Origin of the sequence: Listeria rocourtiae subsp. hofi (assembly GCF_963575615.1) — a bacterium.
Classification (GTDB): Bacteria; Bacillota; Bacilli; order Lactobacillales; family Listeriaceae; genus Listeria_A; species Listeria_A hofi.
Map to the genome: position 1 here is coordinate 1 of NZ_CAUYTL010000026.1, position 50,901 is coordinate 50,901.

A 50,901-nucleotide genomic window follows, 5' to 3' on the forward strand; every position below is an offset into this window, starting at 1 on the left:
TATTCCACAGTAGCTCAGTTGGTAGAGCAATCGGCTGTTAACCGATCGGTCGCAAGTTCGAGTCTTGCCTGTGGAGCCTTTTTATTTATTAAGAATTTTTGAGGTGTGTTAGAAGTCTGATTTTATCAGTGCTTCCATAGCTCAGTAGGTAGAGCACTTCCATGGTAAGGAAGAGGTCACCAGTTCGAATCTGGTTGGAAGCTTATAAAAAAATGAGATATAGCAAGGAGTTTAGCGGTTTCCCGTTAAGCTCCTTTTTTTGCGTTGGTCACTAAATGGTCACCAATTTTTTTCGGCCTTGCTATTTGGGTCTAAATTATTGAAGGTTAAGCCGATTTTCTTTAGGCGTTCATCCGTAGATTTTGAATACGTATTTGCCGTTGTCTCGAATTTTTGATGCCCTAAAAACTCTTGGAGTGTTTTCATATCGATACTTTCTGTTAGATAAGTTGCAGCAGTATGACGCATTTCATGGATTGTTATTTTTTTGAAACCATGATTTTCAATGTGTCTATTCCAAAATTGGTTAATAGTTTTAGGATTAAAGGGTGTTCCATCGGCATTTGCAAATAACAAACTAACCTCAATCTCATTGTGATCTTTCATTGTTTTAAATGAGGGGCCGAGCAATTCCTTTTCATTCAGGCGTTCAGCTTGATATTGGGCTAGTAAACCGCAAACGAATGCAGGAAGTGGGACAGCTCTTTCTATACCGCCTTTTGTTTCTTTGAGTTTGTAACCCGCACTTGTTGTCTTTTGTAACGAGCGGCGCACAATAATGTAACTCTCATCTAAAAAAATATCCTCTTCCATATCTAAGCCAAGAAGTTCTCCTTTACGCAATGCTGCGCTTAAAAATATGCATATAATAACTTTATGTCGCAATAATATATCTTCATTTGCCAATAAAGAAGAGAAAAAGGCTTCCAACTCGCTTTTGTTGTACACAGTTCGTCTAACACGGGGGACTTTCGGAGTGGGTATGTCAACCATATTATTTTCTTTTATAAATCGCCATTTTTTAGCCCACTTGAAAACACTCCTTAAAATGCGGTGCCGTTTCTCAAGTGATGAAGCAGACATGCCTTCTTCTTTTTTCTCGTCAAAATATTTTTTTAATAAAAATAATGATATTTCATCAAGATAGAACGATCCGAAATAAACTATAATATCTTTTTTCAGTATATAGTTGTAGTTCTCTCTCGTAGTATCTTCTAATTTTTCAGCAGCATAATGCTCATCCCATATCTTTGTGAAGGCTTTAAAAGATACCTTGCTTGGTTGCAAATAATTCCCGCTTTTTACTTCTGTTGTAAATTCGGCCAAAAGTTCGTTTGCCTCTGTTTTATTTTTTGCAGCAACTGTTTTCATCGCTGGTTTGCGTCGCTTTCCGTTAGCGTCATAACCCAATTCTACTTTCAACCGATAATTCTTGCCTCGCTTTGTCACACTTCCCATAATTATCACGCTCCGAAACGTACATACGTTCTATTTTAATTGTTAAAGAAAAGCCCAAATGGGCCAGATAAAATTTAGTTAATAAGTTCTTCTAATTTTGTTTTTAATAATAGAACTTTTTCCTCGTCAATATTTTTAATGACAACTTTCTTTTGTCCAAGAGTCTTCTTGATTTTTAATTCAATGGATCCGGAATTAGTCCAAACTTGGCCAATAGGGTTAGGCATTATATCATAATCGACGGCAACAAGATCTTTGAGATTGTATACCTCGTTTTCGACTTTGCCTAAAAGACCACCTTTGTTAATAAATAAAATGATTTTAGAATCACTAACAACAAATATTCCTGTTTTCGTTGTTTTTGTATTCGATTCCTCGAAAGCATGTATAAGTTCATTCTTCTTTACAATTTTTCTTAACTGCTTCATAGCACTATCGTGAAATTTGCGAACTGTTTTAGGCATTTTTGAAATATACAGTTCCAAATCGCTCAAAGTTGCTGGAAATGTAATTATTAGCTCATTATCCCTCATTCTCTATCTACTCCCTGCTATTTTTTTATATAAACGCGGTTGCCGATATATCCAAATATGTTGGCTTATGCGCTAATATATTATTTTTTATTTGCTCCATTCTTTTTTGCGCAAATTCTGTGGATGTTCCGAATATATCGGAAATATTTTTATTTGTATTTCCTTCAAAATCAACTAGATGCAACATATGATAAGGGATCAAAGCATACATTACCATAAAATTTGCTTGAGCTTCTTGTTTTAAACGCGTATTTCCATCCATATACCGCTGATCACCAAAGTGACTAATATTGTGGATAAACTCATGAAAAAATTGATATCTGTAATCGAAATTTTTCAGTCCGCGCGGAAGAATTATCCCTAATCCGTGTACAGATAAAGGGAAATCCCCTTCAATAACAAATAGATTAAATTTATTTAAAATATTTTCCGAAGTAAGATCACTAGGTTCAACAATGCCTTTTGATAATAGCAATTTCGAGATTCTAAGCTCACTCTCGGTAGGATGATAGTATTTCAAATATTCCATGTAACACCCTCACATTTCTAACGCCATTATTATTTATCACTCATCTTATTAAAGCGTTCTGCCTCTTTTTTCTGTTGTCGAAGAGCCTCTATATAACCTTCTATTTTAGCCATATCCTTTTCATCTAAACCATCATAATCAAAGAAGGCCAGTCCATCGTGATCCTTTTCTTGCCGTCCGTGCAAGAAGTCTAAAGAAACATCAAAGAAGTCTGCTATCTTATTTTGAATCTCCGCATCGGGCATTCTTCTATTTTGCTCATAAGAAGAATAGGTTGTTCTGGCAACACCTAATGCAGATGCTAAATCTTCTTGAGTTAATTTCTTTTGTTTCCTAAGTTTCATTAAAATATCACCAAACATTATAAGTGCACCTCCATAGTTGCATTATACTACACAAAAAGCGTAGTTAGGGGAGAAAAAAACAAATGTGTCAAAAAGAGTAATTTTTATTTGACATGTGTCGTAAAGCGTAGTATTATAAAAGTACGCAATATGACACGTTATTAAAGAGGTGATTAAATTGACTGAATGGCTACTTAGTTATAGAAAAGAGGCTGGATTGACGCAACAAGAGGTAGCGGATAGCACCGGTATGGCTAGAACAACATACGCATCGATTGAACAAGGGCGTCGTCGTCCATCTGTTAAGAAGGCTATGCAAATCGCGTCGCTGCTAGATTTCAATTGGGCCCTTTTTTTTGATGATGAACTACGCGTTTTGACTCAAAATGCTTTTGAAAAGCAAAAAGTAAAAACATAGGAAAGGGGGCAGATAAATCATACCCCACCACCCTGTAACACGCGCATGAAATTTGTGACAAAAATATTGGAGGTAATAAATTATGAAAAGAAGATTATTAAGAGCAGATGTACAAATACTTTTAAACAATCGCGAAGAATGCGAAAGAATTACTTTAACAAACTGCGATCTAAGCAAATTAGATTTGTCGCATCTGGATTTACGAAATGTCGATTTTTCAGATTCAATTCTGGATGATACGAATCTTTCAAATTCCGATATTACTCACGCTGTATTTTACAATACATCAATCAATGATGCGCGGGGCTTGAATATGTACGCGATTCACGGGATTTCTGGAACCAGAGAATCTATATATTATCACCCCGCAACTGATCAAGTTTGGTGTGCAGGTACAAGAATGACGTTGCAAAACTTTAAAGAAATATACGCGGAGCCTGGAGAAGATTATATTAACGAATATGCGCTAGCGGAGTTTCAAAGCACTTTTGCATTCTTTAGTTCAATTGAATGTATTTCCAAAGCAAGAGAGGCGGAGGAAAATAGCTATTTTGTTGATGACTATGACGCAGAGGAATTCGTAAAAGAAGAGGCAGAAACACTTGAAAACCAAGGCAAGGAAACAATAATTATTAAAAGTCCAAGGGATTTAAGTATTAAAGGATTTGAACCATTGACTAAAGCCGACGAAGAAGCTATAAAATGGACGTTTTTAGCGGGCCATGAAATGACTTTAGACACGGAAACAAACTGTATCATGACAAAAGAAAAAGGTTCTGTTGCGGAAGTCATGATGTCAGCTTTATGTGCAACACCATTAAGAGGCGTTTTATAGGAGGTGAAAAATTGAATAATACTAGCATCAAAGCATCCGCAAAAGTATCAGAGGCCTTTAAATATTTGCGACCTGACTTGCAACAAAAAGAAATCAGCGCAGATATTCATACAAGTCGTTCGCTAGTATCGCATTACAAGCGCGGTACCCGCAACATGACGGCGGACGTCGCGAGTAAGAGCATCGAAGTATTCGAAAACGACGAATACACCACGGCGTTAGTAAGTGAGTTTACAAACGGTGCAACGCCCCCACTGATGCGAGGTGAAGCTATAGAAGCGCATAGGCTAGCGTTAATACAGCATTACATTATTGAGCAAGAAGAAGCAATTAAGACTATCAAAGACAACATCATATTGCTTTCTATGCCTATTGAGTCACTAAACGCAGATCAGCGGCAAAATGTTAAGACAATCCTGTTAGAAGTTGCAGACGGTGTAACAATGTCATGGAATGCATTCATTAAACTAACAAACGATTACGGCTATACAGCTAAGAAAATATTCAAAAGTCGTGAAAAAGACTGGAAAGTTTGGAAATGGTTGAGAAACGAGGTGATTTAAATGTCAACGAAAGTAAAAAAAGCAGAATCAACGGAAGTAGTTATTAAAGATGTGAATAAGATGACGGTTCCGGAGTGCGCTGCTTACCTCGAAAAATCAACCGATACGATTTACAAGATGGCGAGAGCAAAGGAGCTACCGCATTACAAATTACGCAACAACTACTATTTCCAAAAACGTTTTCTAGATCGCTACAGAGAACGGCAGCAAGAGGTAATAATGGAACAAATTGAAGCCAAATGGCAACTAGAAATAGAGGTGAATTAGGGTGGTATGGTTTTTTCAAATCTTAGGGATTGTAACAATGCTTGCATTCACGTTACTAGGCGTTATGTATACGTTAGATACAATTGTGGAACATGTGGAAAACAAAATAAAGGAATCGAAAGGGGATGCCGTAAATGTTGATGGTAACAACGGTTGTACAAGTACTAGTGATCATGCTAGCCGGAGTCTTCGTTATAGAAAAAGTGCATAACCAGATCAAAGAGGTTAAGCGTCTAGGGTTCCAGAAATGGTATTTCAGAGGGCATAAAGATGTTTGAACCATACGGCTATTATGTAGTTGGTATGCTCATCTTTATATTCTTTATTGCAATACTAGTCATTTTTAAAAAGGAGGATTGAAGGGATGGAAGCTATTTTTGGAGGGCTATTAAAAACGGCAAGAAGAATGACATCAGCATATGAATTTAACAAACAGAAGGAAACGGCAATTAAAAAAGTGGGTGAATTGATTAAAGAAGCAGCGTCTACTGGTAAAACAAGTGTATACATTTACGATGCTTTAGAACAAAGGATTATCGATTTGAAATTGACATCTGATCTTGTCAATGAAGGCTTCGAGCTTATGAAACATGAAGATTCAACTGAAATAAGTTGGGCAAAAAAATAAACTCGTGCGTCAACACGAGTCAATAAGGTTACTCACCTATCAATTACTTATTACCATTATAAGTGAGTAGCCCCAAAAATACAATGAATGGGGTTTTTGTTATGAAAAATATCGGAGAAGTAAAATTTAATGAAGTACGTCAATTAACGGAACATGTAAATACGATTTGTGATTTTAATGCTGGTATTAAAACAATGTCAATTAGTATTAACGATTTAGAAGATGGTTCATGTGACGTAGTATTTGGCGGTTCGGGTAGTAGAACGGACTTTCTCCGGATGTATGCAATGTTAACGGAGAATTTAACAAAGCAATTATATAAAATGCATCCTTGTGACTGTATTCCTGTTAGCTTGCAAGCTGCCGCAGGAATGGGCATATCGGAAGGGCTAGAAGAGGCTAAGAAAGAAGGTGAATAAACATGAACATGCAAGTAGAGACAGCGCGCCGTGAACGCCTTAAGGTTCATATGCTGCTTGCCGGGGTTACTAACTCTGGTAAGACAGTTAGCGCGCTACTGATTGCAAAGGGGATCATTGCAGAAATGTATCCAGATTTACAAGAAAGTGCCCAATGGAGCCTAATCGGTGTGATCGATACAGAACATCGACGAGCATCACTTAATGCACAAAAGCAAGTAGGCGACACAAAAATAGGTGAATTTCATGTTGTAAATATGGATGCACCGTACACCGTTGAACGTTATGAGGGAGCGTTTGGCCTTCTAGCTAGAACTGGATGCCAAGTTATCATAGTAGATTCCATTACGCATAATTGGGAAGGGCTCGGTGGTATCCTCCATAAAGTCGATCAGTCTGGCGGACAATTTAGCGCGTGGGGAAAAGTGAAGCCTGATCTAAAACGATTTCAAGACTTACTTGTTAGCAGTCAGATGCATGTTATATCAACGGTAAGAGTCAAGCAGGATTATGTAGTAGTTGCGAATGAAAAAGGGAAGATGGCGCCTGTCAAAGTTGGACTTAAGAACATTACAAAAGATGACCTAGATTATGAGTATGCTATTGCTTTTAGACTTGAAGCGGATCACATTGCTTATCCAGTGAAAGATAATTCGGATATTTTTACGGAACCAATCCAACTAACCGAAGAACACGGAAAGAAATTGTACAAATGGGCAGAACAGGGCGTGGATGTTGCAGAGGAGCAGCGGAAACAGCGAGAAGAAGAAGAGGCAATGCGCCAGCAATTCTTAGCAGAAATCATTGAACACATGCCAAACCCAATAGTATCGCAGTATGTTGCAGATATGGCGTTTCAAATGCGAGTACCGTTAGAAAATTTCAATGTAGAAACGATGTATCATCTAAACCAAAAAATAAAGGAGATTATTAACAATGCCAATATTCACAACGGACCACAATAACACTGGATTTGAAAGAGTGCAGCCAGGGACATATGAAGTTTATGCGCATGATTTCCAAGTATCTCAAGCACGATCAGGAAATCAAGTATTAAACATGTTTTACACAATACGAGAAGATGTAATTCAACCTCACCAGGGTAATAAGCTTAGTTATGATCAGTTTACGCTTACCGAAAAAGCTGAATGGAGATTCAACGCAGCATTAAAATCGGCAGGAGTGCCCCATGGTGTTCCTTATGAGAGCTTAGAGCAGATCGGCACCGCGCTAATCAACAAAGATTTAAAGGTAATTGTAGAAATGGAAAAGCCTGATCCAGCAAACCCGAACAAGAAACTGTACCCACAAATTGTTGAGTTTCATCCAACAGACCAACCCAATACACACAATCGCCCAATGCCTACGCTTGTACTAGCCTATCAACAACCGGCTTACAATCAGGGGCAAAATAATAATAGCAACGGATTTAATCCAGGACAGGTATACAATCATGCGCATCATTTACAAGGGCAACCAGCCATGCCGCCTCAACAGCAACAAGGCTATAACAGTGCAGCGTTTGGCGCGCCAGCATATCAACCACAATCAGCGCCAGTAACGCCGCCACCACCGTTCCCGCCCGCACCAGCGCCAAATGCTGCACAAGGTAATGCAACAGGAACACAACAGTCATTTATGATGCCGCCAAAAGAGGAGCCTAAAAAAGGCGGATTAACCATCGATCCTAACGATTTACCATTCATGTAAGAAATAAATCCAACCAGAGAAATCTGGTTGGAAAGAATGGAGGTGTGGACGAGATTGAACATTAATTATTTAAAGGAAATCAATGCTTTTCACGATTGGCTCGAAATAAATCCAATTAGCTCAACAACACAAAGTTTGTGGTTTCATATTATGAATATCGCAAATAAGTGTAGTTGGCCATCCGAATTTACAATTGCCAATCCAACGTTACAAGCAAAGTTAGGAATTTCCAGAGGCACGTTAAACGAACACAGAAATATTTTGGTGCAAAAGGGCAGGATTCAATATAAATCTTTAGGTAGAAATAAAGCAGGTGTATACAAACTCATTTCATTCTATGGTTCAAATAATGAACTAGTAAAAGGGTCTAGTTCAATTATTGAACCCGAGAACAACTCGAACCCAACTCCACACCAACCCGAACCCTTACCTTTAGTTAAACTAAACGAAAACGAAACGAAACAAACAGTAGATAATCCATTTCTGTATTACCAGAAAAAAATTGGTCGTGATCTATCCGGTACAGGAATACAAAAATTAATGAACTGGATTGAACTGGATAAAATGCCCGAGAACTTGATAAGCTATGCGATCGACATAACCGCACAGGAATCAAGCAACCCTAAAAAACGAAAAATGAATCCTGAAAGCTATATTGATGGCATTCTGAAAAACTGGTCCCGTGATGGGATTAGAACTTTGGATGCAGCTATCGCAGAAAATAAGCCAGATACGGTTGCGAGTGGATCGGATTTTGATTCTATTCTAGAAAAATTAAAAGAGGAGGCGGCGGCAAGTGGAACTAATGCAGGCATATGAGCTAATAGAAATGATTTCAAGTGCGTATATTAATTTTAAAAAAACAAGCGATGAAAAGACATTGCGTTTATGGTCTGATTTCTTGGTAGATGCTGATTATGAGAAATCTAAAGCAGCATTAAAACAACACATCAAGACAAAGAAATTTGCACCGTCCCTTGCTGATTTTTCAATACCAATCAATGCTGATTTGGAAAATTCTCAAGCAGAAATGAAGGCGTGGGAAATCATTGAACAGAGCGTTGCAAAAGAGATGCAGAACTATGTACCGCCTGATGTTGAAAAGATGCCAATTAGTGATGAATTAAAGCAATATTTAAAAGCTAATAGGCGGAATGTAAGCACTCCATTTAAATCAAAATTAACTGCGGAACAGGAACAAGAACGAAAAGTATTTTTACAACACCAGATTGATGAATTAGCCAAACGAGAGGAGAACAGCCAATGAATAATTTTACATCAAATGAGGCTGAACAAGCGGTTTTAGGTGCTGTTCTTCTTGATCCAAATATTTTTCCAGAAATTAATTTGCAACCAGAATATTTTTTCACCCCGTTTCATGGCGAAGTTTTTAAAGCTATGCAACATCTTCATGAGAACAATATACCCATTGATATCATAAGTTTGTTCCAGCAACTAGGCGGGAATGATTTGGTCTATTTGACCGAATTATCAGGTGTTACACCCACAACTGCAAATGTTGCCTATTATGCTAAAACGATTAAGGATGCATTTTTCAAGCGTAAGAAGCATACGATAGCTTCGAAATATATAAACGAACCTAACGAAGATAACGAACAAGCTTTGAGGGAAGCTCTTTTGCTTGAAGATGATAACGAGACGGATCAGCAACGCGGTTTTCTGGATGTTGGGAACAAATTAGTTGAAAAGATTTTTGATGAAGGTACCGCTAAAAATGAAACGATGTCAACTGGATATCTTCACTTGGATAAGGTACTAGGCGGTTTGCAACATGAAGAATTGGTTATTGTAGCTGCTCGTCCATCGGTTGGTAAAACTGCTTTTGCGTTAAATATTGGTTTTAATGTTGCCAATTGCGAAGAAGGTGCTGTTAGTATATTCAGTGCTGAAATGTCAAAGGAAAAAATCACTTATCGACTCCTTAGCAATTTAATGGCTATCGATGCATCTGTTTGGAAAGACCCTTACAATCGCTTATCCGTAGAGGATAAGGACAGAGCTTTGAGAGCTTTTACTCATATTAGCAAACGACCTCTAAACATCGTTGATAAGTCAGGGCCTAGTTTGTTAGATGTGGAGAAAGAGATTATTCAAAATAAAAAGGATTATCCGGATTTAAAGCAATTGATCATTATTGATTATTTGGGCTTGATGTCAGCAGTTGGAAAATTTGAAAGACATGATTTGAAGATAGGTGCCATTACAAGCGGATTAAAGAGTTTGGCGCGCAAATATCACGTCTGCATCATATTGTTATCCCAGCTTTCTCGTGGTGTCGAGAATCGGCAAGATAAGCGTCCGATGCTCTCGGATATTAGAGATTCCGGCAATATTGAACAAGATGCCGATAAAGTTGCGTTTCTGTATCGTGATGATTATTACGATAGGAATAGCGAATTGAATGGCATCATTGAAATCATTGTAGCAAAAAATCGCGATGGCACAACTGGCACCGTAAATCTTGCCTTTATGAAGAAGTTCAGTAAGTTTAATTCCTTAACTGTTAATTGAAAACCCAGCCATTAGGCTTTCACATACAACCAAATTTAGGAGGAATGAAAAATGGAAACTAAACAGGTTAAGTTAGACGAAATTGCAGACGGTGCAGCACCAGCATTGTTCGAAAAAGCTGCGGAGGCAGTTATGGAAAACATCTATAATCCTAATACGGACGCGACTAAAAAGCGAAAGGTAACGCTCGAATTTGTTTTCACACCAGGTAAAAAGCGCGATCAGTCAACAGTTAGTGTTCAAGCTAAAACAACGCTACAGCCAATTGTACCAGTTGAAACAACTGTTATTATTGGCGTAGCAAACGATGGCAAGGTTGTAAGTAATGAATTGAAATCAGGTGCTATCGGCCAGGGATATATGGATGTCGAAACTGGCGAAGTGAAAGATGATACCGGCAAACCGGTTGCTGCTGATGGCAAAGTTTTAGACTTAAGACAAACAAAATAATGAAAATATTGGAGGAATAGACAAATGGAAAAAGATGCATTGCAATACTTAGTGGAGCTGAACAAAGAATATGAGGTTGTGGATGGGAGAGTATTTATTGATCCTGATTTGCGTGAGGTCAGAAAAGAGACGGCTGCACCATTTGGAATCAGCACGTTATCAGGCTTAGTAAATTATATTCAATCAGAATTTGATGGTGATGATACGGTAATGGTCCAAGTCGTATCTCCTAAAAAAGTACGGGTTCTAGGGCAAATGAACGCCAATAAAGAGAGAGATAAATTTGTTAATGTGGAAGCTATTGTGCCGGAATTTGATTATGGAAGATTCCATGATATGGAGGATTTCAATATAAAACTTCAATCGCTATTTTTACCAGGGCTGGACCGTGACGTTATTTTGCAAGTAGTGGGCAATGTTAAAGAGGAAGATGTGAGAAGTTATGGGGATAACGGCGTTTCTCAAAGTGTGGTAGCAAGTACCGGTATCGCGAACGTTGAAAACATTTTAGTGCCGAACCCAGTTAAACTTGCGCCATATCGAACATTTACGGAAGTTGAACAACCAGAATCGCTATTTGTATTCAGAATGCAAGACGGTCCGCGTGCAGCATTGTTTGAAGCAGACGGAGGGGCTTGGAAGAACCAAGCCATTAAGGCTATTGAAACTTTCCTAAAAGATAAATTAAGCACGGATATAGAAAATGGCCGCGTTCACGTAATCGCCTAATAATACGAGGGCGGGAAACCGCCCTTAAAGATGAATGAAGGAGAGTGTAGAAATGGAAGAAGTATTGCACTTTAAAGTTGATCCGCTATGGATCATTAGAACAATGCTACAAATTCATGTTGAAAATGTGTTAGAAGATCAGTTATCAGAGGCTGAAACGTATGCACTTTATGCTTGTATTCAAGAGCTAACGGATGAGGAGACAGAGGCATTAGGACATGAATATGGAAGGATTAACAATCTTGATTTTGTTAGTTTATCAGGCACGGTAGAACAACGAGAGGCATTTTACAAAATTCTCATTGAGACGGATCGCTATAAAAAATTGCTATTTGAAAATCAATGTCAAGGATATGCAGGCATGGGCGTTGCTGATATTTTAGCGAAAAAATTCTACCCGTGCGCTTTCGCGGAACATTGGAAAACGCTAATGCGAATTATGGAAGAAGAGTATTGGGAAATGGATACCGAGGATACTAAAGAAATGGATGCCTTCATACTAAACAATTTTGAACTTGTCGGGGGTACAGAAGAAATCGAACATTATACTAAGGATAAAACCAGAGATAGGTTTTCCATTATCAATTTACACAAAAAAATGAACAAAAAGCAGCAAGACCTACAAATGATGCGGGATTCATTAATTCATGCTGCGTACTCTAAAAAGTCAGAGTTAGATGGTAAGTCATATAAGGAGATAGAAGCAATGTACGGCCAAATGCGCGCTGAAATTGATTAAGGGGGGGCTTGTTTTATGAAAATTGCTATAACGGTTGTTATGGTTGTCGGGGTATTCGTGCAAATGTATTTAATGTTTAGGATGCTGCGGAATTACAGAGATGGCGAGGATGTAATTCATCTTGTAATACCAATTTTGATAATAACAGCAGTTACACTATTACTTAATAATATTAGTAGGCTTGTATTTGATTAACATGAACCTTGTAGAGGAGGAATAGCATATGCCTATTAAAACAGGCGATTATGTTGTAATGCATACGGTAGCGGAGTCAGAGAAGCACAAAGGATTGTTATGGAAAGTGATAAGTGAGCCCTACATGGTAGGAAAGCGAGAAATGGTATTCCTTGAAGGTTATAGAGGCTCGTTCGCAACACAGTATCTGCAAGTGGTTGAATACGATCCGATGAATGACTTAAACGAGATTCACAGGCGAATAGATAAGCTGAATGAAGTTAAACAGATACAGGGCCGAAAAGGAAATTATGATTATGATTCTGGTAATTGCGGAATATACAACGGTTTAGAACTGGCTGCATCGATTCTGGAAAGACGAGACGCCAATTTTGCGAACAGGATTGTTTGCAAGCAGTGTAACTCGATCAACTATTTCATGGACGATGAGCAGCAAGAAAAATGCAAATGGTGTAAATGGCCGTTTGAGGAGGAAAATATCCATGACAAAAAGATATAGAATACACAGAAAATTAGTCTACTTTACGGTAGTTTGTGAGAATGAACAGTTTCCAATGTCATTAATAGTTCGAGCGAAAAAAGCAACTCTTGGAAGTGACGACCTCATAGAGATGCAGGATAGGATGATAAAGAGCGTAGTAAAAAATGAAGATATTAATAAGGGGGATGTTATTGTTAGGATTTTGAGCCTATGCTCATTGTAATTATTTTTAGAAATTAATTTAATTAGGTCGAAATCGACCAGTTTAGAATTGGAGGAGTATAAAAATGAGTCATTTTACAGTAGCGGTAGTAACTAAAACAGGAGCATTAGAGGAAGTGGAAAAGCTTCTAGCACCCTTTGATGAGGGAATAGAAGTTCCACACTACAAGACGAAGGCGGATATTATAAAAAAAGGTCGTGCATCCATTGAATCGTATAAACATGGGATATATCAGGAATACCTAAATGATCCACAAAAGTATTTAGATGGTTGTAATAACGACTCCCATGCTAATTATATATCAGTTGAATTTCCTAAGAAATTAGAATGGACGGATGAAGAAGTATACGCAGATGAAATTAAATGGGAAGAGGAGGAAAATATCCAAGCTAACGGTTCAGTATTTTCAAGTTATAATCCTAAATCGAAATGGGACTGGTATCAAGTCGGAGGACGTTGGAGCAATCATCTGACTTTAAAGGATGGTACAACTGCGGACACTGCAAAAATTGAAAATCTCAATTTACCAATAAAAGAGACTTTTGCATTACTTACACCAGATGGGGACTGGCATGAACGCGGGAAAATGGGATGGTGGGCCATCGTTACAGATACGAACCACAATTACAGTGAGGAATACAATAAATTGATATTAAAACATGAAGATTGTTTTGTTACAATAGTTGACTGCCATATCTAATTTAAAAATATGTTGGAGGTAATGGAATGATTGAAAAACAGTTTGATACAGATAATAAAACGGTGACACTTGAAATGGACATGACAATAGACGATGCAACAGTATTTGAGGCAGGCATGCAATATAAGGTTAATGAAGGCGGATTTATTCAAAATGAAAATGGTAGCAATATTCATATAGTGGACATATTTGTGCCGTTTCGTGTAGATGTTGCTTTTGCGGAAACCGAGGAGGTGGAGTAATTTGGATATGAACGATATAGTAAATAATGCTATTCATTCACAAGAAGAAATGTTTGGCTGGCTCGCATCATTAGAAAATTACGATAAGGTGACGATTGAAAGGCGCGATGGTAATAAAATCGAGGCTATAGCCCGCCGCGAAATAGGGATTGAAGAAATGAATTCCGCAACAACAATAAGGTTTAGAAATTCCATGTGGTTCACTAACGTTCGTGTTAACGGAAAAGAACTCATGGTGAAAAACGGTATGGGGGTTGACGATAGTGACTGAATTACAACCAATCTGCCAATCGTGTGATGAAAAATTTGTGAAGTGGGACGAGATTGTCATTTTTCGAGGCATTGCTTATCACAAGGATTGCTTACATGAAGTTCCTGGCGTATCTTCTTATTTTGATAAAAGTTTACAGCAAGAATTTTTAGGTACAGGGGAAGATGCGGACTTCGAAGGCGATGCGTACGAACATTTCGAGGGATTAGAGGAGGAAGAAGCAGAATGATTTATAAACTAAAACACCATGCAGGCGAAACCGTGGGCTTCGAGGCAGGGGCGCCCGCAGGTAAAATTGTAGAAGCTTTGGAAGTCGCGGTTGCTGCTGTAATAGTCAACTATGGTCCGTCTGCGGATTTGAGTAACACGGAGTTGGTGGAGATACTGCACAGAGGAATGTCCAAGTACGGCGTGAAACGTATAGAGACCGATAAGCAATACTTTGGTGTTGAGATTGATATGTTTGACTTGTACGAGTCTATCGCTGCCGATATTGGTGCGATTGAGTCTAAACGAAACATTTATAAATTTCATCAAAGTATTGCAGCTATAGCCTGCACGGTCTATATGGAAGGGCTAATACATTCATCAAAGGAGGCGGAGTAGTTGAATATCATAAAAAAAGGTGATGTTGTCAAAGCAAAAATCTTAACATTTCTTATAGAGCCAAACGGCAGCCTAGCTACGCATAACAAGGGCTCAAAGTTCCGAGTGACAAAAATATACAATTCGAAAATGCTAAAAGTTAAATCGCTATCAGGAATTGACGAGGGAACTGTTTTAGTTTCGAGTATTGAGGTGATGGGATGATTATTAAATCAAAGCAAATTATTGAGCGTATTGGTGTATTCCATAACAGCGAAGAAGAGTTAAATAGCAATATTGAAAACTTAATGAAAGATGGATACAGCGGCAATATAAGACTCGATGACGCAGCGTATAAACGTTCGGCGACCGCATTTTTGGATGTAGCTAATGAGGATGAATCAGCGCTATTAGATAGATACCCAGGTTTAAAAATACACCATTATTTAAAATCACGCTTTTCGGATAGCCCCTTTCGTTACGTCCTTTATACCGAACACGAAAAAATAATAGAGGGGCGTGAAAACTAATGAAGCAAGGTAAACGCCCCACAAAACGGCAATCAATTTTTATTTCCAGTCATAAACTCATAGCAGCCAATTGGCTTGTCGTGAAGGATACTAGTACGGAAATGCAAATTAAACACAGGGTTAGCGGAAAGGTGAGGAGTTTGGAAAAATGGTAATTCAAATTAGTGAAACCTATTTCATCACAAACGATACCAGGAACATCATTTGCAACAAAAGAACGCCTAACAGCAAAGATACTAGTAAGGGTGACACAATCACACGGACGTATCATCCAACATTAGCTAGCGCAGTGAAATGGATTGCAGAGGACATAAAAAAAGGCGATTCAATCCAGAGTATCGAAAGTCTAAAGATGGTGCTAATCGATTTTGAAAATAGTTTGAGCGCACTTATTGCCCAGTTAGAAAAAGCGGGAGGTGTTCGGAATGTCAAGGATGCTAACGAGAAAGCGGAGAGCGAAACAAGCAATAATGATAGCGGAAATAACAAAACTGATTGATGTACACGATGAAGGGGCAATTGATTTCAAGGATTGTAACAATAAATACTGCTCTTTATGTCGGAAAATTGAGATAAAACAAAATGAATTAAATAAATCCTTCAATGGTATAACAGATATTAAACCGGATAATTCACTGGATGGTTTAACTCGTCCTGAAAAGACAAAAGTTATTAAGCTCCGGTTAGACGCCAAAAGTGAAGAGGATTATTTTGAATTAAGGGACGAGGGATTGATTGATAAATTAATTGCTCAAGAGTGGCGAGTGCCAGCTGGTAGTCTAGCACGTTGGAAGCAGAGCAATAATATTATTACGAAAGAAGAACATCTAGATATTTCAGTAGAGGACTACAACGATATGCGGAATCAAGGTTTATCAGATAGTGTTATTGCAATGACTTTAGACGTTGATATTAGCAAAGTAAGCGGCTTTAAACGGAAGAATAATATTAAAAATGAGCGAGTAACTAAGTATTTTAGGAGATCCGGACATGCAACGAAAATCAGTAAGTGACGCATAAAAAAACCGAAACGCTAAAGCGCCCCGGCTAGATGGAGAGTGTATAAATCCATAATAGCACAGGGGCGTGAATAAAGTGAGAGAATTAATTTTAGAATATGAAGATGGGCGAAAAGCGCTATTAGAATACATCAGTACGTTACCTGGAAAGCGTGAGCCTAAAGTATTTCGTAATTACAAACTGATTCGCAACAGTGCCAGTGATCAGCGCAGAAGTGAAGCCATGAAGATGCTACGGGATATGGATTACGCATTGAAATGGATGCGCGATGGGCATGATCCTAAGCGACTAAAAGGCATAGAAGTAAAGGATGGTTACAAAAACATTGTCAAATTAGACCCAGCAAAGCTACAGCAATATTATTCAGAATCAATAACTACTTTGGAAAATCCAGATGTGGAATTAAATTATATCCAGCTCGAGGTAATAGAGAGCGTATTAAATATGCTATCAGAACGTGAAAAAGATGCCTACATTCTAATTCGCGCAAATGAATACACGTTTGCAGAAGCAGCAGAGGCTTTAAATATAAAGAAATCTAGTGTGCAAAAGTACGTGGAGAGGGCAGAAAAAAAGATCAGTGATGCGTATGCTAGCGATCTATTTTTTCAACAATACCTAACTTCGTGATTCTTGTCGTACGATAGCGGACTAATAGTGAAGGGTGATTTTTATGGAATTACATGAATCAATTGAAAGGATTATGTCAAAGGCTAACGGTGCCGATTCAGACAAAATAAAAGCGCTATACGTAAATGATCCAGTTTTTAAGGCGGATATGGATTTTGTTAAAAAGCACATAGAAGAAGTTTTTGCGCCATTAGTGCGGGCTGTTATTGAGGCTGCATTATCCATTATCGAAACACTTAGAGAGCAGCTACTAAAATTAAATGACGAACAGCGTGCATCGCTGGGGTGTGATGAAACCATAGCGCAATTGGGTTTTGTATCGCCTACTATTGATGTCAAAATGGGAGGACGTGGAAGCATGAAAGGTGCAACCATGGGCGCTATGCATAAGCAATTGTTGAGAGGCACAAATGAATAAAGATGGCAGGCTATTAGGCTGAATCTATTTTCACAAAACAACACATGATAATGGAGGTGGGAGTTGATGCGTCATGGAGAAACATAAGTTAGCGGAAGTTGATTATAACGAAGGCATGAAATATAAGGACATTGCGTTAAAATATGGCGTGTCTATGAACACAGTTAAATCGTGGAAGAAGCGGCATAATTGGAATCGCGATAAGGATGCACTAAAGGAAAAAGGGGTGCACACAAAAGAGCGAGGGGGTGCACCCTCTGGCAACGAATTTGCAAAGGGAAACAGTGGTGGAGCGCCCGCAGGTAATCAGAACGCGCGCGCGCATGGGCTGTTTTCAAAGTTCCTAAATGATGATGCTCTAGAAATAATGGATATTATCGACCAACAAACCCCAGCAGATATCGCTTGGGACCTCGTGAAAATACAGTACACTGCCATCATTCGCTCACAAAAAGTTATGTGGGTACGTGATAACCTGGACCACCTAGACGACAAATCCGGGGAGAGCTGGGGCGAGGGCGGCGGCAGTGAATCTAGGAAAGTGGCTTATGCTTACGAGCAGCAGGCCGCTTTTTTGGCGTCCCAAAGCCGCGCTATGTCGGAGTTGCGCTATTCTATTAAGAATTTCCTAGATATATCGGATGCATTTGACGAGAGGCGCAAGAAAATCGAGATCATGGATGCGAACCTTGAGAAAATTAAGGCAGACACGAAAAAAGAAGGCAATGACAAGGTTGCCACGGTTATTGTATCGAACAGGGACGAAATGCAAGCTTACCTTGATGCCCAAAAAGCAGCAAAGGCGGGTGATAATGATGGCGAAAATCCAGATTCATCCGGCAGTTCATAAGCAGCTGCAAGAATATAAAGTGATAAACGTAATTGATATGATTAATCCGGCATTCTATGATTTTTGGCTATCTGAACATAACCATTTAGTAGCTAAAGGCGGCCGGTCCTCTATGAAGTCATCGGTTATTAGCCTTAAGCTAGTAGAAATGAAGATGCAAGACCCTCTATCTAATATGGTATGTCTGCGGAAGGTTGCTAATACGTTGTACAAGTCAGTGTACCAGCAAGTGAAGTGGGCTCTTTATGAAATGGGCGTTGCGGATCAGTTTGTATTTGGTAAGTCACCTATGGAGATTATTCACCGTGAATGGGGAACGGGCTTCTATTTTTCGGGGTGTGATGATCCGGCCAAACTTAAATCAATGAAAATACCGGTTGGGCATGTTAGCGCGTTATGGTTTGAAGAGTTGGCGGAGTTCGCGGGAATTACCGATGTCGATATAGTAGAGGATACCTTTATACGTGCGGATTTGCCAGATGACAAGGAAGTTAAAGTATTTATGAGCTTTAACCCGCCAAGAAACCCGTATGAATGGGTGAATGAATTTATCGATGCTCGGCAGTGTGATGACGATTTCCTTATTCATCATACAACCTATTTAGATGATGAAAAGGGCTTTTTATCGAAACAAATCATTAAGAAGATTGAAAAATATAAGAAGAATGATCCTGATTACTATAACTGGATGTACCTAGGCAAAGTAATCGGCATGGGCGATAACGTTTATAATATCAACTTATTCCATCGAATTCCCGAGCTGCCAGTTGATGATCCAGTTATTCTTATTGATATTGGTATCGACACGGGGCACCAGGTGTCTGCTACGACCTATCTTGCAATTGGCCTGACCGCTAAAGGCAAGGTTATTTTGCTTGATACCTATTATTACAGCCCAGCTAACAAGGCAGTAAAGAAATCGCCTTCGGAACTGTCTGCGGAGTTGGACGAGTTTATGAATGATGTTCAGAAAAAATACAATGTGATTCTGGACAGGAAAACGATAGACAGCGCGGAAGGTGGCTTGCGTAACCAGTATTACAAAGATTTTGGAACGCGGTTACGCCCAGCACCAAAAGCCGGTAAGACTAAGGCGGATATGATTGATCCGGTGCATGACCTCTTAGCGCAAGGGCGCATGTTCATTCTCGATATACCAGCCAACAAGGTATTTTATGAAGAGCACAAGCGCTATGCCTGGGACCCGGATACTATTGTACGTGGCAAGGCAGAGGTTGTTAAGGAACATGATCACACTTGCGATGCATTCCAATACTACGTTATCGACAATATGCGCAAGTTAGAACTGAAATACTAAGCACAGGGGTGAGACTATGTTTACCAAGATTATCAATAAAATTAAGGGGGTGTTATATCGAATGAAGTTGATTAAAGGCGTTGAGATACAACAAAAGGTAGATTTACAGGTGGATCAGTCATTTTACGATGAGATAGCCCGCTGGCGTTGTTGGTATCAAGGTTTTTACAAGGAATACCACGAAATTTGGTACTACGTGCAGGGCATAAAACGCAGCAGGAACATGATAACGCTGGGAATGAGTAAACAGGTATCGCAAGAAATGGCCAACATGATTTGTAATGAAAAAATGGAGGTCAGTTGTGATAACGAAGCGGTATCAGCGTTTATTGATCCGATTTTAGAAGAGAATGGCTTTATTAACAATACGCAGGAAAACGCCGAGTATATGATGGCGCTTGGTGGCATGGTTGCCGAGGTTTTCAGCGATCGTAACAATATCAAGGTATCGTATGTTCCGGCTGAAAACTTTATCCCTCTTTCATGGGATGTTAATAAAAAGATTGACCAGGCGATTATTGTAGTCGAGCAAACGAGAAAGAAAGATTTTGTCTATACGCTTCTTCGCAGTCATTTGAAGCGAGAAGAAGGCGATGAGACATTGTATTACATTGAAAACGAGTTATTTAAGGCAAACGTGAATGATTCGACTTTGGGGCAGCCGGTGGACCTCGCAATCATCTATCCGGACTTGGAACCATATGTTGAGTTCCCGAATGCCCAACGCCCTTTCTTTGCTTACTGTAAGCCGGCTATTGCGAATAATATCAACTCGAATATACCGTTGGGCATTTCCATATTCGCTAATGCCATAGATACGTTAAAAACGATTGACACGGTTTTCGATTCATTTAACCGTGAGTTCAAGCTAGGGAAAAAGCGTGTTGTGGTACCTAATGCATGGCTACGTGGAGCAGTTGAAAAAGTTGGTGATACTTCGAGGGTTGTTACAAAGTTTGATGTGGATGACGAAGTATTTCAAGCGATGGAAATGGATGAAAACAAAGAGCAGTTTATGGACATTTCTCCGGAACTTCGCTCACAAGCTCATATAAGTTCGCTGGATGCCCTTTTAAAAACTCTCTCATCACAGACCGGTTTTTCAGCTAACACATTCGGATTTGAGGCTACGGGATTAAAAACGGCAACCGAGGTAGTAAGTGAGAACAGTAAGACATTTCGAAGCAAGCAATCACACGAAAATAACATAGAGGATTTTGTTGCGGAAGTGGTGGAAAGTCTTTTGTGGCTGGCTGATTTCCTACAAATATCACCATATCCAACGGAACCCTATACGGTTACAACCTCTTTTGATGACTCTATCGTCAATGACAAAGATTCAAAAATTAATCAGCAGGTTTCGCTAAAAGGTGCCGGGCTACAATCTAGAAAACGGGCTATTATGGAGGCACAAGATGTTGATGAGGCAACTGCTTTGGAAATACTTGCAGAGATTGAACAGGATGAAAAAGTTGTCACGGCGGAAATGGTTGATGCGTTTGGAGTTGATTAATCATGCAGTTGTCACAGCAGATAATTGAAATTTATCTGAAGCTTGAAGGGCTGTTGTTGGATTCTATAGGTAAAGCAATTGGAAGCGGGAGCAACGTTACAAAAGATACCTTGGAAAAGTGGCAAGCTAGCCTATACAGGGAACTTAGCAGTTTACAAAACTACCAATTGCGGCTAATCATGCAAGCGGCCAAAAAAGTAAATCCAAAAATGCGGAGTATGATCCGAGAAATGGCAACGGACCAGGCGAGGATTACAACAAAAGAAATACAGCAGGTACTTCCTGAACTCGAGGGAATTCCTTTTACAGATAGTACGAATACAAAGCAAGCCTTGATGACACTGGACTTGGAAGCAATGACACGTTTAGAAATGATGAATGCAACGATGTTAAAACAATCCTCTTCTATTTACCTAGAAATTATAACGCAGGCCTCTGCTGAATTTGTAAACGGAGCCATCACGCTAGAGGAGGCGCTTGTTAAGACTGCGGCCAAATGGTCCGAAAATGGTATGCCTGCATTGATTGATAGGCGCGGAGCGAAATGGAGTACAGAGGCTTACGTAAATATGGTTGTTAAGAACACGCAAAAAAATGTTGCGGACAAGATTCAAAATGCGCGTTTTGATGATTACGATGTGGACCTTGTAGGAGTTTCTAGCCATGCAGGAAGCCGCCCGACTCACCTAGATTACCAAGGGCGAATATATAGCCGCAGTGGTAAAAGTAAAAAGTACCCGCCTCTTTCTAGCACTAGTTATGGAAAAATTGACGGTATTGTTACCGGTATCAATTGCAATCATCGTCTTTATGTTTACATCGAAGGGGTATCGGTGCAACGCTACCACCCTTACAACAAAAAGGAATCAATTGCGAAGTACAAAGAATCGCAACGGCAGCGGCTTTTAGAAAGAAACATTAGGAAAGCCAAGCATCAATTTTCAATGTTGCAATCTATGGAAGTCGATGAAAATTATTTGAAAGATGCAAGGCGCAGGATCACTTACCGACAAGCGCAAATGCGGCAATTTATTAATCAGACGGGACGCACAAGGCGTTATAACCGCGAGCAAATAGTTGAGACGTAGCCAATATGCTAGGTCTTTTTATTATGAAGAAATTAGGAGGAATTAGGATGAAGTTTTATTCTGAAAAGCCAAATCAATCAAATGTGAAGGGAGGTGACGAATTGAAAAACACTAAAATGGTTAAGTTTGATATCCAACATTTTGCAGAAGGAGCACCCGAGCCACCAGAACCGAACGCGGCAGGTAATGAACCGTCAACAGAGCCAACGCCACCCACACCTCCAACGAATCTAGCCGCTGATACATTCAGCAAAGAGGACTTTTTGAAGGATTTAGGCGTGGAGAATGAGGATGCGTTAAAAGCGCAAATGAAAGCATACAAAGAGTTCCAAGACGGCCAGAAAACCGAAGCGGATAAGCAAGCGGAAGCCTTGCAAGCTGCGCAGGATCAAGCAACACAAGCTTTAAATGAATCTGTTCAAAAAGATTGGCAAATTGCAGCACTAAAAAATGGCGTATCTAGTGAATCGCTTAATGACGTTATTGCGCTTGCCGAAAAGACAGGCGAAAAAGATGTGGATAAGGCGGTTGCGGCGGTTTTAGACAAATACCCTTTTTTCTCGGAAGATGGGAAACAAAAGCCAGTAATCAGTACCGGTAACCAATCTAAACAGACGAATCTTACAGAGACTACAGCAGATAAGTTTAAAAGCGCATTTGAAAAAATGTGGCCAACGAACAACAAATAAAAAATAGAAAGTAGGAAACTAAAATGCCAGCAGTATTAAATTATGCAACAGACTATCAACAAGCCTTACAAGAACCATTCCGCCATATGCTTCAATCAGCGGAACTTTGGAACAGTCCATCAAATAGCATTATTAAATGGACAGGGCAAAAAGAAGTGAAATTGCCTAAATTGGTTGTTAACGAAGGGATGAAGGACCGCACCCGTCGTGTTATTACTGGTTTCGAGGCGAATTATAGCAATGACTGGGAAACATATCAGCTTGAAAATGAACGTTATTGGCAAACACTTGTTGATCCATCTGACGTTGATGAAACCAACTTTGTTACTACGATGACAGAGATTACGCGTGTATTTAACGAAACTCAAAAGATTCCTGAAAAAGATAAATACATGTTCTCTAATTTGTTTAACAAGAAGAAGGCCATCAATGCCACAGATGGAATCTATGAAATGACATTGACCGAAGCGAATATTTTGCGCCAGTTTGATGATATGATGCAAAAAATGGACGAAGAAGCAGTGCCTTCTAATCGTGTATTGTACGTTACTCCGGCGATTTCGAAAATTATTAAACGTGCCGATGGGTTAACTCGTACTTTTAGCGTTCAAGGTGGTGCACAGGCTATCGATACCCGTGTAAGCCGCTTGGACGAAGTTAATTTGCGGGAAGTAGCGCCTGATCGTTTTAAAACGCTTTACAATTTTAGTAATGGGGCAATCGATGATCCAACGGCACAACAAATTCAAATGATGCTTATTTATATTCCGTCCATGTGTGCGCCGGAAAAATATTCATTCGCTGGATTTGATGAGCCTAGAGCTAGCACAGCAGGGAATTTTTTATATTATGAACAGCTTTATAACGATGTAATTGTGTTCAAACAACGTTCTAATGGTATTCAGTTTGTAATTAAACCGGTTTGATAAAAAATAGAGAGGGTGAATTTATATGGCAGTTGTAACAGTAAAAAAAGATGCCAAAGTATTAAATATTGACGAAAGCGAGCAAGATTTTTTCCTTGCGAAAGGGTTCGACGTTGTAGAGCTTGATAAAAGCGGTAAAAAATACAATGTAACACAACGAGCGACAGAGAATAAGCAGGTTGACGTTTCCAAATTATTAGAAGCAGAGGGCAAAGTGGAGCAGCTCAAAACTGAAAAGAAAGAGCTTCAAGCAGCGAACAAAGAATTAGGAAAACAAAACGAAGAGTTAACAAAGCAGCTGGAAGAAGCGCAAAAGGCTTTAGAGGCTAAAGCGGACGATAAGGCCGAGGATAAAACAGCGAAATGAGGTGATAGCAATGGATTACATTGATAAAGACTATTACCGAAATATCTATAAAGGAACACCAATTGATGATAATGTCGAATTAGGCAATTTAATTACTCGCGCCAGCAGAGACATCGACAGATACACACGCTATGTGATTGTTCAGGAAGGGTTTTCCAATCTTATAGAATTCCAGCAAGATCGTGTAAAGGAAGCCACAGCCTCTCAAGTTGAATTCTTAGATATTAATGGTGCTACTGCCTCAACCGTTGACAGCGGAGCGGGTGGTAGTTTTGATATTGGGAACTATAGCGAAGGTGGTGGGGCTAACGGTGCAAGTAAAACGGGTGGGCAAACAGTATTGTTCGCAAATAGCATTTATGGCATCTTGGCCCCAACTGGTTTACTGTACTCTGGTGTCTCAACTATTTCGCGCGGCGGTGGTTGTTGTGGTTAGACCTATACAACGCCGCTTATTAATTCATGATATCGAATACCAGGAGTACATTGCAAAAGGGAAGCATGGGGAAGATTGGAAACGGGGGATTCCTATTTATCGCGTTCGCGTAGAGCCTACAAACAAAGTTGTCACATCGGCAGAAGGCGATGAAATTCAATCGAATACTCGTATTTTTATTGATCGAATTAACTCCACGCCTGCTTTCGAATTAGCAGAGAAATCCAAAGTGATATTTGATAGCAAGGAATATATTGTTGCGGCAGTCTCTACATTTTATGCGGCAAGCCCGCAAGTACACCATTGGGAGGTGTATTGTAAATGATTAAGCTTAACGTAAAAGTCGAACTAGGGGATGTCGTTGGTTCGTGTGATGAGCGCATAGAAAAAGCACAATTCGCTTTAGATAATCAGGTACTAAAGGATTCCAATTACTTCGCACCGGAAGATACTAAGGCAACACAAGACAGCGCTCTGATACATTCTAAAATTGGTGAGGGTGAGCTTGCATGGGTTACGCCATATGTTCGTCAAATTTACTACAATCCTCAATATAATTTTAGCAAGGATAAGAATCCGAATGCATCTGGTCTCTGGTTTGAAGTAGCTAAATCAAGGTTTTTGAGCGATTGGGTGCGCGTCGCTAACACGGCGGCGGGTGGTCGAGTATGAGCTTAAGAGAATCATTCTTTGATGCTATTGACGCACATTTAAATGCCAATGTAGCAATGTTCAGCGAATTACGGTTGAGTGATTTAGACATTGAAAATCAGGATATTATTTTTCGGTTTACGCCATCCCCGCCTGGACAGCGGTATTTTGATAGGTCTAGATTAAAAGATTTTTCGTTTCAAATCATTGTACAACACGAAAGCCGATTAACGGCTATGAACACAATAGAAGTCATAACGGAATCGTTAGAACTATCAAATGGCGAATTAGTGCCGGACGATGGTTCTTTCTCATTGGTAGGATGTGAAATATACACCGAACCTACAGAAATCGGTAAAACTGATAAGAATTTATTCATGTGGTCCGCAATGTTTCAAGCGGAGCTAAGTAAAAACTAAGGAGGAAAAGATTATGCCAAAAGCATTTTTATTACAACATAACTATCGTTTTTTCTGGAACTCAACCCCAGGGGCAGCCATTACAGATGAAGGGTGGTTACGCATCGGTGGCGGGATAAAGAGTATTGACCCAGACAATAACGAAGAAGTGGATCAAACTGCATACTATGACGATGAGGGCGGCTCTACTTCTACCGTTACAGGGCAGCAAAAAACATACCCTATGGATGCGGACCGAGATTATAACGACCCATTCCAAAATTTTGTTTTTGATGTTGCAGACACGGATTTGACAAAACGAGACGGGGAATTTTATGTTATCAATCCTAAAAAATTAGGCCTTAAGGGAAATGGTGCGCTCGTGAACATTAAGCCACCAGGTGGCGATGCGAATGCTAAGGGAGGATGCTCATTTGAGTGTCATTTTAACGGTAAGCCTGAAAAAATCGAAAGTGCCACAGAACCAGAAGTGGACACTGCGCCCTGATGCTCCCTCTAATCTTCATGTTACAGCAGTTACAGATACAACAATCACATTTGCATGGGACGAAGTACTAGCAGCAGATTTTTATTTGCTACGTTTGAGCGGTGAAACAAGAGCGCGCCGGTTTGATTCAAATCAGGCAGTAGTTACAGGGCTTGTTTATGATACCGTATATTCTGCAAAAGTATCTGCTGTAAATGGAGTTATAGAGGGCGATTCAAGTAATGTGGTAACTCAAAAAACACTATTGCCGAAGCCTATTGTTTCTAGATACTTGTATGGAGAAAGTTATATTAATGGATCAGCTGTAAATGCATCTAATGTTACGAATTGTAGGTTGTATAGAAAAGGTGAAATGACAGCATTATTAACAGGAACGGTAACCGCAGGCGTTTTAAGAATTTATGTACTGGGAAATGTGAATATCATTCCAGGTAATCAATATGATATTCGTGCAATAGACGGCAATCCTAATTTACCGACATCGGTACCAGGGATGCCCACAACAATAACAGCAGAGTTGGCTAAAATAACACTGAACAATGTTGTAGCTAGTTCCGGGATTGTCTCGGGTACCACTGAAAATAACGGGCAAGTTAGAATAAGCGTCGATGGTGTTAATAAAACAGTGTTCACGGCGACCGCAACAGGTGTGTTCAGTGGTAGCATATCCGGAATGGTCGCGGGGGCGGTAATTAAGGCGGAGGCTAAAGTTGGTACAATTTTTCCAAGCTATGCGGAAAAGGTAGCGACATAAAGAGGAGGCGTTATATTTGAGATATAAAGATATAAATCCAGCATTTGATCCGCTATTGAAAAATATAACAACGACACAATTGCATGTCATTGGTGTTTTTGCTCCGGATAGCAAAATCTATATTTCACTAAATAACGGCCGTCATTTTTCTATTGTCACGGATATAGGCGGCTTGTTTGAGTACGATTTTGAGGAGCTTCATGTAGGCGATATCGTTACATTTTCAGTGAAAAACGGATCAAATTATGACACATTTTTAGAAGAATCTATACGTGAGTAAAATAAATTTAGGAGAGTGAACTTTATTATGGCAATTACTATTGATACTAAAAAAGCGTTTGAGGAAGTCATTATTTACAATGAAACATATACCGTTGATTTTTCCGATGAAAAATTATTAGAGTATGAAAAAGAAGCGGCGAAGTGGGAAGGGATCGCAAAGAACGAGCAGGCAAATCGATCACTTTCGGAAAATATAAAGTTGGTAAAAGAGGCTTTTGTTGTTTTCTTCAATGAGGAAATAGCGGACGAAATTTATAATAATTCAGGGAAAAGCTCCATGGTATGTACTAATATCGCTATGCAACTTTTCAAAGTGTTTAAAGAGCGGATGGCAGAATTTGAAGATAAGAAGCTCAAGGAATACTTGGAAGAGGATGACGAAGAAACAGTTAGCGAGTGATGGGCATGTTTTCTTTGACGAGCAAAAAAAAAGCTGATCGGCATATTACCTATAGAGGTGAAAAAGTGCTGATCAGCATTACTTTTGACAATGTTATTAAAGCAATAAAGCTATATGATGATAAGTTTTTAAAGGAAAATCAGAAAATCTATATCATGTATAGAATGTTTGTGAAAGATTACAAGAAATATGACCATACGCCGCGTGATGTCGTTAAAATTACTGAACTTATTTACAAAGAGTTGAGCCAAACAGATTCCGATAGTGGTTCAGATTTAGCAGATAACGAGGAACTATACAATTTTTTTGAAGATGCAGAGCGAATTTATGCATCTTTTTTAATTGATTACAATATCGATTTACTAAATGAAGTTGGCGTTTTGAGTTGGGATGAATTTATTGCGTTATTCAATAACCTTTCTGAAAAAACACCAATCATGCAGGCAATCATGTATCGCGGGTGTGAGGTACCATCGGGTCCAGAAAACAAGGAGGAACGCCGAAGGATTCGCAAAATGAAAGAATTTTACGAGCTTAAAAGCCAGCGTGAAAAACGCGAGAAGCAGATGTTAGAAGAAATGGAAAAAGAGTTTTTATAAGTAATACATTCATCCAGAGAGGAGGGAGAGCATGGCGAAACGAGGGGCAGATGGCAAGATTATTATTGACACAGAAATAGACAAAAGCGGCATTAAACATGATGCTAGGGATATTGAGCGCGAACTTGCTGGCATGGGGAAAACGATTAGTAAGGATTCCAGTCGTTATACGAATGAAATGGCTAAGAATTATGAGTATTACGGGCGCTCTGTGCGTCGGGTATATCGTGGACAATCCGAAGAAGCACGACGGATGCACAACGAAATGAGACAGGCTTATATGGAGCAACGAGTGTCATTGTATAAGTATAAGGATCAACTTATTGCCTCTAAGTATGCTTTTTTTCAGCTAGGCAAATCGGCTAAAAACTTTTCAGGCAGTTCAAAGCAATTCATGTCACAGGTGGAAGCGCAGGGGCGCGTTCACAAGAAAGTAATGGATGACATGATCAAGAATAACGAAATGATGAAAAATCAGCTCATTAAGAGTGTAGGAACAATTATTGTTAGGACAACACAGGCGACGCGTATTAGTGAAAACTTTACTCGTATGAAAAATCCCATGTACCAAGTCAATAAGGGCGCACTTGCCATTGCTGATGGTTTAAATCAAATCGCAATGCGAGGACAACCCGCGGTTTTAGCTTTGAAAATGTTAGGACCTACGGCAAACATGAAGCAATTGCAAGATATGACGATGATGATTGGGCAAGGGATTATGCGTGTAACGATGGTTGCATTAGCTGCGACCGTCACAGCAGCGAAATTTTATTCTACGTTGCATAAAGGGGCGATGGAATCAAACAAAGCCTATGCGACGGCATTTGTAAGTATGAAAAAGAGCATACGGGAAGCCTTTGAACCGTTATTCCAAGTGTTTGCTGCGGTCATGGTGCCAACCTTTAATTTTATTAAGCGATTGGCAGACATGATTATTAAATTCAACGAGGCTCACCCGAAGATTGCAAAATTTGTTGCTGCTATCTTGATGTTGATCCCTGCGTTAACTTTGCTTTTATCTCCTTTGGCGATTGGTATTGGGTTAATTGCTGGATTCCAAGCAGCGTTAGGTGCGGCATGGATGATAATAGGGCCGTTTATAACTGGTATGGCGGCTATGTCGGGAACCGTATTATTGGTGGCAGCTGCGATAACGGGGGTTGTTGTAGCGTTTAGGCATTTTAACAAAGAAGGCAAACCATTAAATGACTTGCTAAAGAATATTGGCGGATCGTTTAAGGCAGTTGGTGGCATTATCAAGGCTTTCTTTTCTGGAAATACTTCAGATATTAGCAAGTTTAACAAGCAGCTGCACAATATGTTGCCGAAGAATATTGCAGATGGTATTTTCAATTCGCTAATCTTCATTTTACAAGGCATTGAGAAAGTGAAAATGGGGGTTGTTGGCTTTACAAAAGTAGTTACTGGCTCATTTAAATCCGTTGCTGATTTGGACAAATATTTTCAAGGTGTATTTGGTGCAGAAGGCACAGCGCGCATTATGAAATTTGGTACCGCGGTTAGGAATTCGCTTATATCGACGGTGCAAATGTTCGAAATGATAGGGCAGAAAGCGATGCAATCTGGTGTTATCGTTGGCGGCATGATTAAAGCATTCTTTACGAACAATACAAAAGAAATAGCAAATCTTAATAAGCAGCTGCACAATATTTTCCCGCCGTCTATTGCAGACGGTATTTTTAATTCCTTGATTACAGTACTGCAAGGCATAGATAAGTTAAGAATGGGGATTGTTGCGATTGCTAAGGTTGCTACAGGCTCGTTTAGTTCTATTGCTGATTTAGATAAATATCTACAGGGGGCGTTTGGTGGTAAAGGAACGGCTCTTATTTTGAAATTTGGTAACATCTTAAAAACAGTGTTTTCAACGATTAGTTCGTATATTGGGGATTTCATAAATAAACTACAAAGATTTGTCTCCGCAGTGGCAACAGCGTTTTCAGGTGGTGGATTTGATGCATTGATTAATGCAGTTGCTGATCTACTACCAACTATAATCGGGCTTTTGCTAGGCGGTATCCCGCAATTGATAATGGTTGGTAGTCAATTAATTCAATCATTAGCAAAAGGAATGGGGACAACAGTACCAGGATTGATAACAATGGTTTTTGATGTGATCACTAATTTGGTAACAAGTTTTGCAGCACAGGCACCTAAAATGGTAGCTATAGGTGTCGATATTATTACAAAGCTTGTAAATGGTATTGTAACAGCCTTGCCCATGGTTCTCGCGGTAGTTACTAAATTAATTGATGTGTGGCTGTCTACCGTTACAACATTATTGCCGATCATTATTCAGTCAGGTGTTCAAATTCTCATGGCATGGATTAATGGCATTGCAACAATGCTTCCTGCACTACTTGATGCGGCTATCCAAATAGTAATGGCTTTAGTCGATGGGCTAGTAAGTATGTTGCCAACACTGATTGAATCCGCTATTTCAATTATTATGATGTTGGTAAATACGTTAATCCAAAACCTTCCCAAAATATTAGATGCCGGCATACAAATATTAATGGCCTTAATCGACGGGATAATTCAGATTCTCCCAGTGTTGTTACAGGCTATTATAAAAATTATTATGGCTCTACTAAATACGATTGTTACAAATCTGCCCAAGATTATTGAGGCAGGAGTTAAAATTTTGATGGCTCTTATCCAAGGAATAATTAAAATTTTACCGCAATTAATTTCTGCGGCTCTCAAGCTGATAGTTACTTTAGTAGGGGCTTTGATTAAAAACATGCCAAAAATTAATGAAGCAGGGCGCCAAATATTATGGACAATCGTGAAAGGGATACTATCATTGCTTTGGGAATTAACTAAACTTGGAGCTAAGCTTGTATGGGAAATCATAAAAGGAGTATCCAATACAAAACAAAAGTTGAAGGATGCCGCGGTTGACACTATTAAAGGGGCCTTTAATTCAGCTGTGAGCTGGGTATCTTCATTTTTTGGAATTGGGAAAAGCATAGGTGATCAAATGGCAGCAGGAATGGATGCTGCTGGTAGAGCTGTTGGAAATGCGGCTGCTGGTCTAGCGAAAACTGCAATGTCAGCGGCAAAAATTAATATGGGAAGCTTTGGTGGCGCACCAGATGTTGATGGAAGTAATAAAGATGGTTTAAATTATGTGCCATTCGACGGATATATTTCTGAACTACACAAAGGTGAACGAGTGCTTACAGCAGAGGAAGCTAGGCTGTATAATGCGCAAGAAAAAAGCGGCATGTTTAGCAGTTTAAGGATGCCAGATATGACTAAGATTAGGCAACCAGATGTTTCCGGATTTGCTAATTTGGCTACACCATCGAATCCGGCGCCAGGCCCAAGTGAAACAAACAACGATCAATCTGTAAATGTTACATTCACTGGAAATATTATTGTTCGTAATGATGATGATATACGCCGTATTGGTAACGAATTAGGATCACAAATAAATAGAGATAGAAGGAGGCTAGATCGCTAATGGAAAGGGTGCTAAAGGTTCCAAATTATTTTGAGTTTGCTGGAAAGAAATCCACGGAATTTGGTATGCGAATCCTTGCAGATCGTAGCTTTCCAATTCCTGAACGCGATGTGCAGCGTATTGAAGCACCTGGAATAAGCGGGGATAATTTCGTAGATCAGGGGCGTTTTAAGAACATAACAATGGACTATCCAGTTAATATCTATGCATACAATGATCTAACTATTGCACAAATATGCGGTGAATTATCAAAATGGCTTAGAGGGCGACAAGGCTACAACAAGCTTTTTGATACAGTCGATGAACGCTATTACCGCTATGCACAATGTTTTGCAACGCCTGATGTTAAAGATGTAAATACTAGATTTGGCAGTAATTCGATAAGCTTTGATTGCAAGCCGTATAAGTATTCTATAACTGGATCACAAACTTTTGTTATTTTACAAAATGGCCGCTTACAAAATGTTGAAATATTCCCGTCTCTCCCGGTGATCACAATATACGGCAATGGCGATATTAATTTTTTCGTTAATAATTATAAGGTTGTTTTGAAAGGGATACAGGGCCAAATTACGATTGATTCGGAACGTCAGATTGCCTATAAACCTGGTACATTACTCAATAACAAGGTAAACACTTATCCGTTTCCGCAACTAGACGTCGGAGAAAATCGTTTTACATGGACTGGGAATGTTACAAAAGTGGAAGTTACTCCGAATTGGAGGACGATATAAATGGCTACTTCACGGGTTTTATTGCCACGCTTGTATGATGCTGCTACAACCGATTTTGCAAATAACGGTATTGGCGTCTTAGCAGATTCGTTCGATTGGCAAGTTAGACAGGAAGCAAACGGGGCATATGAATTAGAATTCAAGTATGTAAAAGATGGGCCCTATTTTAGCGAAATCAAGAATCAGAATATTATCAAAGCAAAAGCAAATTTACGGGATCCGGAACAGCTTTTTACAATTTACGCCGTTTCAAAACCTATCAATGGAATAGTTACCGTAAAAGCGGAGCATATCAGCTATAGGCTGCATTACAATCCGTTAAAAGGCAAGGTAACGGTTCAAAATGGAACAGCTGGTTATATGCTCAATCAGATTTTAAGCAATACTGTTTATCCGCATACCTTCACCGGTACAAGTTCTTCGACAACACAGGCAAATACAACAATAGAATTGTGCTCGTCAAGGGAAGCGCTGGGAGGAAAAGAGGGCTCGCTCTTAGATACATTTAAGGGTGAGTTTATTTTTGATAATTTTAATATTCGGCATTATCCGCGTGGAGGCGCCGGAGTTGATAATGGCGTGCTGATTGCGTACGGGAAAAATTTGACGGATGCAAAACAAGATGAAGAGATAGGCGATACTTTTACATCCATCTATCCTTATGCGCAAGTTCAAGATACTAGCGGAAATGATGTCACGATCCGATTACCAGAAATAACACTAGACTCACAATATGCCTCTAACTTTGCTCATAAACGGGCTATGATGGTTGATTTAACGGGGGATAACGTTAAGGATGTTGCTACTTTAAGAACAGCTGGCAATGCCTATATTGTGAATAACGATGTAGGGAAACCGTCTATAAATCTCGATATTTCTTTTATAGATCAATCGAGAGAACTGGACGATGAAGAACTTGCCCAGATACTTGCTTTGGAAACTGTTAACTTATGGGATACAGTCACAACAAAGTTTTTGCAGTTAGAAATAGATGTGAAGGCACGTGTCATTGCAACAGTATTCGATCCCCTTCTTGATAAGTATCTTTCCGTGGAATTAGGCGACTTTAAGCCGAATATATCACGTCAATTTAACGATATTCAGCAAGAAGTAGAGTCAATTAGTTCTGATCGGTCTTTTTTACAAGCTGGTATTGACGAGCTTACTAACACAATAAACAATCCGCCGGCCGGAAATGTTGTAATCTATCCATCGATGGCAGACCCGCAAGAAATATTGATTATGGATACAAGAGATATCAATACCGCGCGCAATGTGTGGAGATGGAACGCCGGAGGTTTGGGACACTCGAAAAACGGATATGCGGGGCCGTATGAAATTGGTATGACCTACGACGGAAAATTTGTTGCAGATATGATTAGGGCGGGAACGCTAAGAGCGATTAACATCATTGGTGTTACTATAACGGGGTCTGCTGCTTATCTGGATACACTGTATTCTAGTTTCTTGCCCCCGTTACCGCTACCGCAGTATCGAGAAGTGTTAAAAATGGGCGGGGGCAGCGGCTTTGTTTTGGAAGCAAAACGAGATGCGTACCCATACCCTGCGATGCGTGTAAGTTTAGATACAACCGGCAGCATGGGATTAGCCATTGAAAAAATAAACGAAAGTACAGGTGCGATTGACCCCGATAAGGTAATACGATTATCGCCCTTTGCAGGTGGGGAGTTCCCACTTGTGTATTCGGTTGACTGGTGTTCTATCGGCGCTGGTCCTGGTGGGAAAACGGCTAGTATTTTGTATACATCATGGGATACACCGCAATTAATTTATGCGGATCACGTTTGTAAGTCATTAATTCAAATGTCTAGTATTGAGATCAAACAAGACGTTGAAAAATTTATAGAATCAGGGATTGCCGAAAAATACAGCGGTAAAGACATGATAAAAACCGTTGAAGTTTTCAGCTATCGATTAAAACAAGATGTCGAAGCTGCATTTAATGATGAAAAAGATGGTTCCTATGTCAGTTTTGATAAGCGGCTAGGCTTTATTGCCGAGCTGTTACCACCGGAATTGCGAGCGGATGATTTAATGGGCATGGACCATCAAAAAGCCATTATGTGGCTTTGGCAGGGGGCTCGCGAAAACATACAGGAAGTAGATCAATTGCGAAAAGAGCTAGAGGACACAAAGGAAATGCTAGATACTACTTCAAAAATGCTAGCAGATCAGCAACAAGAAATAGATGAATTAAAACGACAAATGCAATTATTAATGAACAAGGCAGGTGAATAATGTGGCAACATTAAAGAATTATCCTTTCTCACTTGATTTAATATCTGATAGTATCACCCCGCTTGTGCTCGCTAGGGTTACGGAGAAAGAATCGGTTACGTTAACAGTAGAGGTATTTGCGGATGGCGATACCATTGAGGATTTCGATGACTACACGCCAGTTTTTGAGTGTGCGTTACCAGGCGGGAAGTTTGTACGTGATGATGGTTCAACATACGGAAATATGGCTGTCATAGATGGGAAAATCGTTTATGTAATTGCTAAAGAGGTTTTTTCAAGCCATGGTGTTCTGAATCTTTGCTACTTTGCTTTAGAAAAAGGTGGCACCCCGGGGTTTCAAATACTAGATGCGGCTGATTTAACTGCTGATGAAAGAGTTACAACGCAAAATTTCACAATCAACGTTGCTAGGGATGCAACACAAGGCAATATTGTTGTAGAGGACTTTGTTAGTGATATTGATAAATTAACAAGGTTTATTGAAGCGGAAACTGCGGAATCAATGGCAGCATTGAATGTAGCGTTAAACAAATTGGATGTAGCAACTGCGAGTGCCAACCAGCTAATAGCCTTGATAAACGCGAATCAGGTTGTGAAAATAACGGATACAGTAAATTGGCAGAAAGCTAAATTAACTGCTGATTCTGGCGCCGCTAAATCGCCGCCAGATGTTACAACGTTAGCAGAGATTATAGAACAAGGAAGTTTCTATATGAATTCAACGGCTGCTGGAAAACTAACAGATGCACCAGGCAGTGGGGCATTCAGGTTAGAAAACCATAAACTTATAGCTGGCACGGCGATAGAACAACATGCGAGGTATTTTAGCACAACCAATGCTAGTGCCAACAGACATTTTTATAGATATGTAGGGGCTACAGCAAGCCCGTGGCGAGAATACGAGAACACAGTTGGATCGCAAGCAAAAGCGGACTTAGCTGAAGCTCACGCGATAAATTCCGCAATGAACTATGTGAATACTAAATTTGCAGATACTGGTTGGTTACCCATTACACTAAAAGCAGGATTTACAGCGTTTGCGAACTCGGTTCCTCGATATCGCAGAATTGGAAATAAAGTGTTTTACGCAGGTATTGTAGTAAGAACTAGTGGTGGAACAGGGGTTTTTGCAACGGCAGATGAAGGTTTTAGGCAAAAAGACACTTACCCGCAATCACATCTTTGTGGGCAGCAGACGGCCGCAGCTGATGCACAGGCACAGATTTATACGCATTCAAACGGAAACCTTGAAATAGTTTCAGCCGTCTACACAAGCCCAATTTGGCTAAATGAAATAGACTACTTTATAGATTAGCACCTCGATAGGTGTATTTTTTTATGCAAAGAATGGGGGTTCTGAAAATGGAAGGGATTGAGAATATGGACATAATGAAGCCTGCTTTAACATTCATGTTTGGCGAAGGTTTGACAATGATACATTTTTTAGTGCTTGTTGTCGTGCTTGATTTAATAACTGGTTATATGAAGGCATTTAGCAAGAAATCAAAAATCAGTTTTAAGAGCGCAAAAAATTATCAAGGTTTAATGAAGAAACTCGGTATTTTCATTGCCGTAATGGTCGCATCAATGATTGATGTTTTAAGCATCAATTTAGCACATCAGAATTTGCATATCGCATTTATCTTTACTTGCGCCATGATCATCATGGAATCGCTTAGCATTGTAGAAAATTTGGAAGCGATAGGCCTAAAAGTACCGTTTTTAACACAGCTACTACATCGATTTAGCAAACAGATTGATGATGAGCAAGAAAATAAAATTGTAGAGGATGAAGAAAAATGACAAAGAAAAAAGTATTTTTAGATTTAGGGCATGGTGGGACTGATCCAGGTGCAGTTGCAAATGGGCTGATTGAAAAAGATATGGCACGCGCGACTGCTTACGCAACAAAATATGAGCTTGAAAAATATGACGTAGAAACTCGGTTATCTCGTACAGGTGACACTTATCCGTCACTTAGCGCACGCGCCAAAGCAGCAAACGATTGGGGTGCCGATTTATTTGTATCGGAACATTACAACGCAGGCGGTGGGGACCGAGCGGAAGTGATCCATAGCATTGCAAATGGAGTTAGTAAGAAACTTGCGCAAAATATTATCAATGCTATTAAAATTGAAATTGGTCAAAACATCGGTAATCCTGCCATCTATTCCAAAAAGGGAAGTGATGGCAAGGATTATTTTGCTGTTATTCGTGAAACGAAAATGCCAGCGGTTATTGTTGAACCTGCGTTTATTGATTCCAATGATCGTTTCATTGTGGACACGGTGGCAGAGCAACAAGCTATGGGGCGTGCAATTGCGCATGGTATTTTAGCGACGCTGGGAATTAATCACACAGCCAAACCAGAAAAGCCAACAATCCCTAATAAGCCAAACCCAACGCCGGTAGCACCTAAGCCATCAGCTAATCCATACGCTGGGAAGAAACTTGTTTCTAAAACAAACGATCTGCGTTTTTACGTTAAGCCTTCATGGGCAGATAAGGACGTTGTGGGAACTGTAAACAAAGGTCTTGGATTTCCTACCATACTTGATAAAGTAAATGTGAACGGCAGCCCACAGTATAAAGTTCAAAATTCGAAAGGTAAGACCTACTACATCACCGCAGCACCTAAGCATGTAGAGTTGAAAAGTAAATAGTATATAGAAGCTCTCGATTTAAGTTTATCGGGAGCTTTTTTTATTTGTCTATATTTGTTATAATGAGTTATTGGAAGATACTAACACGAGAGGAAGTGCCCTATGCCACATTATGAACAAACTCGCCATGCGATATCTGCGAGGAAACACAGCTTGGAAAACTTACTGGATGGGTTTACAAGCAAAAAAAATAAGATACACGATGAAAACCACGAGGCGCAGGAGAAGATGGTATATAGGCTTCGTCAAATACAAGTGGAAACACGGGACATGGTTTCCTATTGTGAGCAGATAGAGAGCAGTTTACGGAGGGAGATATAGAGATGCCAACATCCATTGATATCGACACCGCTCGTATATTGAAACAGTTAAAGAGAGGGGAACAGGCGGCGGCTGATTTTAAAGTCGAAGCTACCAACGTGCAACGCAGATTAGAAAAGATAAATACACAAGTTTCTCCCGATTTTGCGACGCGGTATATCGAAGTAAAAGAAGGATTAGTGAAAGGAATTCATGCAGATCAATTTACCAAACTACATCAAGCGTTTATAGATAGCCAAGCGGCGGTGCGTGCGTTCATCGAAACGGATGCCAAGTTGGGTGGTGAGCGCTAATGGATTTTAAAATAAACATGGGTGAGCTAGAAGATGCCTTATCATCGCTACATAAAATGAAAGCCAGTTTGGAGACACTAGACGGTGTGCTGGTGGAGGTGCAAGACGTGGCGGCCCAACAAAAAGGGAAGCTGGCCGAAGCCTTGACCATGGAATTTGGCGCTCACCGAGACGATATTTCCAGACAACAAGGGACGGTGACCAAACTCTTCACGTATTTGGAAAACTATGTGAATGATTTTAAAGACATTGATAGTCCCATTTATCGTAATCAGGACATGCTAATTGATGCCCATGGGTTAAAGAAGCTGGCAGACGAGACGCTAGATACACTGGATATGATGAAAAGCGAGGTATTTCGAGTGCCGCAACCGAGCATCGAGAGCATACCAGACGACCCCGACGAGCTATGGGTGATGCGGCAGAACCAAGCACGGATGGAAGAATTGGACGATTATCTGCGGCGCACGATAAACCGCATGCAAGAGGAAAGCGGCGAATCGATGCACGAGATCAGCCGAGATATGCGAAAGCTTTTAGAGATGGATCAACATCATGCGTCAATCATTGAAGCGGATTATAGGCATTATGATCGCAGTAAGGTGCGTGAGATTGGTGCTTCCACGAGGGACTCGGTTATTGGATTCGGCCTAGGTGCAATTGAAAGTTTGAAGCATCCAGAAAAGCATTTGGAAAGTATCGCTATGTTGATGAAAAATCTGCGGACTAATCCATCAGGAACGGCAGGTATGTTGTGGAATGGGATTGTAGCGAGTTATCTAGAGCCTTATAATAAAGGTGATGCATATGGTTTGGCAAGTAGTACGATATTTTTTGCCAGTGCGTTTGGGATTACAAAAGGAATGAATGATTTTACCAAAATAAAAGAAGTACGTGCAATTGGTCCGGATGGAACTGCTACTGCAAATGCAGGCAGGGCCGCAGGAATAGTCGATGGAGTAAAAATTATTGATGGCAAAATTGGTGGTAAAATCCCGGTTCAAGATTTTCAAGAGATTCGGAAAGCTTCTGTACACAATGTAGATGGAGATTCCATGACGTTGGGGAAATATACACCAACAGTAGAAGATGGGGTTGAGAATTGGGGGAAAGCCGGACCAGATTCGTATATAGGACGAGCAGGAGATGATTCGATGTATTTTGATTTAGGTAGCAAGTGGAGTGAAATTCAGAACAAATATAAACTAACAGACAATGAAATGTTTGAGTATTTTAATGTACCAGCTTTGAATGATGCGGTGAAGAGCGGGAAAGATATTAGGTTTTCTCATAAGCCGGATTTAAAAGAGTATAAGGATAGCTACTTAGCGAAAGAGTGGCAGTACTTACAAAATGAGCATGGATATTCTAAATTATTACCAAGAGGAGATGTATGGTATGCAATTAAATAAATCAGAATTATTAGCTTCGAAAATTAGTGATGAATTGAAAGAGCGGCTTGGTGATAGGATTAGTTCAGCTTTTTCATTTAGTAGGTTGCAAGAAGAGCCTTGGATAGAGTTTAGTGTGGAATTTGAAGCATATAACTTTTTCAATATCATCTTAAATTATGATAGAGGAGCATTTGGATGTGCTATTGTGAACGGTGATTTAGGAATTGCTTTACCAAACAGTCAAGAATGGTACGATCAAGCAGATATGAGTATTTTCTGTGAGGAACTTCAAAAACAGCTTGAATTACGAATTCCAGATAAATTTTTGGAATATAACGGTTGGAAATAATAATAGTATTAGGAAGGCATAGAAAATCATTTGAATATGTAGAATTCTATGGTTAGTTATACTTACTCCAATTGTAGAACAAAGACACTAGGTGCTAGCTGGTGTCTTTGTTTTATTACATAAATGAGGGCACATGAAGTAGGAGGTATTTTCAGTGAATGAGGAATTGAATACATTAGAGCAATTATTTTCAGAGCTTCTTAGCATCGTGAAACAGAGTGGAGGTAGTGAATACACCCCGCAGATTAGAACTATAGAGAGTATCTTAAGCTGTTTGAGAGATAATGAATTTAGCGATATTTCCAAAATAGAATATGTGGTTTCGGCTCATAGAGAACTTTATCCCCCAAGAGGTGGGTTATCAGAATTTTTCATTTGGGATAATGATTTTCAAACAAGAAAGCAATTAAATGAGCCGCTAGATACAGTTCGAGATAATATTTGGGGGATTTTGAAACAGTATAGCGTGTAGCTGTTAGCACTGATAAAATAGCGATATGAATATTGGTCCTGAATTAATTTTCTGGGCTTTTTTATTTTTGAGGATTTTTAAATTTTATTAAAATAATATAAATAAATTTATTGGTAAAAGGGTATTATAAAATCAATAAAAAAATATTAAATTTTATTTTTCTATTTTTAGAAAAAAACTAGCAGGCTAAAAGTACACTATTTGTGTATTGCTACGAGAGCGGAGAGGTGGTAGTATACTCAATTGAGTAATTAAATGAGTCAAGACTGCCTACGTTCCAAAATAGAATAAAATCCGAGCTCGTGTGCGCGAATGGAGGTGTATTTACATTTTATTGAAATGATTGTATAGTTAGGTTTATAGGAGAAGGAGGTTTTTAATAATGCTATATTCATTTAAAGAGATTGAAAGGCAATTACAAAAATATGAAGAGTCTATTGAGAAAGAAGAGCATGTAAGCGCCATTAAAACAGCTAGTAGCTCTTCTCTGAACAAAAAAAATGATAAATATAATAACGTATTTAAGCAAGGTTCATCAATCAATGGTTCATTAATGAATCTATAAAGGGAGAGGTTAAAAATTCCAAGCGCGCTAGATATAGAAAATGAGATTATTCGTTTAAACGGGGATCGTGCTAGTATTTTAAATAAGTATATAACGGAACTATCTGAGATGACAGGAAGAAATGTAGTGGTATATTACTCAGGTTTTCTTCAACAGCAGAATGCTGGATCTAATTTAGTAAGCATAAATGATGCGGATATGAGTGGATTTATGTCTGTATTCTATGGGCTTGATTATTCGAAAGGGTTGGATATCGTATTGCATACACCTGGAGGGGATATAGGTGCAACCGAGGCTATCGTAAATTATATTAAATCCTTATTTGGGAACGATTTTAGAATCATTGTGCCCCATACTGCATTTTCTGCGGGTACAATGATTGCTTGTGCTTCAAAAGAAATATTAATGGCAAAACATTCTAATTTAGGGCCGATTGACCCACAATTGGGAGCTTTAGCTTGCCAAGCGATAGTAAATGAAGTGGAGAAAGCTAAAGCTGATATAAATGCATCGGTAAATAATAGATTTTTATGGGAGCCTATATTGTCTAAGTACTCTCCTACGCTGATAGATACCTGCGAAAAGGCAATAGAATTATCAGATGAGATGGTTACTAAGTGGTTAGGTGAAAATATGTTCTGCGAAGATAGCGATTCTTTAAATAGAGCAAAAGAAGTAGTTAAGTTTTTAGGTAGTAGAAATGAGCAGAAAATGCATTCAAGGCATATAAATAAGGATAAAGCAAGAGAATATGGTTTGAAAATAGTTGATATTGAAGATAATCAAAATCTTCAAGATGCTATTTTAAGTTTACATCACATAGTCAGAATAATTCTTGAACAAACTGAAATCGTGAAGATTATACAGAATCAAAACGGTGGCGACTATATTTTAGTAAACAATGAATCGACGAACTAAACTTCTATTCTTGGATTTAGGCATATCTTGCATACTTAATCAATGATTGATTTTAGCGCTTCACAAAAACACCAGAGTGTTAACTGGTGTTTTTAATTTACATATATAATAGGAAGAAATAAATAAAATATGATGGAGATTAAAATAAGTGTTTACAATCAATTATAATCATGCTATTATAGTTCCAGTGACCAAGGTCACTATTTGGTCACCGATTTTAACAATATTGATTTTCTTTTTTTGTTATCAAACGCAAGATACATTGATACAATGCGATTTGTACATAATGAATAATAACGAAAAATAAGGGATCATAAGGTGTTACCTTCCATGGTAAGGAAGAGGTCACCAGTTCGAATCTGGTTGGAAGCTTAGTATATGTATAAATAATGTCTGGTGATTATTGCGAGAAGGTCACACCCGTTCCCATCCCGAACACGGAAGTTAAGTTTCTCAGCGTCGATGGTAGTAGGGGGCTTCCCCCTGTGAGAGTAGATCGTTGCCAGGCAATTGATGTATGATAGTCTATGAAATCGTAATTGATTTGTAGACTATTTTTTTATGTTTTGATTGGAGGTGGATGTTTTGGATTTGAATAGAATTAGGAACACGCGGATTGCTAATTCGGGATTAGGGAATTCCTTTGAGTTGGTGGAGAATTGCGTGGCTAGTTTGATAGGGATTCAGGCGCAGTATCAGCAGTTTGGTGAGATTAGTCTGTTTCATCGTGTGAATGGTTTGTCGAGGGATATGTTGGATGAGAAGTATAGTAGGAATGAGATTATTAAACTATGGGGACAACGGACGACTGTGCATTTGTATGTCCCGGAAGATTGGAGTAATTTGCATGCCATTTATTCACCTCGCAGGACATGGGTTAGGAAGCATTGTGAGGAACTAGGTGTTGATTTGGATGAGTTATTGGACCGAATCGATGTGCTTGGAAGGTCACAACGCTTTGTATCAAAAGAGGAGCTGGCTGTTTTGATGGGAAATCAGGCCAAAAAATTGATGACTTGGGGAGGGGTCTTGATTGAATCTTCTTTGCTGGGTCAGATTTATGCTGTGCCGGAAAGGCCTAGTACGAAATTTTATGCACATCGAAAATGGGTGGATGGGATTTCGACTGAGAAATGGTTAGCTGACTTGGATGGATACGAACTGGATCGTCTTTTACATCGGTATTTGACTTGCTATGGTCCTGCTACTTTGGCTGATTTTAAGCATTGGAGTGGTCTTCCTAATTATGCTTTGATGAATGCTTTTCATAGGATTGAGGATGGGCTGGAACGGTTTGACGTGGATGGTAAGGTTTATTATTATCCAGAGGGACATATGGATTTTGCCAAGTGTGATCTAATGCCACAAGTGAAGTTACTCGGAAAATTCGATCCGTTGTTTGTGAGTTTTGCAGATAAGGGATGGCTGGTGGATATTAAGTATGAGAAAGAGATTTGGCGGGCAGCGGGTCACATCGAGGCAGTAATGCTGATTGACGGAGTGGTTCGTGGGACATGGCGTTATGCTATAAAAGGCGAGACTATACGGTTTACTTGTTATGCTTTTGAGCGGATTTCAGCGAAGGATAAGAGTAGAATTGTTACTGAAGCAGAGCGTTTAGCACGGTTTTTAGGGAAGCAGTTGCAGGAAGTAGTGTATGAATGAAAAACACAACCGATATGACGCCTCGATTGTGTTTGCTGATTATAAAAATGGATTTTCAGACCAATATTGGATTGGTAGTTCCATACGTACGGTCTTGTTTGGATCGACAACTTGGCAGATTCGTAGGTCACCTGCTAATGATAATAGCATGATGGCTTCTGATGGTGTTACTCTAGTTGCGTCTGTCAAAAGTTGAACCATGCTTTTTGTTGCGATTTTGCTTGCTTCATCAAGTGTTGGTGCTGATGCAATCGTGATAATCTTGTCCTCACTGATTAAACTTGGTGTTGGCCAGTTTTTTCCTTTAACTACTTGGAGTCGCATTGTGATTTGGCTAGCGATTTCTGCGCCTGAAACGGATACTTCACCATCTGCCATTGCGGCATGTACGTCACCAATAGCTAACAGGGCGCCAGAGACGTTTACGGGAAGGAATAGTGTTACGCCTTCTTTAATCTCTTTGCAATCCATGTTGCCACCGTGTGCTTCTGGTGTGCCACATGAGATGGGTTTTCCAGCCGGTGCTGTACCGATAACGCCAATCATTTTGTTTAGAGGAATAGCAATTTCTTTTGAAAATATAAGCTTGTCATTTACAATTGGGAAGCGACGAATAGTATTCTCTATTAGGTCATCGCCAAGTACGCCTAATTCTGGCCCTGTTAGCATAGTTGCATCGCCAATTAATTGAATTTTCTCTATAGTTACAGCCAGTATGTCTCCAGGTTCTGCGTCTTTAATGAAGATAGGTCCAGTTGCTGGGTTCACTCGATTCCAATCAAGTCGGTGGAATGGCTGATATTCGGATTTTATTTGGTTTTCAAAGCAGTCGTATGTTTCGATAGTTACAACTGCACCGTTATCAACTGTCATGCTTGGTGTTGCATTCTTATCCATTGCATAAATAACGTGCTGTTTCGTCATGGGGTGCATCAAAAATTCTCCTTTCTTCTGTATTTGTAGTACTTCAAGTAACAATGAATAAATGCTATTTTATTTGGTTACTTTGATAAAGTATAGCATCTCTCTAAATCGAAGTACATGGACATATTGTGAACAGTTTGAGTCGTATTGTTTGCTTTTTCGGGATATTTTTGCTTTGAGGCTTAGAACTGTATTTGGAAGAGCAGATATACTGCAATTTTGATGCATCTTTCAATAGGATTGAGTGAGAAAAGTTGTAGTTGTCATTGCTTGGGAGAACCTTCCTTTGCGTGAGGTGTTTTTTTGTACTATAATAGGCATGGTATAGGATCGTTTGAGAGTGAGGTGTACGTGATGTCGGATGGTTTTGTCAAATTAGATCACGTTAGTTATAAATATGAGGACGAAAATGATTTTGCGGTTAAGGATGTTTCTTTTACGGTGAAAAGGGGCGAGTGGTTGGCACTGGTTGGTCATAATGGCTCAGGTAAGTCAACAATTGCGAAACTTTTGAATGGGTTGTTGTTTCCGACAGAAGGAATGGTTAAAATTGGTCATTTTAAGCTAGGTGAGAAGACGATTTGGGAGATTCGCAAACAGGTCGGAATGGTATTTCAAAATCCGGATAATCAGTTTGTTGGTGCGACGGTACAGGATGATGTGGCGTTTGGTCTCGAGAATCACGGAGTTCCGCATGAATTGATGGTAAAACGTGTGGAAAATGCGCTAGAAGAGGTTGGAATGCAACGGTATGCGTTACATGAGCCATCGCGTCTTTCGGGCGGTCAGAAGCAACGTGTGGCGATTGCTGGAGTTCTTGCTTTACAGCCGAATGTAATTATTTTGGATGAAGCGACGTCGATGCTTGATCCGCGCGGGCGTGCCGAGGTAATGGAAACAATTCGGGTGATGCGGGAACGGGAGGCGATTACGGTAATCTCGATTACGCATGATTTGGACGAGGTCGTGATGGCGGATCGGGTTATTGTGATGAACAAAGGTGTGCGTCATTTGGAAGGAACGCCAAGGGAGGTTTTTGCGCAGGCGGATGAAATGCGACGAATCGGGCTTGGTGTGCCTTTTATAACATCATTACAGGAAAAATTGGAGCAGTCAGGTGTTGCGCTATCGGATCGGAGTTTGATGGAAGGGGCGTTGATGGAGCAGTTATGGACATTACATTCGAACAAGTAGGTTTTTGTTATCAGAAAAATTCTCCTTTTGAGACGCGTGCGCTTCAAGACGTTAATGTGACAATTGAATCGGGGAGTTATACAGCGATTATTGGGCATACGGGTTCTGGGAAATCGACTTTGTTGCAACATTTGAATGCGTTACTATTGCCAACAGAGGGTACGGTGACGCTTGGTGATCGTGTTATTAAGGCAGGCGAGAAGCAAAAAGGATTACGTGATTTGCGAGAGCTTGTTGGGATTGTTTTTCAGTTTCCAGAGGCGCAGTTATTTGAAGAGACGGTGGAAAAAGATATTTGTTTTGGTCCGCTTAATTTTGGTGTGTCGGAAGAGGATGCAAAGGCGAGAGCGCGAAAAGTGATTGTCGAGGTTGGACTGACGGAGGAAATTTTGACTCGTTCGCCGTTTGAACTTTCTGGTGGTCAGATGCGGCGTGTAGCGATTGCTGGCGTTTTGGCAATGGATCCACGGGTTTTGGTACTTGATGAACCAACAGCAGGCCTTGATCCGAATGGACGCAAGGAGATTATGGAAATGTTTGCAGCGCTGCATCAAACAAAGGGGCTGACGACGATTCTTGTGACGCATAGCATGGAAGATACAGCAGCTTATGCAGAAAAAGTAATCTTGATGAAAGCTGGTACAGTGCAACAGGTCGCGACACCTCGGGAAATTTTTAGTAAGCCGGATGTTTTGACGGATTTAGGGCTATCGGTTCCTGATGTGGTACATTTTCAACGGCGTTTTGAGGAACGGTTTGCGGTGAAGCTTGGTAAGACATGTTTGACGATTGATGAATTAGTGAAAGAAATGCTACCACATCTTGGGAAGGACGTGGCCAGCCAATGATGGAGAAGATGATTCTCGGTCGTTTTATTCCCGGCGAATCATGGTTACATCGTCTCGATCCTCGTGCAAAAATTACAGCTGTGATGTATTTTATTATCATTGTGTTTCTCGCAAATAACTGGCTTACATATGCGTTACTATTTGTATTTGTACTGAGTTTGCTATTTGCGTCGCGTGTGCCATTTATGTTCTTTATTAAAGGGCTACAACCGGTGTTTTGGCTGATTATTTTGACGTTGCTGTTGCAAGTGTTTTTTACACAAGGTGGGACGACGTATTTTGAGTGGGGTCCGATTCATGTGACGAGCCTTGGGTTGATGAATGGAGCGATGATTTTTGCGCGGTTTGTATTGATTATTTTCATGACGACACTTTTGACGCTCACAACGAGTCCTATCGAGTTGACGGATGGGATTGAGAGTATGTTAGCATTATTGCGATTTGTACGCTTTCCTGTCCATGAATTAGCGCTAATGCTTAGTATTGCGCTTCGATTCATTCCGACGCTGATGGATGAAACGGAGAAAATTATGAAGGCACAAAAGGCTCGTGGGGTTGAGTTTTCGAGTGGCCCGCTAAAGGATCGGATGAAGGCGGTTGTGCCACTGCTCGTGCCACTTTTTATCAGTGCTTTTAAACGAGCGGAGGATTTGGCGATAGCGATGGAAGCTCGTGGTTATCGTGGCGGGAAAGGCAGAACGAAGTTTAGACTGCTTGCGTGGCGATTTTCAGATACATTTTTGCTAGTGATGATGTTGGTTGTAACGGCATTGTTAGTTTGGCTGCGATCATAAGAAGAGGTGTGACAAATGAAGCGATTTAAAGCAATAATTCAATATGATGGAACCAATTTTGTTGGGTACCAGATTCAGCCGAACGGTCGAACAGTGCAAGAGGAGATAGAAAAAGCGCTATTGCGGATGCATAAAGGTGAAGTGGTGAAGATAATCGGTTCTGGGAGAACGGATACGGGTGTTCATGCAAAAGGCCAAGTGATTCATTTTGATTCACCACTTGCAATTCCACCTATCAAATATAGAAAAGCTTTGCAGACTTTCACGCCGTATGATATTAGTATTGTTTCTGTGGAGGAAGTGGCGCCAGATTTTCACGCGCGTTTTGGGACGACGGGAAAAGAATATCGTTATTTTGTGAATCGTTCAGAGTTTTTTGACCCCTTTGCACGGCATTTTACACTCCATTTTCCATATGAATTAGATATTCCATTGATGCGTGAAGCGGCGGATGTTTTGACTGGTGAGCATGATTTTACGAGTTTTTGTGCGGCTGGTTCGAGTCGTGAGGACAAGGTTCGGACGATTTATTCGATTGATGTCATTGAAGAGGAAGACACGTTAATTTTTGCTTTTCAAGGAAATGGCTTTTTGTATAATATGGTTCGGATTTTAGTTGGCACGTTACTCGATGTTGGACAAGGCAGATTGACAGTAGCGCAGGTGAAGGCGAATTTGGAAGCGCGAGACCGTACTCAAGGCGCAAAAACGGCTCCACCACAAGGATTATACTTATGGGAAGTTTATTACGAGTAATGTTTTGAAAAAAAATACGTAATCGCATTGACTTTTGATGATAAAAACTGTATTATTGACTATGGTATTGTTTGCCCCACAATAAGCCCCGGAAGGTTGTTGTGTTGAACAAAACAATGGAACTTTTAATAAATCAAATCGAAAAGCAGATCGTGGGCTATGGAACAGTTTACAGATCGCATTTTTCTTAAAATCTAGGAGGGAAAATTATGCGTACGACTTATATGGCAAAAACAGGCGAAGTAGAACGTAAATGGTATGTTATTGACGCTACAGATATTCCGCTTGGCCGTTTATCTAGTGAAGTAGCTTCAATCTTACGTGGTAAAATCAAGCCACAATTTACTCCTCATGTTGATACAGGGGACTTCGTAATTATTATTAATGCAGGTAAAATTGCTCTAACAGGTAAAAAAGCAACAGACAAAATTTACTACCGTCACTCTCAATATCCAGGCGGTTTGAAATCACGTACAGCAGGTGACCTACGTACGAATAATCCAGAGAGATTACTTGAACTTTCTATCAAAGGAATGCTTCCAAAGAATTCTCTAGGACGTCAAATTTTCAAGAAATTACACGTTTATGGTGGTGCTGAGCACGAACATGCAGCACAAAAACCAGAAGTGTATCAATTACGCGGATAATTAGAAGAGGAGGGAAATATAGTGGCTCAAGTACAATATTATGGAACAGGTCGTCGTAAAAGCTCAGTAGCTCGTGTACGTTTAGTACCAGGCGATGGCAAAGTAGTTATCAACGGTAGAGATTGGGAAGATTACATTCCATTCGCGGCTCTTCGCGAAGTTATTAAACAACCATTAGTTGCAACTGAAACTCTAGGGAACTATGATGTTTTAGTAAACGTAAACGGTGGTGGTTATACTGGTCAAGCTGGAGCAATTCGTCACGGTATTTCACGTGCATTGCTACAAGTTGCACCAGATTACCGTTCTCCATTAAAACGTGCAGGTCTATTAACTCGTGACCCACGTATGAAAGAACGTAAGAAACCAGGACTTAAAGGCGCGCGTCGTGCACCTCAGTTCTCAAAACGTTAAGAAAAATTTTTCAAGACTCTCATCTTTTGGATGGGGGTCTTTTCTAGCCTATTTTAAATTTGGGTGGGGGATAATAATGGGGATGTTTGATTTCTTTACGAAGAAAACATTAGATTTGGGTGAAGTTGACTATAGTAAGCTGATAGAGATTTCAAGGATTTTAAGTAATGACAATAGAGCATTAGTTGATGATGCTACTTTGATGGCGGATGATTATGAAAAATTTCAGCAAGCGCATAAAAAATGGTGTTCGGAAATGTGGGAAGACTCATTAGATAGACATAATGCGCGATTGTTAATTGCTGCGTACTGGTTTGTTGGTTATGAAACAGCGCATCGGTTTGGGGCTTACATTGATTGGAAAGAAGAGACCGAAGATATCTTGTGGCAACTTAAAAGCGCGATTGATAGCTTAGGTTATTCACTTCATCTCAATAAAATTGTTTTTACAGGGGAAGAATTTACTGATGAGGCGTTGGATAAGATAAATGCGTATTTTTTGGTGGAAGGCTATACGTTAGTAACGCTTGATACGGATAGTGATTGTTATCATCTTTTTATTGTTCCTAATGAGAAACTGGATAGGTTGATTTATTTGGGACAGTCGATTGGTTATACGTTTTTCTATAATTATAAGAATTAAGTTTTGCAGGAAATGAAAAATGGTGATTGATGCTATTGATTTTTTCTAGTATTATTAGTAGAATAACCATGTTTTTATGAAAGTAACAGAGTTTAGTGAAATGGAGATTGAATCATGTCAACTAATTTTTGGGCAGAGTTGCCGAAGCCTTTTTTTGTTTTAGCACCGATGGAAGATGTGACGGATGTTGTTTTTCGCCATGTTGTGAAAACAGCGGCTGCCCCTGATGTATTTTTTACTGAGTTTACGAATTCGGATAGTTATTGTCATCCTGATGGTATCGAGAGCGTGAGAGGACGTTTAGTTTTTACGGAGGATGAACAACCGATTGTGGCTCATATTTGGGGTGATAAGCCTGAATTTTTCCGAGAGATGAGCATTGGCATGGCTGAAATGGGTTTTAAAGGTATTGATATTAATATGGGGTGCCCTGTTCCGAATGTGGCTAGACGTGGCAAAGGTAGTGGGTTGATTCTACGGCCAGAAGTGGCGGCTGAATTGATTGAAGCAGCCAAGGCAGGGGGCATACCGGTGAGTGTGAAAACACGGATTGGTTATGAAGCGTTGGAAGAATTGGAGAGCTGGATTACTCATTTACTGAAGCAAGATATTGCAAATTTATCTGTTCATCTGCGCACGCGTAAAGAGATGAGTAAGGTCGATGCGCATTGGGAAGTAATTCCTCAGATTATGGCGATTCGAGATCGTGTTGCCCCTAAAACGTTGATTACAATTAATGGGGATATTCCAGATCGTGAAAAAGGATTGGAACTTGCTGAAAAATATAGTGTAGACGGCATTATGATTGGGCGAGGTATTTTTAAAAATCCGTTTGCATTTGAAAAAGAGAAGGAAGAACACACAGCGCAGGAACTGCTCGGATTATTGGAATTGCAATTAGATTTGCAAGATGAATTTGCTGAGCAGGTTCCACGCTCCATTGCTGGGTTACATCGATTCTTTAAGGTTTATGTTAAAGGTTTTCCGGGTGCCAATGATCTTAGAATTAGGTTAATGGACACAAAATCTACCGAAGAAGCGAGACGAGTATTGGCCAATTTTCAAAAGCAGCATGCGCTTGATGAAACTTAACGAAAATTAGATAAGAAGAAAAAGGGTTTGTCAAGAAAAGTGTGTAATTAAGAAATAGAAATGTAATGTGACACACGGTCCTTGAGAGAATCCAAAACAAGGAGCTGGTTCATGACGAGCGACCAGTTTTGAACATGTCCCTCTGCCCATTTCGTATGGAATTCTTTTACGCGTAAATAAAGGACTTTTAGTAAGGCGTTTTCCTGCGGGAAGGCGCCTTTCTTCGTGACTTTTCGAA

At 39.8% G+C, this 50,901-nt stretch carries 71 protein-coding genes, 2 tRNA genes, 1 rRNA gene and 1 pseudogene; 69 read left to right on the plus strand and 6 right to left on the minus strand.

Annotation, left to right across the window (positions count from 1 at the left end; translation table 11 throughout):
• Positions 1–3: 3 nt before the first annotated feature.
• Together R8925_RS11090 and R8925_RS11095 are read left to right on the plus strand one after the other, a co-directional pair.
• A tRNA-Asn gene (locus tag R8925_RS11090) sits at positions 4–76 on the plus strand.
• 54 nt (positions 77–130) lie between these two features.
• Positions 131–203, plus strand: a tRNA-Thr gene (locus tag R8925_RS11095).
• Between the two features lie 76 nt (positions 204–279).
• Here the strand turns inward: R8925_RS11095 and R8925_RS11100 are convergent.
• From R8925_RS11100 to R8925_RS11115, 4 genes are all read right to left on the minus strand, one after another.
• The gene (locus tag R8925_RS11100; protein WP_430535919.1) at positions 280–1,422 is read right to left on the minus strand and encodes a tyrosine-type recombinase/integrase; all 1,143 of its coding nucleotides are present in this window, start codon (positions 1,420–1,422) and stop codon (positions 280–282) included.
• 110 nt (positions 1,423–1,532) lie between these two features.
• Positions 1,533–1,991: a PH domain-containing protein gene (locus tag R8925_RS11105; protein ID WP_430535920.1), complete on the minus strand. Its 459-nt coding sequence runs from the start codon at positions 1,989–1,991 to the stop codon at positions 1,533–1,535.
• A 25-nt stretch (positions 1,992–2,016) separates the two neighbouring features.
• Positions 2,017–2,520: an ImmA/IrrE family metallo-endopeptidase gene (locus R8925_RS11110; RefSeq protein WP_430535921.1), complete on the minus strand. Its 504-nt coding sequence runs from the start codon at positions 2,518–2,520 to the stop codon at positions 2,017–2,019.
• Positions 2,521–2,549: 29 nt separating this feature from the next.
• Positions 2,550–2,882: a helix-turn-helix domain-containing protein gene (locus tag R8925_RS11115; protein ID WP_430535922.1), complete on the minus strand. Its 333-nt coding sequence runs from the start codon at positions 2,880–2,882 to the stop codon at positions 2,550–2,552.
• 151 nt (positions 2,883–3,033) lie between these two features.
• Here R8925_RS11115 and R8925_RS11120 point away from each other — a divergent pair, with 151 nt between their 5' ends.
• From R8925_RS11120 to R8925_RS11410, 59 genes are all read left to right on the plus strand, one after another.
• Complete coding sequence (locus R8925_RS11120) at positions 3,034–3,282, plus strand: helix-turn-helix transcriptional regulator (protein WP_430539441.1); 249 nt, start codon at positions 3,034–3,036, stop codon at positions 3,280–3,282.
• Between the two features lie 82 nt (positions 3,283–3,364).
• Positions 3,365–4,117 (plus strand): pentapeptide repeat-containing protein, encoded by a 753-nt coding sequence (locus R8925_RS11125; protein WP_430535924.1) that lies wholly within the window; start codon positions 3,365–3,367, stop codon positions 4,115–4,117.
• Between the two features lie 11 nt (positions 4,118–4,128).
• Entirely contained in the window at positions 4,129–4,680 is a 552-nt protein-coding gene (locus R8925_RS11130) for a helix-turn-helix domain-containing protein (RefSeq protein WP_430535925.1), read from the plus strand.
• Complete coding sequence (locus tag R8925_RS11135; RefSeq protein WP_430535926.1) at positions 4,681–4,947, plus strand: helix-turn-helix domain-containing protein; 267 nt, start codon at positions 4,681–4,683, stop codon at positions 4,945–4,947. It abuts the gene before it with no gap.
• A gap of 1 nt (position 4,948) precedes the next feature.
• Positions 4,949–5,158: a hypothetical protein gene (locus R8925_RS11140; RefSeq protein ID WP_430535927.1), complete on the plus strand. Its 210-nt coding sequence runs from the start codon at positions 4,949–4,951 to the stop codon at positions 5,156–5,158.
• A 153-nt stretch (positions 5,159–5,311) separates the two neighbouring features.
• Positions 5,312–5,575, plus strand: coding sequence for a hypothetical protein (locus R8925_RS11145; protein WP_430535928.1), 264 nt, complete (start codon positions 5,312–5,314; stop codon positions 5,573–5,575).
• Between the two features lie 101 nt (positions 5,576–5,676).
• Positions 5,677–5,994: a hypothetical protein gene (locus tag R8925_RS11150; protein ID WP_430535929.1), complete on the plus strand. Its 318-nt coding sequence runs from the start codon at positions 5,677–5,679 to the stop codon at positions 5,992–5,994.
• Positions 5,995–5,996: 2 nt separating this feature from the next.
• Complete coding sequence (locus tag R8925_RS11155; RefSeq protein ID WP_430535930.1) at positions 5,997–6,959, plus strand: AAA family ATPase; 963 nt, start codon at positions 5,997–5,999, stop codon at positions 6,957–6,959.
• Positions 6,931–7,704 carry a DUF669 domain-containing protein gene (locus tag R8925_RS11160; protein ID WP_430535931.1) on the plus strand — a complete coding sequence of 258 codons (774 nt, stop codon included), beginning with the start codon at positions 6,931–6,933 and terminating at the stop codon, positions 7,702–7,704. The genes R8925_RS11155 and R8925_RS11160 overlap by 29 nt, the downstream gene beginning before the upstream one ends.
• Positions 7,705–7,758: 54 nt before the next feature.
• Positions 7,759–8,523: a DnaD domain-containing protein gene (locus R8925_RS11165; RefSeq protein WP_430535932.1), complete on the plus strand. Its 765-nt coding sequence runs from the start codon at positions 7,759–7,761 to the stop codon at positions 8,521–8,523.
• Positions 8,510–8,971, plus strand: coding sequence for a replicative helicase loader/inhibitor (locus tag R8925_RS11170; RefSeq protein ID WP_430535985.1), 462 nt, complete (start codon positions 8,510–8,512; stop codon positions 8,969–8,971). The genes R8925_RS11165 and R8925_RS11170 overlap by 14 nt, the downstream gene beginning before the upstream one ends.
• Positions 8,968–10,236, plus strand: coding sequence for a replicative DNA helicase (locus tag R8925_RS11175; RefSeq protein ID WP_430535933.1), 1,269 nt, complete (start codon positions 8,968–8,970; stop codon positions 10,234–10,236). The genes R8925_RS11170 and R8925_RS11175 overlap by 4 nt, the downstream gene beginning before the upstream one ends.
• Before the next feature lie 51 nt (positions 10,237–10,287).
• On the plus strand, positions 10,288–10,686 hold the full coding sequence (locus R8925_RS11180; RefSeq protein WP_430535934.1) for a replication terminator protein: 399 nt from the start codon (positions 10,288–10,290) through the stop codon (positions 10,684–10,686).
• Between the two features lie 24 nt (positions 10,687–10,710).
• Entirely contained in the window at positions 10,711–11,415 is a 705-nt protein-coding gene (locus tag R8925_RS11185) for a hypothetical protein (RefSeq protein WP_430535935.1), read from the plus strand.
• 52 nt (positions 11,416–11,467) lie between these two features.
• The gene (locus R8925_RS11190) at positions 11,468–12,154 is read left to right on the plus strand and encodes a hypothetical protein (protein WP_430535936.1); all 687 of its coding nucleotides are present in this window, start codon (positions 11,468–11,470) and stop codon (positions 12,152–12,154) included.
• 223 nt (positions 12,155–12,377) lie between these two features.
• Positions 12,378–12,848, plus strand: coding sequence for a hypothetical protein (locus R8925_RS11195; protein WP_430535937.1), 471 nt, complete (start codon positions 12,378–12,380; stop codon positions 12,846–12,848).
• Positions 12,832–13,053 carry a hypothetical protein gene (locus tag R8925_RS11200; protein WP_430535938.1) on the plus strand — a complete coding sequence of 74 codons (222 nt, stop codon included), beginning with the start codon at positions 12,832–12,834 and terminating at the stop codon, positions 13,051–13,053. Before R8925_RS11195 ends, R8925_RS11200 begins: the two co-directional genes overlap by 17 nt.
• Before the next feature lie 64 nt (positions 13,054–13,117).
• Positions 13,118–13,753 carry a hypothetical protein gene (locus R8925_RS11205; RefSeq protein ID WP_430535939.1) on the plus strand — a complete coding sequence of 212 codons (636 nt, stop codon included), beginning with the start codon at positions 13,118–13,120 and terminating at the stop codon, positions 13,751–13,753.
• 26 nt (positions 13,754–13,779) lie between these two features.
• Entirely contained in the window at positions 13,780–13,995 is a 216-nt protein-coding gene (locus tag R8925_RS11210) for a hypothetical protein (protein ID WP_430535940.1), read from the plus strand.
• A gap of 1 nt (position 13,996) precedes the next feature.
• A complete protein-coding gene (locus R8925_RS11215) occupies positions 13,997–14,266 on the plus strand; it encodes a hypothetical protein (protein ID WP_430535941.1) in 270 nt (89 codons plus the stop codon).
• Positions 14,259–14,495 (plus strand): hypothetical protein, encoded by a 237-nt coding sequence (locus R8925_RS11220; RefSeq protein ID WP_430535942.1) that lies wholly within the window; start codon positions 14,259–14,261, stop codon positions 14,493–14,495. The genes R8925_RS11215 and R8925_RS11220 overlap by 8 nt, the downstream gene beginning before the upstream one ends.
• Positions 14,492–14,872, plus strand: a complete 381-nt coding sequence (locus tag R8925_RS11225) for a hypothetical protein (protein WP_430535943.1) — start codon at positions 14,492–14,494, stop codon at positions 14,870–14,872. Before R8925_RS11220 ends, R8925_RS11225 begins: the two co-directional genes overlap by 4 nt.
• Entirely contained in the window at positions 14,873–15,076 is a 204-nt protein-coding gene (locus tag R8925_RS11230; RefSeq protein WP_430535944.1) for a hypothetical protein, read from the plus strand.
• Positions 15,073–15,381, plus strand: a complete 309-nt coding sequence (locus R8925_RS11235; protein ID WP_430535945.1) for a hypothetical protein — start codon at positions 15,073–15,075, stop codon at positions 15,379–15,381. Before R8925_RS11230 ends, R8925_RS11235 begins: the two co-directional genes overlap by 4 nt.
• A complete protein-coding gene (locus tag R8925_RS11240) occupies positions 15,381–15,536 on the plus strand; it encodes a DUF6906 family protein (RefSeq protein ID WP_430539443.1) in 156 nt (51 codons plus the stop codon). Before R8925_RS11235 ends, R8925_RS11240 begins: the two co-directional genes overlap by 1 nt.
• On the plus strand, positions 15,530–15,880 hold the full coding sequence (locus R8925_RS11245; protein WP_430535946.1) for a hypothetical protein: 351 nt from the start codon (positions 15,530–15,532) through the stop codon (positions 15,878–15,880). The genes R8925_RS11240 and R8925_RS11245 overlap by 7 nt, the downstream gene beginning before the upstream one ends.
• Positions 15,807–16,394: a hypothetical protein gene (locus R8925_RS11250; protein ID WP_430535947.1), complete on the plus strand. Its 588-nt coding sequence runs from the start codon at positions 15,807–15,809 to the stop codon at positions 16,392–16,394. Before R8925_RS11245 ends, R8925_RS11250 begins: the two co-directional genes overlap by 74 nt.
• 82 nt (positions 16,395–16,476) lie before the next feature.
• A complete protein-coding gene (locus R8925_RS11255; RefSeq protein WP_430535948.1) occupies positions 16,477–17,031 on the plus strand; it encodes a sigma factor-like helix-turn-helix DNA-binding protein in 555 nt (184 codons plus the stop codon).
• 43 nt (positions 17,032–17,074) lie between these two features.
• On the plus strand, positions 17,075–17,449 hold the full coding sequence (locus R8925_RS11260) for a hypothetical protein (protein WP_430535949.1): 375 nt from the start codon (positions 17,075–17,077) through the stop codon (positions 17,447–17,449).
• 73 nt (positions 17,450–17,522) lie between these two features.
• Positions 17,523–18,299: a phage terminase small subunit gene (gene terS, locus R8925_RS11265; RefSeq protein ID WP_430535950.1), complete on the plus strand. Its 777-nt coding sequence runs from the start codon at positions 17,523–17,525 to the stop codon at positions 18,297–18,299.
• Positions 18,265–19,617: a PBSX family phage terminase large subunit gene (locus tag R8925_RS11270; protein WP_430539444.1), complete on the plus strand. Its 1,353-nt coding sequence runs from the start codon at positions 18,265–18,267 to the stop codon at positions 19,615–19,617. The genes terS and R8925_RS11270 overlap by 35 nt, the downstream gene beginning before the upstream one ends.
• 61 nt (positions 19,618–19,678) lie before the next feature.
• Entirely contained in the window at positions 19,679–21,130 is a 1,452-nt protein-coding gene (locus R8925_RS11275) for a phage portal protein (protein WP_430535951.1), read from the plus strand.
• Between the two features lie 2 nt (positions 21,131–21,132).
• On the plus strand, positions 21,133–22,218 hold the full coding sequence (locus R8925_RS11280) for a phage minor capsid protein (RefSeq protein WP_430535952.1): 1,086 nt from the start codon (positions 21,133–21,135) through the stop codon (positions 22,216–22,218).
• A gap of 47 nt (positions 22,219–22,265) precedes the next feature.
• Positions 22,266–22,907: a hypothetical protein gene (locus tag R8925_RS11285; protein ID WP_430535953.1), complete on the plus strand. Its 642-nt coding sequence runs from the start codon at positions 22,266–22,268 to the stop codon at positions 22,905–22,907.
• A gap of 23 nt (positions 22,908–22,930) precedes the next feature.
• Positions 22,931–23,833 carry a capsid protein gene (locus tag R8925_RS11290; protein WP_430535954.1) on the plus strand — a complete coding sequence of 301 codons (903 nt, stop codon included), beginning with the start codon at positions 22,931–22,933 and terminating at the stop codon, positions 23,831–23,833.
• 25 nt (positions 23,834–23,858) lie between these two features.
• Positions 23,859–24,200 (plus strand): hypothetical protein, encoded by a 342-nt coding sequence (locus R8925_RS11295; protein ID WP_430535955.1) that lies wholly within the window; start codon positions 23,859–23,861, stop codon positions 24,198–24,200.
• Positions 24,201–24,210: 10 nt separating this feature from the next.
• On the plus strand, positions 24,211–24,636 hold the full coding sequence (locus R8925_RS11300) for a head-tail connector protein (protein ID WP_430535956.1): 426 nt from the start codon (positions 24,211–24,213) through the stop codon (positions 24,634–24,636).
• Complete coding sequence (locus tag R8925_RS11305; protein WP_430535957.1) at positions 24,629–24,961, plus strand: putative minor capsid protein; 333 nt, start codon at positions 24,629–24,631, stop codon at positions 24,959–24,961. Before R8925_RS11300 ends, R8925_RS11305 begins: the two co-directional genes overlap by 8 nt.
• Positions 24,958–25,308: a minor capsid protein gene (locus R8925_RS11310; protein WP_430535958.1), complete on the plus strand. Its 351-nt coding sequence runs from the start codon at positions 24,958–24,960 to the stop codon at positions 25,306–25,308. Before R8925_RS11305 ends, R8925_RS11310 begins: the two co-directional genes overlap by 4 nt.
• Complete coding sequence (locus R8925_RS11315) at positions 25,305–25,706, plus strand: phage tail terminator protein (protein ID WP_430535959.1); 402 nt, start codon at positions 25,305–25,307, stop codon at positions 25,704–25,706. Before R8925_RS11310 ends, R8925_RS11315 begins: the two co-directional genes overlap by 4 nt.
• Positions 25,707–25,719: 13 nt before the next feature.
• Complete coding sequence (locus R8925_RS11320) at positions 25,720–26,193, plus strand: phage tail tube protein (RefSeq protein ID WP_430535960.1); 474 nt, start codon at positions 25,720–25,722, stop codon at positions 26,191–26,193.
• Complete coding sequence (locus tag R8925_RS11325) at positions 26,120–26,947, plus strand: fibronectin type III domain-containing protein (protein ID WP_430535961.1); 828 nt, start codon at positions 26,120–26,122, stop codon at positions 26,945–26,947. The genes R8925_RS11320 and R8925_RS11325 overlap by 74 nt, the downstream gene beginning before the upstream one ends.
• 16 nt (positions 26,948–26,963) lie before the next feature.
• The gene (locus R8925_RS11330; protein ID WP_430535962.1) at positions 26,964–27,227 is read left to right on the plus strand and encodes a hypothetical protein; all 264 of its coding nucleotides are present in this window, start codon (positions 26,964–26,966) and stop codon (positions 27,225–27,227) included.
• 27 nt (positions 27,228–27,254) lie between these two features.
• Positions 27,255–27,629, plus strand: coding sequence for a hypothetical protein (locus tag R8925_RS11335; protein ID WP_430535963.1), 375 nt, complete (start codon positions 27,255–27,257; stop codon positions 27,627–27,629).
• A gap of 5 nt (positions 27,630–27,634) precedes the next feature.
• Entirely contained in the window at positions 27,635–28,228 is a 594-nt protein-coding gene (locus R8925_RS11340; protein ID WP_430535964.1) for a Gp15 family bacteriophage protein, read from the plus strand.
• Between the two features lie 31 nt (positions 28,229–28,259).
• Positions 28,260–31,718 carry a phage tail protein gene (locus R8925_RS11345; protein WP_430535965.1) on the plus strand — a complete coding sequence of 1,153 codons (3,459 nt, stop codon included), beginning with the start codon at positions 28,260–28,262 and terminating at the stop codon, positions 31,716–31,718.
• Positions 31,718–32,452 (plus strand): hypothetical protein, encoded by a 735-nt coding sequence (locus tag R8925_RS11350; protein ID WP_430535966.1) that lies wholly within the window; start codon positions 31,718–31,720, stop codon positions 32,450–32,452. The genes R8925_RS11345 and R8925_RS11350 overlap by 1 nt, the downstream gene beginning before the upstream one ends.
• Positions 32,453–34,711 carry a phage tail spike protein gene (locus R8925_RS11355; RefSeq protein ID WP_430535967.1) on the plus strand — a complete coding sequence of 753 codons (2,259 nt, stop codon included), beginning with the start codon at positions 32,453–32,455 and terminating at the stop codon, positions 34,709–34,711. It begins immediately after the preceding gene.
• Position 34,712: 1 nt separating this feature from the next.
• On the plus strand, positions 34,713–36,026 hold the full coding sequence (locus tag R8925_RS11360; RefSeq protein WP_430535968.1) for a BppU family phage baseplate upper protein: 1,314 nt from the start codon (positions 34,713–34,715) through the stop codon (positions 36,024–36,026).
• 23 nt (positions 36,027–36,049) lie between these two features.
• Positions 36,050–36,514 (plus strand): phage holin family protein, encoded by a 465-nt coding sequence (locus tag R8925_RS11365; RefSeq protein ID WP_430535969.1) that lies wholly within the window; start codon positions 36,050–36,052, stop codon positions 36,512–36,514.
• Positions 36,511–37,374 (plus strand): N-acetylmuramoyl-L-alanine amidase family protein, encoded by an 864-nt coding sequence (locus R8925_RS11370; protein ID WP_430535970.1) that lies wholly within the window; start codon positions 36,511–36,513, stop codon positions 37,372–37,374. Before R8925_RS11365 ends, R8925_RS11370 begins: the two co-directional genes overlap by 4 nt.
• Positions 37,375–37,697: 323 nt before the next feature.
• Positions 37,698–37,988 (plus strand): hypothetical protein, encoded by a 291-nt coding sequence (locus tag R8925_RS11375; RefSeq protein WP_430535971.1) that lies wholly within the window; start codon positions 37,698–37,700, stop codon positions 37,986–37,988.
• Complete coding sequence (locus R8925_RS11380) at positions 37,988–39,400, plus strand: hypothetical protein (RefSeq protein WP_430535972.1); 1,413 nt, start codon at positions 37,988–37,990, stop codon at positions 39,398–39,400. The genes R8925_RS11375 and R8925_RS11380 overlap by 1 nt, the downstream gene beginning before the upstream one ends.
• On the plus strand, positions 39,387–39,731 hold the full coding sequence (locus R8925_RS11385; RefSeq protein ID WP_430535973.1) for a hypothetical protein: 345 nt from the start codon (positions 39,387–39,389) through the stop codon (positions 39,729–39,731). The genes R8925_RS11380 and R8925_RS11385 overlap by 14 nt, the downstream gene beginning before the upstream one ends.
• 154 nt (positions 39,732–39,885) lie before the next feature.
• Positions 39,886–40,203 (plus strand): hypothetical protein, encoded by a 318-nt coding sequence (locus R8925_RS11390; RefSeq protein ID WP_430535974.1) that lies wholly within the window; start codon positions 39,886–39,888, stop codon positions 40,201–40,203.
• Between the two features lie 382 nt (positions 40,204–40,585).
• A complete protein-coding gene (locus R8925_RS11395; RefSeq protein ID WP_430535975.1) occupies positions 40,586–40,768 on the plus strand; it encodes a hypothetical protein in 183 nt (60 codons plus the stop codon).
• 108 nt (positions 40,769–40,876) lie between these two features.
• Positions 40,877–41,686, plus strand: coding sequence for an SDH family Clp fold serine proteinase (locus R8925_RS11400; protein ID WP_430535976.1), 810 nt, complete (start codon positions 40,877–40,879; stop codon positions 41,684–41,686).
• Between the two features lie 392 nt (positions 41,687–42,078).
• Positions 42,079–42,194 (plus strand): 5S ribosomal RNA (gene rrf, locus R8925_RS11405).
• Positions 42,195–42,271: 77 nt separating this feature from the next.
• Complete coding sequence (locus tag R8925_RS11410) at positions 42,272–43,351, plus strand: winged helix DNA-binding domain-containing protein (RefSeq protein ID WP_430535977.1); 1,080 nt, start codon at positions 42,272–42,274, stop codon at positions 43,349–43,351.
• A 39-nt stretch (positions 43,352–43,390) separates the two neighbouring features.
• Here the strand turns inward: R8925_RS11410 and R8925_RS11415 are convergent, their stop codons facing one another.
• Positions 43,391–44,284 carry an acetamidase/formamidase family protein gene (locus R8925_RS11415; protein ID WP_430535978.1) on the minus strand — a complete coding sequence of 298 codons (894 nt, stop codon included), beginning with the start codon at positions 44,282–44,284 and terminating at the stop codon, positions 43,391–43,393.
• 345 nt (positions 44,285–44,629) lie between these two features.
• Here R8925_RS11415 and R8925_RS11420 point away from each other — a divergent pair, with 345 nt between their 5' ends.
• The 8 genes from R8925_RS11420 (at position 44,630) to R8925_RS11455 (ending at position 50,663) form a co-directional block, all read left to right on the plus strand.
• Positions 44,630–45,469, plus strand: coding sequence for an energy-coupling factor ABC transporter ATP-binding protein (locus R8925_RS11420; RefSeq protein ID WP_430535979.1), 840 nt, complete (start codon positions 44,630–44,632; stop codon positions 45,467–45,469).
• The gene (locus tag R8925_RS11425; protein ID WP_430535980.1) at positions 45,445–46,317 is read left to right on the plus strand and encodes an energy-coupling factor ABC transporter ATP-binding protein; all 873 of its coding nucleotides are present in this window, start codon (positions 45,445–45,447) and stop codon (positions 46,315–46,317) included. The genes R8925_RS11420 and R8925_RS11425 overlap by 25 nt, the downstream gene beginning before the upstream one ends.
• Positions 46,314–47,111, plus strand: a complete 798-nt coding sequence (locus R8925_RS11430) for an energy-coupling factor transporter transmembrane component T family protein (RefSeq protein WP_430535981.1) — start codon at positions 46,314–46,316, stop codon at positions 47,109–47,111. The genes R8925_RS11425 and R8925_RS11430 overlap by 4 nt, the downstream gene beginning before the upstream one ends.
• Before the next feature lie 15 nt (positions 47,112–47,126).
• Positions 47,127–47,867: a tRNA pseudouridine(38-40) synthase TruA gene (gene truA / locus R8925_RS11435; RefSeq protein ID WP_430535982.1), complete on the plus strand. Its 741-nt coding sequence runs from the start codon at positions 47,127–47,129 to the stop codon at positions 47,865–47,867.
• Between the two features lie 209 nt (positions 47,868–48,076).
• Complete coding sequence (rplM, locus tag R8925_RS11440) at positions 48,077–48,514, plus strand: 50S ribosomal protein L13 (RefSeq protein WP_036073495.1); 438 nt, start codon at positions 48,077–48,079, stop codon at positions 48,512–48,514.
• Positions 48,515–48,535: 21 nt separating this feature from the next.
• Positions 48,536–48,928 (plus strand): 30S ribosomal protein S9, encoded by a 393-nt coding sequence (gene rpsI, locus R8925_RS11445; protein WP_036065752.1) that lies wholly within the window; start codon positions 48,536–48,538, stop codon positions 48,926–48,928.
• A gap of 76 nt (positions 48,929–49,004) precedes the next feature.
• Positions 49,005–49,571 carry a DUF6630 family protein gene (locus R8925_RS11450; protein WP_430535983.1) on the plus strand — a complete coding sequence of 189 codons (567 nt, stop codon included), beginning with the start codon at positions 49,005–49,007 and terminating at the stop codon, positions 49,569–49,571.
• A gap of 114 nt (positions 49,572–49,685) precedes the next feature.
• On the plus strand, positions 49,686–50,663 hold the full coding sequence (locus R8925_RS11455) for a tRNA dihydrouridine synthase (RefSeq protein ID WP_430535984.1): 978 nt from the start codon (positions 49,686–49,688) through the stop codon (positions 50,661–50,663).
• Between the two features lie 47 nt (positions 50,664–50,710).
• Here R8925_RS11455 and R8925_RS11460 read toward each other — a convergent pair.
• Positions 50,711–50,901, minus strand: a pseudogene (locus tag R8925_RS11460) (IS256 family transposase); the annotation flags it as partial.

What these genes read in the sequence shown, in the direction of transcription:
- R8925_RS11155 (WP_430535930.1), top strand. Translation starts at nt 5,997, where the DNA reads ATGAACATGCAAGTAGAGACAGCGCGCCGTGAACGCCTTAAGGTTCAT.
- R8925_RS11455 (WP_430535984.1), top strand. Translation starts at nt 49,686, where the DNA reads ATGTCAACTAATTTTTGGGCAGAGTTGCCGAAGCCTTTTTTTGTTTTA.
- R8925_RS11450 (WP_430535983.1), top strand. Translation starts at nt 49,005, where the DNA reads ATGGGGATGTTTGATTTCTTTACGAAGAAAACATTAGATTTGGGTGAA.
- R8925_RS11205 (WP_430535939.1), top strand. Translation starts at nt 13,118, where the DNA reads ATGAGTCATTTTACAGTAGCGGTAGTAACTAAAACAGGAGCATTAGAG.
- R8925_RS11300 (WP_430535956.1), top strand. Translation starts at nt 24,211, where the DNA reads ATGGATTACATTGATAAAGACTATTACCGAAATATCTATAAAGGAACA.
- R8925_RS11170 (WP_430535985.1), top strand. Translation starts at nt 8,510, where the DNA reads ATGCAGGCATATGAGCTAATAGAAATGATTTCAAGTGCGTATATTAAT.
- R8925_RS11420 (WP_430535979.1), top strand. Translation starts at nt 44,630, where the DNA reads ATGTCGGATGGTTTTGTCAAATTAGATCACGTTAGTTATAAATATGAG.
- R8925_RS11105 (WP_430535920.1), bottom strand. Translation starts at nt 1,991, where the DNA reads ATGAGGGATAATGAGCTAATAATTACATTTCCAGCAACTTTGAGCGAT.
- R8925_RS11280 (WP_430535952.1), top strand. Translation starts at nt 21,133, where the DNA reads ATGCAGTTGTCACAGCAGATAATTGAAATTTATCTGAAGCTTGAAGGG.
- R8925_RS11385 (WP_430535973.1), top strand. Translation starts at nt 39,387, where the DNA reads ATGCAATTAAATAAATCAGAATTATTAGCTTCGAAAATTAGTGATGAA.
- R8925_RS11320 (WP_430535960.1), top strand. Translation starts at nt 25,720, where the DNA reads ATGCCAAAAGCATTTTTATTACAACATAACTATCGTTTTTTCTGGAAC.
- R8925_RS11370 (WP_430535970.1), top strand. Translation starts at nt 36,511, where the DNA reads ATGACAAAGAAAAAAGTATTTTTAGATTTAGGGCATGGTGGGACTGAT.
- R8925_RS11345 (WP_430535965.1), top strand. Translation starts at nt 28,260, where the DNA reads ATGGCGAAACGAGGGGCAGATGGCAAGATTATTATTGACACAGAAATA.
- rplM (WP_036073495.1), top strand. Translation starts at nt 48,077, where the DNA reads ATGCGTACGACTTATATGGCAAAAACAGGCGAAGTAGAACGTAAATGG.
- R8925_RS11295 (WP_430535955.1), top strand. Translation starts at nt 23,859, where the DNA reads ATGGCAGTTGTAACAGTAAAAAAAGATGCCAAAGTATTAAATATTGAC.
- R8925_RS11175 (WP_430535933.1), top strand. Translation starts at nt 8,968, where the DNA reads ATGAATAATTTTACATCAAATGAGGCTGAACAAGCGGTTTTAGGTGCT.
- R8925_RS11150 (WP_430535929.1), top strand. Translation starts at nt 5,677, where the DNA reads ATGAAAAATATCGGAGAAGTAAAATTTAATGAAGTACGTCAATTAACG.
- R8925_RS11375 (WP_430535971.1), top strand. Translation starts at nt 37,698, where the DNA reads ATGCCAACATCCATTGATATCGACACCGCTCGTATATTGAAACAGTTA.
- R8925_RS11195 (WP_430535937.1), top strand. Translation starts at nt 12,378, where the DNA reads ATGCCTATTAAAACAGGCGATTATGTTGTAATGCATACGGTAGCGGAG.
- R8925_RS11270 (WP_430539444.1), top strand. Translation starts at nt 18,265, where the DNA reads ATGGCGAAAATCCAGATTCATCCGGCAGTTCATAAGCAGCTGCAAGAA.
- R8925_RS11115 (WP_430535922.1), bottom strand. Translation starts at nt 2,882, where the DNA reads ATGTTTGGTGATATTTTAATGAAACTTAGGAAACAAAAGAAATTAACT.
- R8925_RS11110 (WP_430535921.1), bottom strand. Translation starts at nt 2,520, where the DNA reads ATGGAATATTTGAAATACTATCATCCTACCGAGAGTGAGCTTAGAATC.
- R8925_RS11285 (WP_430535953.1), top strand. Translation starts at nt 22,266, where the DNA reads ATGAAGTTTTATTCTGAAAAGCCAAATCAATCAAATGTGAAGGGAGGT.
- R8925_RS11315 (WP_430535959.1), top strand. Translation starts at nt 25,305, where the DNA reads ATGAGCTTAAGAGAATCATTCTTTGATGCTATTGACGCACATTTAAAT.
- R8925_RS11415 (WP_430535978.1), bottom strand. Translation starts at nt 44,284, where the DNA reads ATGCACCCCATGACGAAACAGCACGTTATTTATGCAATGGATAAGAAT.
- R8925_RS11235 (WP_430535945.1), top strand. Translation starts at nt 15,073, where the DNA reads ATGATTATTAAATCAAAGCAAATTATTGAGCGTATTGGTGTATTCCAT.
- R8925_RS11340 (WP_430535964.1), top strand. Translation starts at nt 27,635, where the DNA reads ATGTTTTCTTTGACGAGCAAAAAAAAAGCTGATCGGCATATTACCTAT.
- R8925_RS11395 (WP_430535975.1), top strand. Translation starts at nt 40,586, where the DNA reads ATGCTATATTCATTTAAAGAGATTGAAAGGCAATTACAAAAATATGAA.
- R8925_RS11185 (WP_430535935.1), top strand. Translation starts at nt 10,711, where the DNA reads ATGGAAAAAGATGCATTGCAATACTTAGTGGAGCTGAACAAAGAATAT.
- R8925_RS11225 (WP_430535943.1), top strand. Translation starts at nt 14,492, where the DNA reads ATGATTTATAAACTAAAACACCATGCAGGCGAAACCGTGGGCTTCGAG.
- R8925_RS11310 (WP_430535958.1), top strand. Translation starts at nt 24,958, where the DNA reads ATGATTAAGCTTAACGTAAAAGTCGAACTAGGGGATGTCGTTGGTTCG.
- R8925_RS11245 (WP_430535946.1), top strand. Translation starts at nt 15,530, where the DNA reads ATGGTAATTCAAATTAGTGAAACCTATTTCATCACAAACGATACCAGG.
- R8925_RS11275 (WP_430535951.1), top strand. Translation starts at nt 19,679, where the DNA reads ATGAAGTTGATTAAAGGCGTTGAGATACAACAAAAGGTAGATTTACAG.
- R8925_RS11190 (WP_430535936.1), top strand. Translation starts at nt 11,468, where the DNA reads ATGGAAGAAGTATTGCACTTTAAAGTTGATCCGCTATGGATCATTAGA.
- R8925_RS11350 (WP_430535966.1), top strand. Translation starts at nt 31,718, where the DNA reads ATGGAAAGGGTGCTAAAGGTTCCAAATTATTTTGAGTTTGCTGGAAAG.
- R8925_RS11400 (WP_430535976.1), top strand. Translation starts at nt 40,877, where the DNA reads ATGACAGGAAGAAATGTAGTGGTATATTACTCAGGTTTTCTTCAACAG.
- R8925_RS11430 (WP_430535981.1), top strand. Translation starts at nt 46,314, where the DNA reads ATGATGGAGAAGATGATTCTCGGTCGTTTTATTCCCGGCGAATCATGG.
- R8925_RS11355 (WP_430535967.1), top strand. Translation starts at nt 32,453, where the DNA reads ATGGCTACTTCACGGGTTTTATTGCCACGCTTGTATGATGCTGCTACA.
- R8925_RS11125 (WP_430535924.1), top strand. Translation starts at nt 3,365, where the DNA reads ATGAAAAGAAGATTATTAAGAGCAGATGTACAAATACTTTTAAACAAT.
- R8925_RS11180 (WP_430535934.1), top strand. Translation starts at nt 10,288, where the DNA reads ATGGAAACTAAACAGGTTAAGTTAGACGAAATTGCAGACGGTGCAGCA.
- R8925_RS11135 (WP_430535926.1), top strand. Translation starts at nt 4,681, where the DNA reads ATGTCAACGAAAGTAAAAAAAGCAGAATCAACGGAAGTAGTTATTAAA.
- R8925_RS11260 (WP_430535949.1), top strand. Translation starts at nt 17,075, where the DNA reads ATGGAATTACATGAATCAATTGAAAGGATTATGTCAAAGGCTAACGGT.
- R8925_RS11200 (WP_430535938.1), top strand. Translation starts at nt 12,832, where the DNA reads ATGACAAAAAGATATAGAATACACAGAAAATTAGTCTACTTTACGGTA.
- truA (WP_430535982.1), top strand. Translation starts at nt 47,127, where the DNA reads ATGAAGCGATTTAAAGCAATAATTCAATATGATGGAACCAATTTTGTT.
- R8925_RS11290 (WP_430535954.1), top strand. Translation starts at nt 22,931, where the DNA reads ATGCCAGCAGTATTAAATTATGCAACAGACTATCAACAAGCCTTACAA.
- R8925_RS11250 (WP_430535947.1), top strand. Translation starts at nt 15,807, where the DNA reads ATGTCAAGGATGCTAACGAGAAAGCGGAGAGCGAAACAAGCAATAATG.
- R8925_RS11210 (WP_430535940.1), top strand. Translation starts at nt 13,780, where the DNA reads ATGATTGAAAAACAGTTTGATACAGATAATAAAACGGTGACACTTGAA.
- R8925_RS11240 (WP_430539443.1), top strand. Translation starts at nt 15,381, where the DNA reads ATGAAGCAAGGTAAACGCCCCACAAAACGGCAATCAATTTTTATTTCC.
- R8925_RS11380 (WP_430535972.1), top strand. Translation starts at nt 37,988, where the DNA reads ATGGATTTTAAAATAAACATGGGTGAGCTAGAAGATGCCTTATCATCG.
- R8925_RS11365 (WP_430535969.1), top strand. Translation starts at nt 36,050, where the DNA reads ATGCAAAGAATGGGGGTTCTGAAAATGGAAGGGATTGAGAATATGGAC.
- terS (WP_430535950.1), top strand. Translation starts at nt 17,523, where the DNA reads ATGGAGAAACATAAGTTAGCGGAAGTTGATTATAACGAAGGCATGAAA.
- R8925_RS11145 (WP_430535928.1), top strand. Translation starts at nt 5,312, where the DNA reads ATGGAAGCTATTTTTGGAGGGCTATTAAAAACGGCAAGAAGAATGACA.
- R8925_RS11335 (WP_430535963.1), top strand. Translation starts at nt 27,255, where the DNA reads ATGGCAATTACTATTGATACTAAAAAAGCGTTTGAGGAAGTCATTATT.
- R8925_RS11425 (WP_430535980.1), top strand. Translation starts at nt 45,445, where the DNA reads ATGGACATTACATTCGAACAAGTAGGTTTTTGTTATCAGAAAAATTCT.
- R8925_RS11160 (WP_430535931.1), top strand. Translation starts at nt 6,931, where the DNA reads ATGCCAATATTCACAACGGACCACAATAACACTGGATTTGAAAGAGTG.